The sequence below is a fragment of the Bacillus sp. DU-106 genome (assembly GCF_004799705.1).
Classification (GTDB): domain Bacteria; phylum Bacillota; class Bacilli; order Bacillales; family Bacillaceae_G; genus Bacillus_A; species Bacillus_A cereus.
The window spans coordinates 5,359,045-5,415,320 of sequence record NZ_CP026607.1; the positions used below are offsets into that span (position 1 = coordinate 5,359,045).

The following is a 56,276-nucleotide window of genomic DNA, read 5'->3' on the forward strand; positions in this document are numbered from 1 at the left end:
AATATGAAGCTGGAAACAATCCCTGATATTACAACACCGATTGTGACAGTAACTACGGTCTATCCTGGTGCTACACCAGAAGAAGTAGCTGATAAAGTTTCAAAGCCGATGGAAGAACAACTACAAAATTTAAGCGGTGTTAACGTTGTGAGTTCATCATCTTTTCAAAACGCATCTTCTATTCAAGTAGAATACGATTTTGATAAAAATATGGAAAAAGCAGAAACAGAAATTAAAGAAGCTCTCACAAATGTAAAACTCCCAGAAGGTGTTAAAGATCCTAAAGTTTCACGAGTAAACTTCAATGCCTTTCCAGTTATTTCGTTAAGCGTGGCAAGTAAGAATGAATCTTTAGCTACCTTAACTGAAAATGTAGAAAAAAATGTTGTACCAGGATTAAAAGGACTTGATGGTGTTGCATCTGTTCAAATTGCTGGCCAACAAGTAGATGAAGTACAGCTTGTCTTCAAGAAAGATAAAATGAAAGAACTAGGACTAAGTGAAGATACCGTAAAAAATGTGATTAAGGGATCGGATGTATCTTTACCACTTGGCTTATACACATTTAAAGACATGGAAAAATCAGTTGTTGTAGATGGCAATATTACAACGATTAAAGCGTTAAAAGAACTTAAAATCCCAGCTATACCTTCCTCACCTAACGGTCAAGGTAGTCAAAATGCTGGCGCTGGTGCACAAACGCCGCAAATGAATCCAGCTGCTATGAACGGGATTCCAACAGTTACATTAGACGAAATTGCTGACATTAAAGAAGTTGGGAAAGCAGAATCTATTTCTCGAACAAATGGAAAAGAAGCAATTGGAATTCAAATTGTGAAGGCCTCTGATGCAAATACAGTTGATGTTGTAAATGCAGTAAAAGATAAAGTAAAAGATCTTGAGAAAAAATATAAAGATTTAGAGATCATTTCAACATTCGACCAAGGTGCACCTATTGAAAAATCAGTTGAAACAATGCTGAGCAAAGCAATTTTCGGTGCTATCTTTGCGATTGTTATTATTATGCTGTTCCTACGAAATATTCGAACAACGTTAATTTCTGTCGTTTCAATACCACTTTCTTTATTAATTGCTGTTTTAGTCATAAAGCAAATGGATATTACGCTTAACATTATGACACTTGGAGCAATGACCGTTGCTATAGGCCGCGTTGTCGATGACTCAATTGTTGTTATTGAAAATATTTACCGACGTATGTCGTTATCAGAAGAGAAATTACGTGGAAAAGATTTAATTCGTGAAGCTACGAAAGAAATGTTTATCCCAATTATGTCTTCCACCATTGTAACAATTGCTGTATTTTTACCGCTTGGACTAGTAAAAGGTATGATTGGTGAAATGTTCTTACCATTCGCCTTAACTATCGTCTTCGCTTTATTAGCATCATTACTAGTAGCAGTTACAATCGTACCGATGCTAGCTCATTCCTTATTTAAGAAAGAGAGCATGAGGGAAAAAGAAGTACATCATGAAGAAAAACCAAGTAAATTAGCAAATGGGTATAAACGCATACTTGCATGGGCTTTAAATCACAAAATTATTACATCAAGTATCGCTGTCCTTCTATTAGTTGGTAGTCTTGCACTTGTACCAGTTATCGGTGTAAGTTTCTTACCTTCTGAAGAAGAAAAAATGATTATTGCAACATATAATCCTGAACCAGGTCAAACGTTAGAAGACGTTGAAAAAATTGCAACAAAAGCTGAGAAGCACTTCCAAGATAATAAAGACGTCAAAACAATTCAGTTCTCATTAGGTGGAGAGAATCCAATGAGTCCTGGTCAATCAAACCAAGCAATGTTCTTCGTGCAATATGATAACGACACGAAAAACTTTGAAAAAGAGAAAGAACAAGTCGTTAAAGATTTACAGAAGATGTCTGGCAAAGGCGAATGGAAAAACCAAGACTTCGGAGCAAGTGGCGGTAGTAACGAAATTAAACTATACGTTTATGGAGATAGCTCAGAAGACATTAAGCCTGTCGTAAAAGATATTCAAAATATCATGAAGAAAAATAAAGACTTAAAAGATATAGATTCTAGTATTGCAAAAACATATGCAGAGTACACTTTAGTCGCAGATCAAGAAAAGCTGAGTAAAATGGGCTTAACGGCTGCTCAAATTGGAATGGGACTTTCTAATCAACATGATCGCCCTGTTCTGACAACAATTAAAAAAGACGGTAAAGATATCAATGTATATGTAGAAGCTGAAAAACAAAATTATGAAACAATCGATGACTTAACAAATCGCAAAATTACAACACCACTTGGTAATGAAGTAGCTGTGAAAGATGTTATGAATGTAAAAGAAGGTGAAACATCGAATACAGTAACACACCGAGATGGACGTGTTTATGCAGAGGTTAGTGCCAAATTAACATCTGATGACGTTTCAAAAGCATCTGCTGCAGTACAAAAAGAAGTAGATAAAATGGATCTTCCTTCTGGTGTAGATGTTTCTATGGGCGGTGTTACTAAAGATATTCAAGAATCATTCAAGCAACTTGGCCTAGCGATGTTAGCTGCGATTGCCATTGTATACTTCGTTCTTGTCGTTACATTTGGTGGTGCCCTAGCACCATTCGCAATTTTATTCTCGCTACCATTTACAATTATTGGGGCTCTTGTTGCCTTATTAATCTCTGGTGAAACATTAAGTGTATCTGCAATGATTGGTGCGCTTATGTTAATCGGTATCGTTGTAACAAACGCAATCGTGCTTATCGACCGCGTTATTCATAAGGAAAATGAAGGACTATCAACACGTGAAGCTTTATTAGAAGCTGGTGCAACACGCCTTCGTCCAATTTTAATGACTGCAATTGCAACAATCGGTGCTCTTATCCCGCTTGCATTAGGATTTGAAGGTAGTGGCTTAATTTCTAAAGGACTTGGCGTAACGGTAATTGGTGGATTAACAAGTTCAACGTTATTAACACTTCTTATTGTTCCAATCGTTTATGAAGTATTAAGCAAATTTAAAAAGAAAAAAACAAAATAACAAAAAAATAACCTCGCTAACTGCGAGGTTATTTTTTATTTCCAAACAAGATTAGGAAATCGCCATAGCCTTCTTTCTCTAATTCCTCTTTTGGAATAAATCGAAGAGCTGCGGAATTAATACAGTAACGAAGGCCATTTGGTCCTGGACCATCTGGAAATACGTGCCCAAGATGTGAATCTCCTTCTTTACTTCTCACTTCTGTACGTGTCATATTATGACTCACATCCATCTTTTCTTTCACACTTGCTGACATCACTGGTTTTGTAAAACTAGGCCATCCACATCCACTATCAAATTTATCTAGAGAAGTAAACAACGGCTCACCTGAAACGATGTCTACATAAAGACCTTCCTCTTTATGGTTCCAATACTCATTTCGAAATGGTGGTTCTGTACCATTTTCCTGTGTTACATAATACTGCATCTCATTGAGCTTTTCTTTTAAATGAGCATTATCCTTTGGCCAATGTTGCTTAATAAAAGCATCTCGTCCTGAGCCTTTACGATATAACTCATAGCGGAATGTGTTTTTCTTATGGTATCCTTGGTGATATTCTTCAGCTGGATAAAATGTAGCTGCTGGTAGTATTTTTGTCGCAATTGGTTTTGAAAAGCGTCCACTCTGCTCAAGCTCTTCTTTTGAGGCCTCTGCTTTTTTATGTTGTTCTTCATTATGATAAAAAATCACCGTTTCATAAGACTGTCCGCGGTCGTGGAATTGTCCACCAATATCGGTCGGATCAATTTGTCTCCAATATATATTTAACAATTCCTCATACGGCATTTTATTTGCATCAAATGTAATTTGTACTGCCTCATAATGTCCCGTCGTTTCTGAACATACTTCTTTATACGTTGGATTCTCTTTATGACCACCTGTATAGCCAGAAACAACCTTTATAATCCCTTCCATCTCTTCAAATGGCGAAACCATACACCAGAAGCACCCTCCAGCAAATGTAGCCAATTCTATCTTTTCATTTACAGCCATTACTTCACCCCTATTCTATGTTCTGCTTACAGTATGGCATAAGAAACATCATATTATAAAAGAAAAAGCACCGAACATCGATGCTTTTTCTTTACTTCACTTTATTTTTTCCAACATCCTTCTCCATTTCATCACTTGTCACGTCTAAAACATCTAATAAGAAGATGAAGATTGGAATACCGATAATTAATCCCCATACACCTAAGAAGTGTTCTGAGAAGATTAATACCATAAATGTATAGAAAATCGGTAAATTTGTTTTTTGCGACATAAACTTCGGGTTTAATACGTAACTTTCAAGCGCATGAATCACTGTTACGATAACCAAAATATAAACAACGTACATGATACCGCCAATATTGTAAGCAATCATACAAAGTGGGAATAACGAAATGATAACCCCCGCTACTGGAATTAAGCCCAGCAAGAAAATCATTAACGCTAAACCTAATAATTGTGGGAATCCTAATATCCATAATGCGATAACTGAAAGAACACAGTTAACAACAGCAATTAAAAATTGCGCTTCGATTACCTTTCCAAATGAACGTGCAAATTTCTTTCCGAAGTACTCAATTTCAGTATAGAAAATTGCAAGCCTGCTTTCTTTAAACTTTGCAGTAAAACCGACAATACGAGATTTTTCTAATAAGAAAAACAAACTCAAAATTAAAGAAAGTAAAACTTGAAGGCCAAATTTACCAACATTCGTAATCGATTTATACAAAATGTCTACGCCTTGTCCTACATATTTAGAAAGCTCCATATGATTGACAGCATTAACTGCATACTTAATTAGTTCACTATCTGGTGGGTTTCTTAAAAATACATTGAATTGGTAAATCAGTTGTGAAATTTGTATCGTCAATACTGGTAAATATTTAAATAGCGTAATAGCAATTCCACCAATTAACATTACATATAGAAATGCTATAATAATTTTTCGATTAATAGGCATGAAATGATCTAATTTGCGTGAAATAAACTTTTGGAATCGATCCATTAAATACGTGAGAATAAACGTAATTAATATTAAATTCAACATACTTTGCAGCCCGTATAACACGAGAGCAAGTATTACTAATACGAGTAACCTCTGAAATCCTTTGCTTTGAAACAGGTTTTTTATTTGCATAATCGACGAATACTCTCTCCTGTCCTATAAACTAAAACGTTAATAAGTAGATTTCTCTCTCTTTTCTACTTTTAATTATTCATTCATATTAAGATTTTTATAAACTCATTATATGCCTACCTTACCAGGTATATAGTAGCCTACTTCTTATTTTACAATACAATGACCTAATTCAAAACGTATTCTACATAGTATTAATGAAGATTTAAGGAAACTTACATTTTTTAATAGGTCTTACCACTACTGTAACATAAAAAGCAAGCTATCAGTAGAAATCTGTTCTACAAATAGCTTGCTTTTCTTATTTTTTAAGTAAGTTTTACTATCCAATGAATGGCATGAACATTGGGATGACAACTACTGTTACAACCCCAACTACCGTTACAGCAATACTTGCCATCGCTGCCTCTACCTCACCCATTTCAATTCCTACTGCAACTCCTAATGCATGACCCGCTGTTCCAAGTGCTAAACCTTTTGCAATCGGATGTTTCACTCTAAATGTTTTTAAGAATAATGCTCCTAATGCGTATACGATAACTGCGTTGAAAATAACTGCAAACGATGTAATTGCTGGAATACCACCAATACTTTCTGAAATTGGTAACGCAATTGCTGTTGTTGCTGCTTGTGGTAGCATTGAATTCATTACTGCTGTATCTAAACCGATTGCTTTTGCAACAATGAACACGACAATTACTGAGCAAATAGATCCAACCACGATAGCTGATAAAATTTGCCACCAATATTTTTTCAACTTATCAACTTGTTTATATAGTGGGATAGCGAATGCAATTGTTGCTGGCTCTAAGAAGAAACTAATCATTTTTCCGCCAGTATTATATTCTTCAAAAGTAAAGTTACCTACCTTTAGAAATACAATCCCTAATACCATCGCTACGAATAATGGTGTAAATAGGAAGAACCCTTTTGAATGCTTGAATAATAATGTTCCGATTCCGTATGCGATTAATGAAACGACGATTCCGAAATATGGAGTCATTGTGCTTGCCATGTTCATTACCTCCCAACAATATATAAATACAATGGTTACGCAACCTTTCCGTGCTTGCGTCCTTTATTTACTACTTTCAATTCTTTTATATCTTCTGTTTCTTTTTCATCTTTTCCTAAAATAAATTGTGCAAATAATCCTGTTACAGCGAGTAAAATAACTGTCGCTACAACAATTACAGTTAAAATTTGTACAAAGTATTGCCCCATTACACCAAGAGAATTAATAACTGAAATACCTGATGGGACGAATAAGAATCCAATAATACCTGTTAAAGCTGTTCCGAGTGATTCAACTTGCTCCAATTTAATAACTTTTAAACATAATAGACTAAATAAAATAACTAACCCGATTACCGATGAAGGCATTGGAATTGGTAAATGTGTTGCAATAATATTAGAAATTAACATAATAGCTGAGAATATGAATGCTTGTGATAAGAAACTATATACTTTTTTCGTACTCATTTTGGCCACCTCTTTCGATTTGGTACCTTTATTGTATAGGAGATAACCGTCTAAGTAAGCGTTTACATAACGGAACGTCAAATATACAGAATCAGTTACAAATATAAAAGGATGAAATACAAAAGCTGCTTCTTAAATACGAAGCAGCTTCTTGAGTTCTTTTGCATATGTACGACTAACAGGTACTTTTGATCCTTCTTTCATAATTAAATTATAAGTAGAGTTAAACCATGGCTGAACTTCAGTAATATGATTAATATTTGCAATAAAGCTACGATGAACACGCATGAAACTTACTTGCGGCAACTTCTTTTCCAAAATCACAAGTGTATCGTGTGTTACATATGTTTCCCTCATTGTTTTTACTGTCACTTTTCCGTCCACAAGTCCTACATATACAATATCTTCAATATTAACAAGTACGATTGATTCTTCAATTGGTAATGCTAACTTATGCATCTCTACTGTTACATCTGTCCCCTTTATTTCGTGCTTCGTTTCTATTTGCGATTGTTTTTGTTTTTTATACTTCTTTAATGTCTGCACAATACGCTCTTCATCAAATGGTTTTAAAATGTAGTCTAACGCATCTACTTCAAATGCTTGCAGCGCATATTGATCATAGGCAGTAGCAAATACAATTGCAGGTGGATTTTTCATCTTCTTTAATATATTGGCGATTTCAAATCCGTTATCATCGGATAATTGAATATCTAAAAACACAATATCTGGTCTACTTTGCATTAGTTCTTCTAATGCGTCTTCCACACAATCAGCCTCACCAATTATCTCAACTTCTTTCGTTCTCTCTAATAAATACTTTAGTTCATCACGTGCTAACATTTCATCGTCAACTACTAATACTTTTAACAATCTGTTCTTCCTCCCCTACTTTTTTTGGAATAACAAAAGTAATCTCTGTCCCCTCATTTAATTCACTTTCGATATGAAGCATCGTTTCTTTTCCAAATAATCCAATAAGACGTTCATTAATATTATATAAAGCTGTTCCAGTCCCTTTCTTTGACGAAACTACCATCTTTCCTAATTGTTCTAAACGTTCTTCCTCAATTCCCTGTCCATTATCTTTTACTTCAAAATGAACCATACCCTCTTTTTCAAAAACATGCACTTCTACTTCACATACTGGTTGCTTCTTCGGAAAAGCGTGTCGCAATGCATTTTCAACCAATAGTTGAAGAACAAATGGTGGTACTAAAGTTGTCTTTAGCTCGTCCTCAATATACATCTTTACCTCATACTTATTTGGGAACCTTGCTTGTTCTAAGGATAGATATGCCTGTACATGGTTTAATTCTTGTTCTAGTGGAATCAATAACTGACGTGCCCCTTGCAAATTACATCGGAAATATACGCTAAGCTGTAATAATAACTTCCTTGCTTTTTCTACATCTGTTCGGCATAAAGCTGATACTGTATTAATCGCATTAAATAAAAAGTGCGGGTTAATTTGCGCTTGTAATGCTTTTATCTCCGCATCTTGAAGTAATTTACTTTGCAACTCAGCTTCTCCTAACTCTAACTGCGTGGAGAATATTTTTGCTAACCCTTCTGCTAATTCTTCTTCAACGCGACTTAACTGGTTAGGATTTTTAAAATACAGTTTTAATGTCCCTATCGTATTTCCATGCGAAGTTAGTGGAATAACAATCGCCGCTTGCAAAGGGCATCCTTCATGTTGACAATTAATGACCTCACGTGATTTTGCTTTCATTATTTGCCCTGTATGTAAAACTTCTTTCGACAAACCAGTTATTAAACTATGTGAAGGAATATGGTGATCTGATGCTAATCCAACATGAGCTAATATTTTCTCTGTATCTGTTAAGGATACCGCATCTGTTCCTGTAAAACGGTGAATAATTTGTGCCACATGCTTACATGATTCTTCTGTTAAGCCTTGGCGAAAATATGGTAACGTTTTATCTGCAATACGTAATACCTTATGAGTCTGAAGTGCCTTTGCGTTCTCTTCCTGACGCAAAATAGCTTGTATCATAGAAAGTAAAATAAAACTTCCAAAACTATTTACAAGGATCATTGGTATCGCAATTGTTTTCACAATGCTCATTCCATCCTCTACAATTAATAGGATCATAATCATTTCTAAAGAAACGATAAAAACACTTAAAATCGCTGAAAACTTAGGAGTAATTGTACGATTATACTTTTTGAAAATGTATCCAATATACCCCGTTATAACACCTGCTAAAATTGACGAGATTGCACAACTTAGAGCTGTCGTCCCTCCAAGCATATAACGGTGAATACCAGCAATTGATCCTACCCCAATTCCGACGATAGGACCACCAAGCAATCCACTAATTCCAACACCCATAATACGTGTATTCGCAATGGTACTCGATGATGAAACACCTTGTAACCAATTTTCATTCATAATCGTATTTCCTGCTATTTCAATCCCAGTGTAATTGCTTACAATTGTAAATACCGAAAAAATACAAATAAGCTTAAGCTTATCTACATAGCCATCCTGTTTATGAAGGAGGCGTCTGAAAGTTTTAATATGAGAGAGTAAAAATCCTAAAATAACTATAAGTCCGACTCGTTCAATCATCATGAGTACTAAATTTAGCATCTTTGATTCATTCCTTTTTATTTAGTTAGTTTTATTATGGGAAAATAATGAAGTCGGCGTCAAGAAGAACGAAATGTTTTTTGAAATATTTTACACATAATAACTTCCTCTTTATTTGACAATACATATAGAAGAATGCTAAAAATAAAGTAATATAATACAGTCCTTTAACCCAACCCCGTGAGGTTGAGAAGGAAGTCGGAATACAATATACGTATGTTCTTTTCTTGGGGATACGTATGCTTTTTTGGCCTTCTCATCATATCAGGTGAGAAGGCCTTTTGTTATTCTTCCATAGCGACTGTAGAAAATAAGGAGGAGTAATAATGAACGTCACTACTGATGTACAACAAACAACAGAGGAGACAAAAGCGAAAAGATATAAAACATTATTTGGTTCTGCGCTAGGATATGCAGCAGAAGGTTTAGATATGTTGCTATTATCGTTCGTACTTGTCTATATTTTAAAAGAGTTTCACTTAAGTCCTGTTGAAGGCGGAAACTTAACTTTAGCTACCACAATAGGAATGTTAATTGGTTCTTATTTATTTGGATTTATTGCTGATTTATTTGGCCGTATTCGTACAATGGCCTTCACAATCTTACTGTTTTCACTAGCAACCGCACTCATTTATTTCGCAACAGACTACTGGCAATTATTAATTCTGCGCTTTTTAGTTGGAATGGGAGTTGGTGGTGAATTCGGAATCGGAATGGCCATCGTAACAGAAACATGGTCTAAAGAAATGCGCGCTAAAGCGACATCTGTTGTTGCACTTGGATGGCAATTTGGTGTACTGATTGCTTCACTCCTTCCAGCATTTATTGTCCCACACTTTGGATGGAGAGCCGTTTTCTTATTTGGATTAATTCCAGCTTTACTAGCTGTCTATGTCCGTAAAAGTTTAAGTGAACCGAAAATATGGGAGCAAAAACAACGCTACAAAAAGGAGCTATTGCAAAAAGAAGCTGCAGGTAAATTAACAACTACTGAAGCAGAACAACTAAAACATATAAAAAAATTTCCACTTCGAAAGTTATTTGCCAATAAAAAAGTAACAATTACAACAATTGGTCTTATTATTATGTCGTTCATCCAAAACTTCGGATATTACGGAATCTTCACATGGATGCCCACTATTTTAGCAAATAAATATAACTATACATTAGCAAAAGCAAGTGGCTGGATGTTCATTTCTACCATCGGTATGCTAATTGGAATTGCAATCTTTGGTATTCTAGCTGATAAAATTGGTCGACGTAAAACTTTTGCAATCTATTATATTGGCGGTACAGTATACTGTCTCATTTACTTCTTCTTATTCACAGATTCAACATTATTATTATGGGGAAGTGCATTGCTTGGATTCTTTGCAAATGGAATGATGGGAGGATTTGGAGCAATTTTAGCTGAAAACTATCCTGCTGAAGCTCGCTCTACCGCCGAAAACTTTATTTTCGGTACAGGACGTGGACTAGCTGGATTTGGGCCTGTTATTATTGGCTTACTTGCTACAGGTGGCAACCTACTTGGAGCATTGTCCTTGATTTTTATCATCTACCCAATCGGGTTAATTACAATGCTACTATGTGTACCAGAAACAAAGGGAAAAGTATTAGATTAAACGTAAAAGAGGAAGCATCTCATTTAAGATGCTTCCTCTTTTACGTTTTTATTTATTTTGATTTACTAGCCTTCTGAAATAAGAATGCAGTTTTATCTTCTTCTTTTACAATACCTTGTTTTAATGCTAATTCTCCCGCAACTTTAGGCGCTAACCATAGCATTGGGAATAACAAAATTGATACCGGAACTGCCGTCACCACGATAAACGATTGTAGCGCATTAATACTTCCTTCACCCATATATAAAAGAATTGCTGCAACTGCGCCCATAATAAGCGACCAAAAAATTCGCAAACTAATTCTAGGATCTCCGTCTCCAGTCACTGCCATTGAAATGGAATACGCCATTGAATCTCCTGTTGTCACTACAAATAAAATTGTTAATAAAAGAAATGCTGGTCCAATAATATTAGAAAGTGGCAATTGCCCTGTAATTGCAATCATAGCTGCCGGCATACCAGATTCACTTAATGCGTCCGAGATAGACCCAGGATTCATCAACTCATAAAACACGCCTGATCCACCTAATATAGTAAACCAAAATGTTGTAATAATAGGTGCGATAATTCCAATTGCAACGATGATTTCTCGAATCGTTCTCCCTCTTGAAATTCGACTCACTAAAATTGCCATCATTGGTCCGTATCCAATAAACCATCCCCAGAAAAAGATTGTCCAAGATCCTAACCAACTTGTATCACCACGGTATGTGCTCATCGGTATAAACTCATTTACATAAAATCCAAACGAAGAAACAAACGAATCAATAATAAATCCACCTGGCCCAAATAGTAATATGAATGCCATTAACACAATTGCTAATCTAACATTTAAATTACTTATAATTTGAATCCCTTTATCAATACCTGTTACTGCCGATATGGTAGACACGGCCACCACACAAACAATAATTGCTAATTGAGTAGTAAACACATCAGAAACTCCAAATAATTCTTGTAATCCATAACTTGCTTGTAAACCTAAAAATCCAATTGGGCCAATTGTACCTGCAGCTACTGCAATAATTGCAGCTGCATCAATTATCGTTCCAAGCAGGCTCTTTCTTAATTTTTCCCCAAAAATAGGATATAAAAGTGTTCGAGGTTTTAGCGGCATATCTTTATGATAATGTCCATACATCATAACTACCGCACTAATTGTACCTAAAATCGTCCATGCTAAAAATCCCCAATGCATATAACTTTGTGCTAAAGCAGGCATGACTGCTTCTTTCGTTCCAGCAGATATACCATCATGTATTGGTGGCACCGTCATCAAATGATACATTGGCTCTGCTGCTGCCCAAAAAACGCCACCTCCAGCAAGTAATGTAGACATAATAATAGCAAGCCATTTTGCCGTACTAATCTCAGGTTTTTCTAATCCCCCAAGCTTAACTCTCCCATATTTGGAGAAAGCCATACACATCGCAACAATAAATGTACCTAATAATAAAACTTGCCAGAAGGCACCGAAATATTTAATTGAAAAAGCGAAACTTTTATTAATCGCACTCTCTACATAATACTTGTTCAAAAAAACTGCAATTACAAATAATAAAAGTGAACCACCACTAATAATAAATACAGGCCAATCAGTTTTTCGACTCTTCATCCTCATTTATACTTCCTCCTTCCTCAGCAATCTAAAAAAACAACTTTATTATGTTTTATTGTTTAAACCCAAAACATAATAATTATATATGCATAACATTTTATCGACTTCCCACATACTTATGTTGTCCCTAAAAATATGCCAAATCCCTTATTAAAAAGAAAAATTCTCTTCCTCTTACATAAAAAAGCAAAACAAAAGACCTTATATTTCTATAAGGTCTTCGAAACAGAAATTTGATTATAACATAAGGTACTCCTTGGTTCAAAAAGCCTCTTCCAAAAATAACCGAGAGTAAAGGCTTCCATTTGCTACATAACAATAATTAAAAAAAATATATTTTGCAGAAAAAAACTGCACTAAATATTATTTATGAAAGAAATTTGGCTTCAAAATTTCATTCGGATACGGTTTATGATAAATGTGAGTGGTAGCTGGAGATAATGGCGGAATAAGCCATACCCAATTACCTGTTACAACACGACCACAAGCAGCTTCTTGCTTCTCAAATTGCTGAAATTGTTGTGCAGCAGTATGGTGATCAACAATACTAACTCCTTGTTTTTTAAAGGAGTGTAGTACGGCAATATTCAACTCAATTAGCGCCTTATCTTTCCATAAGGTACCGTTTCTCGATGTATCTAAATCCATCATCTCCGCAACAGCCGGAAGTAAATTATAACGATCATGATCTGCTAAGTTGCGCGCCCCAATTTCTGTTCCCATATACCATCCATTGAACGGAGCGGCTGTATAAGAAATACCGCCAATTTCTAAACGCATATCTGAAATCATTGGAACACCATACCATTTCACTCCAAGTGATGAAATAGGGTATTCTGGGTGTTCAATTGGCACTTCTTTTACTTCTTCTCTCGGAATTTCTTTATATGTAGGTGCCTTCTCGTTTATAGAGAACACAAGTGGCAATACATCGAAATTCGTACCTTCTCCTTGCCAACCAAGCCCCTGACAAAAGTCCGTAAATGTAGCGGAATGAGAATCACCAATCACTCCCGTTTCTGTTTTATATCCTGCATATCGAATCAATTGGTGATTATAAATTCTTATATTATTTTCTTCACCTTGATATTGCTTAAAAATCGTAATGGTTGGTTTAACTTTCCCGTCGTTCGTTGCATATTTAATATGATGAATTAATGCATTATATACACCCTCTTCATCATTTACTTCGCGCGCATCTAATATGTGCATCTTACTCCAAAATAATCTTCCAATACATCTATTACTGTTACGCCATGCCATTCGTGAACCATGAACAAGTTCTTCAAATGTATGCTCATATGTCCCTGTCTTCTCTATCTCAATTTGAATTTCTTTTATACGTTCTTCTATCAATTGTTCTTTATGAAGCTCCTTATAACAAATCGTAATAAAATTACTTGCTTCTTCTATTAATTGTTTCGTTTTACTCATAAACAATCTCCTTCTATTTCAACAAAACCCTGCTACTTTACAGTATAAGCAAAAAGGATAGGAGTCACAAATGAAAGTGAGAGTGTTACTTTTATTGTAATATTTTTCAGAAAATTAATGGACTTACTATTGACTTATATGGAAAATGGGTGTATTTTTGACTCAGGTAAAGTATTTTTACCTAGACCAACTTTTTAAATAGAAAGGAGGTAATGTTATGTCTTCATTTCAATTGCCAAAGCTTTCATATGACTATGATGAACTAGAGCCACATATTGATAGCAATACACTTTCCATTCATCATGGAAAGCACCATGCGACATACGTAAATAATTTAAATGCTACTTTAGAAAATTATACTGAATTACATAATAAATCTTTAGAAGAATTGCTATGTAATTTAGATACTTTACCGAAGGAAATTGTTACAGCTGTACGAAATAACGGTGGCGGTCACTATTGTCATAGTCTTTTTTGGGAAGTGATGAGCCCACGAGGTGGCGGTGAGCCTAATGGAGACGTTGCAAAAGTAATTGATTATTATTTCAATACCTTTGACAACTTAAAAGATCAACTTTCCAAAGCAGCTATTAGTCGTTTTGGAAGTGGCTATGGATGGCTTGTTCTTGACGGTGAGGAACTCTCTGTTATGAGTACACCAAATCAAGATACGCCTTTGCAAGAAGGGAAAATCCCCTTACTCGTAATTGATGTATGGGAACATGCTTATTATTTAAAGTATCAAAATAGGCGCCCAGAGTTTGTTACCAACTGGTGGCATACAGTAAACTGGGACCAAGTAAACGAGAAGTATTTACAAGCAATTCAATCACAAAAACATTAGTCGTACGTATAAGGTAAATTTGGTAATGTAAAATCAGTATTGTCGAAATCCTCCAGAATCCCCCGGATTGCCACCGGGGGATTTATGATTACTTCATTGTATTTATATAATGTTTTAAAACATTTTTCATTTCTAGTTTCAGCTCTCGGAACAAAAATCCGAATTCACGAGCCTTTCCATTATGTAATGTACAGTTAGTTACCTCATTATAAGGAGCTATATTTTCCCCAGCTTTCTGAATGAGTGCTTTTATTCCTGTCTTCTCTTCTATGAAATGAATAATTTCTTCCGTAGAAACTACCCCGTTACTACAGGCGTTAATTGGCCCTTTCACATTTTCCATTCCGCACCAAGCTAGAAACTCTCCTGCCTCTTTTTCATGTATAAATGACAAAGTTCCATCTACATGATCCACAACGATAGGTTTTTGGTTCACAATACATTCAACGTAAAATTGTAACCTTTTCGTATAATCGTTTTCTCCAATAACAACTGGAAAACGAACTGCAACAACTGGGAATGTTGCTTGTTGAAATACAACGGCTTCAGCTAATCTCTTTCCTTCACCATAATTGAAGTCATTCCTATCTCCATACGCGATTGCATAATCGTACGGATTAAAGTCTTCTTCTGATAAGCTTAGGGCAGGTTCATAGACGGCCATTGAAGATGTCATAACATATTTCTTCGTTTTCCCTCGTAACACTTCACATATTATCTTCGCTGCATTCGAGCTATAGCATAAATTATCGTATACAATATCATAACTTTTTCCTTCTAGACGCTTTTCTAGTAGCTTTCCATCTTCTCTATCAATAATTATTCTTTTTACTGCGCTACCAAAAGAATCTTCAGTAACTCCCCTCGTCGCAATCGTTACATCGTGCTCCTCTTGCAAAAGTGCTTCTACTAAATGTTTACCAAAAAATCTTGTTCCCCCTAGCACCAATACTTTTTTCAACTTCATCATCCCCATTTTAGCAAATTGTAAAATACTACCTCTCTATTATAAGTGCCAACATATAAAAAGCATGGAATTCGTTTAACGATTCCATGCTTCTCTACAGAAAATATATTAACGTACTCGATATTTATAAATACAATAACAGAAGTACAAAATAGAAATTACTGATACATAAACCCATAGTTCATATACAAATCCCTCTCCCCACACTCCCATAAAATAAAAGAGTGAAGGTAAAGTCAATGTTACCCATGATTGTACGAAGGCAATCCTTCCAAGATATTGATTAATGTTCTTCTTTTGTGTATTTAATACAAAGAATAAATACCAAAGTAATGCCCACATAAACCACGTTAACGCATTAACAACATCATGGAATTGAACAAATGAAACAACCATATAGAATAAGGCTATAATTGCTACCCAAATACAAAACCATCCTAGACCACTACTATCCATTCCTTTTATAAAAGTAACACCTACATATAAATAAGTTAATCCAAATAAGAAAGTAGCCGCATATGAATACACTGTCCAATTGCTTTGGTCAGAAATCATGATCAAATAAAACGGAATAATAATTTGTAGTGCACCCACAAATAAATTAAAAACACCCGCACTTTTCATCTCTGCTTTCCCTAATATAACAAGACTATTTAAAAATAAAGCTGCCCCTGAAAGTAATAATCCTACATAACCCATATATATTCGTGTGAAAATTTTTACCTTTCACACTTTTAACCTCCCCACACTATAAAGTGATACTTATATTATTTTTCTTCCCATTTAAAACTACATACATAATTTTTCATTCAAATAAGTCAGACCTCCTACCTCAAAAAGGAGCGAACTTAAAACGCTTTCAATAATAAATAATCCTATTAAAACATGAACTAGGATTCCTTGATTATAAACGGACTCTAGCAATGATACAAGTGTTGGAATACTTTTCAATAATACGCTTTCAATTTCTATAAAAAATTAATAAAATAATACATTCCTCTATCTCATTCTACTACCTTCTAGCATAAGATATTGTAAAATCACATCATTTAAAACAGCGAACGCTCTTTTCTAGGTTCGCTAATAAAATTAATAAAAAATGACCTCTTGCTTTTATGCAAAGGTCATTTTTTTATATACATCATTAAACTTCTAAATAGCCATTTTTATTATTTGATTGCCATTTCCAAGAATCTGCACACATTTCTTCTAATCCACGTGTTGCCTCCCAGCCTAATTCACGCTTTGCTTTCGATGCATCAGCAAAACATACTGCTACATCACCTGGGCGACGCTCTGTAATTTTATAAGGAACTTTCTTGCCCGAAACTTTTTCAAACGCTTCAACCATCTCTAGTACACTATAGCCCATACCTGTGCCCAGGTTATAAGCATCTACTCCCGTTGTACTCAATACTTTCTCAAGCGCCTTTACATGACCATTTGCTAAGTCCACAACATGGATGTAATCACGGACTCCTGTTCCATCTTTCGTTGGATAGTCATTTCCGAATACGCTTAATTCTTTTAACTTACCTACCGCTACTTGCGTTACATATGGCATTAAGTTATTTGGGATTCCATTTGGATCTTCTCCGATACGCCCACTTTCGTGTGCACCAAATGGATTGAAATAGCGAAGTAATGCGATACTCCATTCTGCATCTGCAAATGCTACATCACGCATAATTTGCTCAATCATTAATTTCGTTTGACCATATGGATTTGTTGCACTTAATGGAAACTCCTCCGTAATCGGTGACGTTTCCGGGATACCATATACAGTTGCAGATGAACTAAAGATTATCTTCTTTACATTATGTTTCTGCATTACTTCACATAGCACTAACGTGCTTGTAATGTTGTTATGATAATATGTTAATGGAATCGCTACTGACTCCCCTACAGCTTTAAATCCTGCAAAGTGAATAACTGCTTCAATTGCATTTTCTTCAAAAATTGCGTCAAGCGCTTCGCGATTTAAAACATCTTCTTTATAAAACTTAAATTGTTTTCCTGTTATTTCTTTCACTCGATTTATAGATTCTACCGAGCTATTCGAAAGATTATCCACTACTATAACTTCGTAACCGCTATTTAGTAATTCTACACATGTATGACTACCAATATATCCTGCTCCACCTGTTACAAGTATTGCCATAATTATAGTCCTCCATATTTCATTCATTATAAACTTCTCAAAGTATATCACATATTTCTTATCCTATGTTTAACATGCGAACACAGAAACTTACATTTTATCCCATAATAAATTTATAACATATACGATTCTAATCAGGTAATAAAAAAACGCCACATAATTTTTATTATGTGGCGTTTTTTTATTAAATTACATAACAATATACACTTAGAAAATGCGCAAGACTACCTAATAATACAAAAACATGAAAAATTTCATGATGCCCCATATATTTAAACTCTAACCATTTTGGCTTTGTTCCATAAATAAATCCACCAATTGTATAAAAAATGCCCCCAAGTACTAAGAAAATAATGCCTCCTGTACTTAAATTCTCAGCTAACGGTGCAAAGAATAACACAATTAACCAACCCATCGTAATATAAATTGCTGTCGATAACCATCTTGGACAATTAAACCAAAACATTTTAAATACAATGCCACAAATCGCAGTTGCATAGACTAAACAAAATAATAGTAAACCACTTGCTGAATTTAATGTAATTAAGCAAAAGGGTGCATATGTACCTGCAATTAATATAAAAATCATAGAATGATCTAGCTTCCTAAAGAAGTAAATAACACGTTCATTGGCCACAACACTATGATACACAGCTGACGCCGTATAAAGGACCATCATTCCAATACCAAACAAAATAACAGCTGTAATTGCAGCAAATGATGGCATCTTGATAGAAACTTTCACAAGCATAGCTAATAAGGCAATAAATGATAATATTGCTCCACCTAAGTGAGTAAATGCATTAACCGGTTCCCTTACATAAGCATTCATAATAACACCCCTCATATAATTACATGTAGTTTTGATAACTACATGTAATTATATACACATTTCTTTTTAAGGTCAACATTTACAATTCATTTGTTTCGTAATACCATATTTAAAGATATATTAAACATTAAGTTCCACTAAGTTATAAAAGTGAGGGATTCTACGTGGAAAATATAAATGAATTACTTGAGACATTGCATTTAGAAAAAAACATTAAACTTGAGGATATTCCAAATGTTGACTTATATGTAGATCAAGTTGTTCAACTATTTGAGAATACTTATGCAGATACAACGAGAACTGATGATGAAAAAGTATTAACCAAAACCATGATTAATAATTACGCAAAAGGAAAACTATTCATCCCCATCAAAAATAAAAAGTATTCAAAAGAGCATATGATTTTAATTAGCCTAATTTATCAATTAAAGGGAGCTCTCTCCATTAACGACATAAAAAGTTCATTAGAAACTATAAATGACTCCTTATTAAATGATGATTCATTCGAATTAAATACGTTATACAAAAATTATCTTGCTCTTACTGAAAGCAATGTCGAAAGCTTTAAACAAGACGTAAATAACCGTGTTACAGAAGTAAATGAGATTTCTTCCTTAGAAGATACAAAGCTAGAAAAATTTCTACTACTAACATCCTTCGTGACTATGAGTAATATGTATAGACGTTTAGCGGAGCAACTAGTGGATGATTTAAAAGAATCATAAATAAAAAACTATCCACCTATTAAAGTGGATAGTTTTTTATTTACTTAATTGCTTCATGAACTTTTAGTTGTTTCCCTTTAATCGTTGTAGTCTTCATGACTTTCAAGACGAGTGGTCCTTTTCCATTTAATATTTCAACATAAGAAACATTATCTTGTATCGTTATAATACCTATATCTTCTGCTGTAACACCTTTAATTTTAGCAATTGTACCGACGAAATCTACCGCCCTAATTTTCTTTTTCTTCCCGCCATTAAAGTACAGCTTCATAATGCCTTTGTTGATGTCTGCATTTTTATCTTTCTTTATAATTGGTTTAGCATGTAGCTTTTCTTCAAATGCAGCTTTCTCTTTCATAACTTCTTCTTTTGAAGGTCCAATTGCCTTTGGAATTTCAAATCCAATATACTCCTCAATCTCTTCTAAAAATCTATTTTCATATGGTGTTATAAATGTAATAGCTTTTCCACTATTTCCAGCTCGTCCCGTTCTTCCAGTACGATGTACATAGCTTTCTTTTTCAAGTGGAATATCATAATTAATAACATGTGTAATATTATCAATATCAATTCCTCTCGCAGCTACATCTGTTGCTACTAAATAACGGAATTTTCCTTTTCTAAAATCATCCATGACTTCAAAACGATCTTCTTGTACCATACCACCATGTATTTTGTCACAGGGATAGTTAGCTCGTTTTAATTGTCTATATACATGATCTACATTTTCTTGTGTACGGCAGAAAATAATACAGCTATCAGGATTCTCAATCGTTGTTACATCTTTAAGTAGTGAAAGCTTCTCGTCTTCTATCACCTCAAAAAGAGTATGTTCAATTTTATCCGTCGTAATCCCAGCCGCTTTAATTTCAATATGAGTTGGTGAATTCATATATGTACGAGACAATTTCTCAACATCTTCTGGAAGTGTTGCTGAAAATAACATCGTCATTCTTTTTGTAGGTAATTCATCAATAATTGCCTCTACTTGATCGATAAAGCCCATATTTAGCATCTCATCTGCTTCATCAATAACTAAATACTTCAAACACTCTAAAGAAAGGGTACCCTTCTCAATATGATCCAACACACGACCAGGAGTCCCAACTACAATATGTGTCTTTTGCTTTAATTCTAATTTTTGACGTGCAAATGGAGATTTCCCATAAACTGCCGCAGCCTTAATCCTTTTGAATCGACCTATATTTGTAATATCTTCTTTTACCTGTACCGCAAGCTCTCTCGTTGGTGTTAAAACTAATGCTTGTGGTTTATTCTCTTCCCACTCCACCATTTCACAAAGTGGAATACCAAATGAAGCTGTTTTTCCACTTCCAGTCTGGGACTTCACAACAAGATCCTTCTTTTGTAATGCAACTGGAATAACCTCACCTTGTACTTCTGTTGGATGATCATACCCTAACCCAGTAAGTGCCCTTACAATTTCCTTACTTAATTTATAATCAGAAAAACTTTTTTTACTCATATATTAACCTCATTTTATTCTGTATTATTTTCTTTTTTATCTTTTGTATACGTTACTATCACCCTACTTATTATACTTGAAACCTCACATAAAAGGTGAATCATGCCAGATTCATCTTTTTATATAGAAATAAACCTTTTCATTTCATATATTGTTCAACTACTTGATAACATCTTTTGCTCGTATTGTTAGCATTAACCTTTTTATAGTATCCTACATCCAATCAAAAAAATAAAAAGAATACATACAACCTTGTATAATTATCTTAATTTTTCAACCCTTCCCATAAACGAACAATAAAAACAAAAAAATGTTTTAAATTCGTTTTTAACGTTTTTTTTCAGATGTAAAATCTACTTTTTTAAAAAATGTTAAGAAATCCTTTGACTTCTTAATAAAAATAATGTAAATTATCCTATGGACGAACATTTTTGATTAATAAAAATAAAATATTCGTATTTTAGGGGTGTAAATGATGGAAAACGTATTTGACTATGAAGATATTCAATTAATTCCTGCAAAATGTATTGTAAATAGCCGCTCTGAATGTGATACAACTGTCACTTTAGGAAAACATAAATTTAAATTACCTGTCGTGCCTGCAAATATGCAAACGATTATTGATGAAAGAATTGCAACTTATTTAGCTGAGAACAACTACTTTTATATCATGCATCGTTTCCAACCAGAGAAACGAATCTCATTCATTAGAGATATGCAATCACGTGGATTAATCGCTTCTATCAGCGTTGGTGTAAAAGAGGACGAATATGAATTCGTACAACAATTAGCTGCTGAGCAACTTACACCTGAATATATCACGATTGATATCGCACACGGTCATTCTAATGCTGTGATCAACATGATTCAACATATTAAAAAACATTTACCAGAGAGCTTCGTTATCGCTGGAAACGTTGGAACTCCAGAAGCGGTAAGAGAATTAGAAAATGCTGGTGCCGATGCAACAAAAGTTGGTATTGGACCTGGTAAAGTTTGTATTACTAAAATTAAAACAGGCTTCGGAACTGGTGGTTGGCAGCTAGCTGCACTTCGCTGGTGTGCAAAAGCTGCAAGTAAGCCAATTATCGCTGATGGTGGTATTCGTACACACGGCGACGTAGCTAAATCTATTCGCTTTGGGGCAACTATGGTCATGATCGGTTCTCTATTTGCTGGTCACGAAGAGTCTCCAGGGGAAACAATTGAAAGAGATGGAAAACTTTATAAAGAATACTTCGGTTCTGCTTCTGAATTCCAAAAGGGTGAGAAGAAAAACGTTGAAGGTAAGAAAATGTTCGTTGAGCATAAAGGTTCTTTAGAAGATACGTTAATCGAAATGGAACAAGATCTTCAATCTTCTATCTCTTACGCTGGCGGAACAAAATTAGACGCTATTCGTACTGTAGATTATGTTGTCGTGAAAAACTCGATTTTCAATGGTGACAAAGTATATTAATTCTTAAATTAACTCGAAGGACAAGCATTTTCATGCTTGTCCTTCTTTTTTGTATATGAAAATGTAAAATATTTTAATTTAACTGAATTTTCTAGTATTATGTGTTTAGATAGTCTTAATAAGGGGGAGATACGACTTGAAAAATGTAATAGAAAATCGCCTTAATCGCGCAGAGGTACCCGCTGAACTAACATGGGATTTATCCGATTTGTATAATTCTGATGCCGAATGGCATACTGCATTAAACGCATTGGAAAATGATATACAGAAACTTGATTCATTTAAAGGGCATTTACATACTAGCTCCCACACTTTATTAAATTGCCTACTTTTAGAAGAAGAGCTTTTAATGACGTTAACAAAACTGTACTCATATGCAAATTTAAAAGAAGCTACTGATCGTACAAATCCAAGTATTCAAGCGAACTCTTCCAAAATTTCTGCTTTATGGACGAAAGTACATACTGCACTATCCTTTATTCAAAATGAAATCCTCTCATTCGACGAAGGAACAATTGAAAGATGTTTAACTGAAGAAACAAAACTCGAACCTTTCCGTAAATCTTTACTAGAAATACTACAAAAAAGACAGCACACACTCTCTCCTGAAACAGAAGAAGCACTTGCTGCACTTGGCGAAGTTCATAGTTCTCCATACAAAATTTACGGCATGACTAAATTGGCCGATATGGATTTCACTTCTATACAAGACGAACAAGGAAACGAACTTCCTGTTTCATTCTCATTATTTGAAAGCAAATATGAATTTTCTCCAAGCACATATATACGTCGAAAAGCATATTCATCATTTGTTTCCACACTAAAACGATATAAAAATACAATTGCCACAACATATGCTACTGAAGTAAAAAAACAAGTAACACTTTCTCGTTTACGTAAATATGAATCCGTTACTCATATGCTATTAGAACCACAAAAGGTTCCACTTGAAATGTATAACAACCAACTTGATATTATTTATAAAGAACTAGCACCTCATATGCGCCGTTTTGCAGATTTAAAAAAGAGAGTATTAGGACTCGATCAAATGCTTTTCTGTGACTTACATGCACCTTTAGATCCCGAATTTAATCCGGCGATTACTTATGAAGAAGCAGGCACGCTCATTCAAGATTCTTTAAAAGTATTAGGCGATGAATATAGTTCCATAATCCAAAAAGGATTCAAAGAAAGATGGGTAGATCTTGCAGATAACGTAGGCAAATCAACAGGGGCATTTTGCTCAAGTCCATACGGCTCTCATCCCTATATTTTAATTACATGGCAAAATACGATGCGTGGATGCTTTACATTAGCACATGAATTTGGACATGCTGGTCATTTCTATTTAGCAAATAAAAACCAACGTATCATGAACATACGCCCATCTATGTACTTTGTTGAAGCACCATCAACCATGAATGAATTACTATTAGCTCAGCATTTACTAGCGACTACTGACGATAAGAGAATGCGCAGATGGGTCATTCTACAACTACTTGGCACATATTATCACAACTTTGTTACTCATTTACTTGAGGGTGAATATCAACGTAGAGTATATGCTCTAGCAGAAAAAGGACAGGCCCTTACAGCTACAACTTTAACTGAAATTAAAACAAATGTCCTTTCGACATTCTGGGGAGATTCTGTAGAAATCGATGAAGGTGCGGGCTTAACTTGGATGCGTCAGCCTCATTATTATATGGGTCTATATGCTTATACATATTCCGCAGGCCTCACTGCATCCACTGCAGTAGCTCAAATGATTAAAGAGGAAGGACAACCTGCTATTGATCGCTGGTTAGATGTGCTTCGTGCTGGTGGTACAATGAAACCACTTGAACTAATGAAACATGCCGGAGTAGATATGTCAAAAACAGATGCAATCCGTAAAGCTGTTTCTTACGTTGGTTCATTAATTGATGAATTAGAGCATTCTTATCAAGAATAAAAAAATAAGCCCTCGCTTTAATGAGGGCTTATTTCATATTTACTTCCCAAACCGTTTGCGATATCCACATTTCCTGCAAAGTTCTTCAACCGCAACTCTTTTCGAAAATCCATCGACAATGTTTGTTGCTCTTTCACCTTCAATAATGTTAGAAAATGAATCATTATTAATATTCCCAAGGTTAATAATCCCTTCACCATCTAAACAACAAGGAATAACTGTTCCATTCGCTAAAATACCCGCTTGATTACGAAGTCCATGACAGAATCCTTTCCCATCATCCTCTTCCTCATGTAATGCTGGCCACTGGAATTCATAGTCTTGATTAATAAAGACACGTTCTGCAATTTTTATACCTTTTCCTGGTGTAAGCTTCTCTTCAATTTGATAAGATAGATCAAATTCATTTTCAATTATAGATAATAACTCTCTATTTTTCTGGATTTCAGCATTTGTTTTATTATCCTGAGTTAAATTCCATAACCTTAACGATACAATTAAATCTGATTGACTTGTCGCTTCCCTAATGAAGGAAAGTATACTCCTTACATAGCCCTCTTTATCTTGCGAACCTGGATGTCCATCAAAACTATGCAGTGAAAAATTCATTTGTCTTAACGCAGGCTTATTTAACAGCCTATGTCTTCTCTTATTAATTAACGTTCCGTTCGTTGTAATATTAACTTTAAACCCTTTTTCATGACTTAAGTCTAATAGTTGATCTATTTTCGGATGGAGCAACGGCTCACCCTTCACGTGCAAATAAATGTAGTCTGTGTGAGGTTTAATTTGGTCTAATCTTTTAGCAAAATCCTCCACAGAAATGAATTGCTTCTGCCTTTCCGTCGGCGGACAAAAGCTACACGCAAGATTACATACACTCGTAATCTCCAAGTAAAACTTCTTAAACTTCTTCACCTTTAATTCCTCACTTCTCTAACTACTTATACTTTTTCCTCTTCATATTACAGCATATTTTTATGGAAATAGAAACATACTTATTTTAGGAAATCTACATACCATCTAATAATATTTAAAAGACCATCGGTAATTTTTGTCCAATGGTCTTTTTATCCTTTTATATACAAAGAATAAATTTATTTATGATACGGTTCATCGTAACTATTCTAAATAAGGTTATTTTTTATTATTTTCATAATTAAATTTAACAAAAAAGGTAGTGCCTTCCGATCCTGTTTGAATTTCTATTTTTGCATTATGGCGGGCAGCAATGGCATAACATACACCTAACCCCAATCCAGTTCCATTATCTTTGGTCGTGTAAAACGGCGTACCCAGTTTCTCTAATACTTCAGGCCTGATACCTTTTCCTTGATCCCGCACTGCAAGCACCACACAATTTTGACCTTCCTTGTAAGTGCTAATGGTTAGAACTTTCCCTGTATTCATCGCTTCTAAGCCATTACGATATAGATTCATTAATAATTGCCGTATCTCATTACGATTTAAAAGTAATTCTTTAATGTCATTTGTATCGACTTGAATATATTTATTTTGATTGTACGTATCAATCTTTATTAAAGGAATAATATCGCGGATAATTGAATTTAAATCTAACATCTGCAAATCCAATTTCCTTGTATTACCCATTGAGAGAAATTCAGTAATAATAGAATTGGCACGGTTAAGTTCTTCAATCATTAAATAAAAGTACTTATTATGTTTCTCATAGGTATTCTCTTCTTTTAATAACTGTAAAAATCCCAGTACTGTTGTCATTGGATTTCTAATTTCATGGCTGATACCTGCTGCCATTTGCCCTATTAAATCTATATTGGATAATCTTTTCAATTCCTGTTCATATTTCTTTTTTTCCGTTATGTTTTTAAAAATACAACAAATACCATCATCATATGGGTATGCAATAACTTCGTGCCAATATTCATCTGCAGTAGAAAGAAATTCCAAATGAACTGTAGTTCGCTCTGACATCGCACGATGAAATTCCTTATACATAACTGTGTCAATTTCACTCGGGAAAACATTCCATATATTCTTTCCTAATACATCTTTTGCTGTTTTTCTTTGCGGAAAATATTGGTGCTTATTTACGTACGTAAATTCCCATTTATTATTTAAAATAAAAAATCCATCCGTAATACATTCAATCACACTTGTAACTTTTTCATTAGCAGCAGCTAACTCTCTCGTTCGCTCTTCCACTATGCTCTCTAGTTGATCCATATACAACAAATTCGAAAACGTAGGGGCTGTGGCATCAACGATAGATTTTGCTAGTTGAAGTTGGGAATCATCATAATTGTGAGCTTTTCCTTCTTTGCCAACGACGATTACCCCTAATACTTCTCCCATCGAAACCAATGGAATCATCAATAGACCCTTACTATCTATATTTTTTGTTTGAATAACCTCTTGGATCTTGGCTTCATAGCTTTTCTCTGTCCAATCCGCTTCTGTCCAATGACAGTCCTTACTTAATTTCGTTGTTTTAATTGTTGTTTTGTCTAGCGGATCTAGAAGATGAGCAGTCATATTTTTACTCTCTAAAATCTGTTCTAGGTAAAAAAAGCATTTATCAAAACTCTCCTGTATCGAGGAACACATCGATAAATCACGTGTAACATTTAGTAACAGTTGTTTCTCAGCAATAAGGTTTTCCTTTTGTTTTAAATTATTTGCGTTTTGAATTGCAACCGCAGCCATATTTACATAAGCTTCAACACTTTGAATTTCTGAATCTGTTAAGTTCATCGGAATTCCATAATCAAATAAAAAAACCAGACCAAATAACTCTTGCCCAAATGAGATAGGCAGAGCTAATAAGGACTTAATTTTGAATGCATTAACCGGTCTCGGATCTGGTCGATGATCCTTTGAGGTATCAGGAATATAGATGGTTCTTTTCGTTTCAATAACTTCTTTTGCCAGTAAGTCTATTTCAGGATCAATTACTTGAGTATCGAGCGTTACACCATTTATAGTCTCTGGTTTTCCTGCAAACCCTCTAAATGTTCCATCTTCCTGGGGTAAATAAATTCCAACAGCGTCGCACCTAACAATCTCCTCTGATATCGCCATTGTCACACGCTGCAATACGTCACGTAGTTCTAATTTCGTATTTATTATTTTTGTTATATTCGCGAGCCTAGAATATCTCGTCTGATCACTTACCATTCACATAGCCTCCAGTTATAGGCATAATAAAATAAATATGATAATATCAGTGTTTTATATAGAATACATTACTTATGATACGGTTCCCCACGATTAATCCGAAACGCTCTATACACTTGCTCAAGCAACACTAATCGCATTAATTGGTGTGGTAATGTCATCTTTGAAAAAGAAAGTGATTCATTTGAACGCTTCATCACTTCTGAGCTTAGTCCAAGTGATCCACCAATTACAAATGCGACTTTACTCTTTCCGTATGTAGCAAGGCGATCTAGACTTATCGCGAATTCTTCTGATGACTTTTGCTTTCCTTCTATAGCTAATGCAATCACATGTGTGTCATCAGAAATTTTATCCAGTATACGTATACCTTCTTTTTCCTTTACAATTAACATTTCTGCTTCACTTAAATTTTCTGGCGCCTTTTCATCAGGCAATTCAATTACTTCTACTTTTGCGTATGCAGATAATCGTTTTAAGTATTCTGCTATACCTTGTTTCAAATATTTTTCTTTTAATTTCCCAATTGAAATAATCGAGATATTCACACGTATCCTCCACCTTACAAACATGTTATCCACAAAACTTATCCACATATCCACAAATACTACCCACATATTGTGTGAGAATCTGTGTTCGATACAACATATGTCGCCTCATTTTGACAAAATTCACATGTTTTTTTCTCTTTTTCCGAGTTATCCACATTGTTGATAACTGGCGCGACTTCACACTCATCCACAATAATATCTAACGCTAATTCAACATGCTCTAAACAACAAGGTAAATTCATTTTCTTCACCTCACTTTTCTACAATAGAAAACAGGAGGTAGGCCCTCCTGTTTTTAATACTTTTGAATGCCTAATTTCACTGTTGTTGTTACTCTTTTTGTGCCACGATAAAACGTAAGAGTCATTTTATCATTAATTTCCTTATCATATAAGGCCGTACGGAATCCAATAATATCGCGAATCGGTTTTCCATCTACCGCCACAATAACATCATGTTCTCTTAAACCAGCATCCGCACCTGGCGAAGGACTTTTCACATCCAAAATACAAACTCCCTCTGTTACAGTACCTGGTAAATGTAATGTTTTTGACCAATAATAGTTTGGAATTTCATTTAATGACCTAAGTTCAATCCCAACATATGGTCTTCTTACTTTTCCATACTTCTCAAGTTCATTCATAATCGGAACAGCTCTAGTCACCGGAATAGCAAGGCCGATTCCTTCTACTTCTTTTGCAGCAATTTTCATTGAATTAATACCAATTAATTGTCCTGCTGCATTTACAAGCGCACCGCCACTATTCCCCGGATTAATCGCTGCATCTGTTTGTAACACTTCTACTTGCCAATCATAATGTCCATCTTGATCTAAATCTACAGGGACAATACGTTCATTAGCTGAAATAATACCTTGTGTAACTGTTCCAGAAAATTGCAGTCCAAGCGGGTTTCCAATCGCAATAACTGGCTCTCCTCTGCGAACAGTATTAGAATCGCCAATTTCAATTATTTTTTTCACATGCTTTGCATCTATTTCTAATACAGCTAAGTCTGTGACTACATCGGTTCCTAATACTTTTCCAGGAACCTTCTTACCGTCACTTAGACTTACTTCAATACGATTCGCTCCAGCTACAACATGATTATTCGTTACAATATAAGCTTGACCATCTGTCTTTTTATAAATTACTCCTGATCCTGTACCGGCCTCTGAATCTGCCTCTGAAAAGTTATCTCGTTGAATGTTAATAACACCCACAACAGCTTCAGATGCACGATCAACAGCATCTACAAAGCTAATCTGTTTAATCCCTTGAGCTTCGGCCATATTACTTCCGCTTGCTTCAGCTTGCGGAAGCGTATCAGCAGAATTTGAAAATAAAGGCGCTCCAAACGCGAATAAAGAAGCTCCTACAATTGTTCCCGCTATACTAGAAAGAACTATACCTTTGTGCTTCTTTTTTCCTGCACGTTTCATACGATAATTTTCTTCATCAATAAAGGACATATTTGTTCACCTATCTTCCTGAAAACAACTATATTCACCTTTATTGTTTACTAAAATGAAGAATTATACGTATTGAATTTTTGTAGGCATTTTTGGATCTGTATCGTGAATTTCAAAGGATTCACCCACTCCAAATCCTTTTTCCTCTAGTACTTGTGATACTGACATACGCGCTAGTTCTTTCATGTTATTATCTAAGCTTAAATGGGCTAAATAAATATGCTTTGTCTCATCTGTAATTACATCTGCCATCGCTAATGCAGCATCCTCATTACAAACATGCCCAACGTCACTTAAAATACGTCGTTTAATGCTCCATGGATAACGTCCCATACGAAGCATTTCTACATCATGATTACTTTCAAATACGAAAGCATTAGCTCCCTTAATAACGCCTTTCATACGGTCACTTACGTATCCCGTATCTGTAATAAGCGCTAACTTCCTATTATTGTTATGGAAAGCATAAAACATCGGTTCTGCCGCATCATGAGAAACTCCAAATGACTCGACTTCAATATCACCAAAGGTTTTCACATCACCAACTGAGAAAATAAACTTTTGTTCAGTTGGGATATTTCCTATTAAATGTTCCATTGCATTCCATGTTTTCTCATTCGCATAAACAGGTAAATCATATTTACGTGCCAGTACACCTAAACCTTTAATATGATCACTATGCTCATGCGTTACAAGAATACCTGATACATCATTTATATTCAGTTCTGCTTGTTTAAATAAAGCCTCTGTTGCTTTACCACTTAAACCTGCGTCGACTAGTAATTTTTTTTCATCGGTTCCTACGTATAGCATATTTCCTGTACTTCCACTTGCAAGTACGCTAAAATGCAACCCCATTCTTTCTCACTCCAGTATGTTCATCAACCACTTGATTTTCCTTTTCTCCTAATTCCATAACTTGTCCTTCAATTGCATTCACAAAGAAGTCCTGCTTCTGCTCCGTTTTCAAATTCCACGTTGGAGCCAGTACTTGGTTATTAGAAGTAGATGCGGTAAGAGTGGCATAACCAATTTGCGCTTCTTTAACATGCGTATTTCCATGAATTTTATTTTTTAAATACAAATTTTCTAAAGCTGTTTGAGCCGTAATAATTTCTTGCTCTTTCGTTTTTTCACCTTCGCCCATTTCTTTTAAATCAGTTAGCATTGTCTGCGTATATGAAACAAGTTCATTTTTTTCATTTAATTCCACAACAATCATCGCCTGATTATTATAGAAAATAGGCTTATCTTTATATTTTTGGAAGAAATAAATTTTAGAGTCTTTCACCGCTCCAAATTCATACTTTTGTCCATCCAATACATAGTTCTTCAAAAATTCATTATACTTATCTTTTGATAATGATTTCGTATTTAAAAAAGGCTCTTTTAGCTTACTTTCTATCTTGTACATATTTTGTATATGCACCGTTTGATTTTTCAAAGACTGTATATCTTCTTCTTTAAAAGCTTTATTTTCTGCTCTAATAAATGACTCTTTTTTCGGTTCTTTAGGGATATTTCCCATCGTAATTTTGTTTGCTTTTAATTCTTGATCTATCTTTGTTTCTGCAATAAGCTCCAATTGATTACTATCTTGCTTTTGAATGAATTGGAAAATGAGAAAGAGGTCCAAAACAAAAAAGGTCACAATAAATATGGTTTTAATCCGATCCCAATCCATTTAGTCCTCCCTCACTCCACTCATAGATTTTCTGTTTACCTGTTTCATCTTCAACAAGCTTTACATACCAAATTGGTTGTAATCGAACTACTTGTCCATCTAGTGATAACTTGTATCCAATACCAATATCCTTAATTACTTGTTTCTTTATCTCTGGATTATTTTCTAGGGATGCTATTACAACATGCCCTGACGGAAGAGTAACCTTCTGTTCTATACCTTTAGTATTTAAAGACAGCAACGGTCTTTCATATTCCATTACTTCTTCTGATCCCCATATTTGTCTCAATTCAGCTAATCCATCTTCATTGAATACTGAATATCCATCTTCATTTAAACGAAATACTGTCTCTCCTTTATTCATATAGTCCAAACGATATGAATCCAAACTTCCACTGTGACCACTTACGAATTCAAAGCTTTTTTGTAAAAGCATTAAATTATCTATCGTTTTCTCAGTTAAGACAGAAGAGTTTTTATACTTTAGCATGTGACGATCGTTTTCAATTTCCATGGATCTAATACCATCTGTAAATGTTTCTTTCGACATCTCGGTAATCGGACTTAAATAACGAGGATCACTAAACAGAGCATTCTTAAACGTATCAACTGCTAAATTAGATGAAATATATGTTATATTGTTTAACTCTGTCGTTCCATCTGGTAAAAATAACTTTTTCATATCATTAAGTTGATAATCAAAATAAGGCTTTGCTGATACTATAAATTGATTTTGGGCATTTACAATATCTTTTAAATACACGCCACTTAATTTTGCCTCGTATATTTTAAAGTTATCACCATCAGAAACAAAGTTAATTTTAATTTCTTGATCCTTACTTCGAGAAGGATCGAGGAGAATACGATTAAAATGTTTAGGCTTATCTGTACTCTTCTCTTTCATGTTAAACATGGATTTTACTGCATCAAATGGGATATCGGTAGGGAAAACAAGTTCAACTTTCCCTTCACCATGCACATATGAAAGGAAATCACCCTTAGTGATTGATATCTCTTTAAAATCATGTAGTTCCCCTACTTCCAGAGGCTTATAGATTGATTCTATATCTGCCTCTCTTCTGCTCCCATAATGATTTTTATCTTTATGCACGATGATAGAAGTAGGACGGACAACATCGGAAATTTTAGTTTGGTTCATTCCTTCATTTCCCTGCACAAATTTCGCGTTTTGCATGGATGTAGAATCTGGCACATACGTCCATAGGTTAAAAGTAAGAAATAGGCTAATTACAACTAGGTTAATTAAAACTATTGTTTTAAAGTTTTCCATACTCATTCCCAATCGTCCTCTTCATCTGCTGCCATTGGTAACGTGAAATAAATAGTTGTCCCTTTTCCTTCTTCACTCTTCGCCCAAATAGAGCCACCATGTGCCTCAATCATTTCTTTTGCAATTGCTAATCCAAGCCCAGTACCACCCATTTGTCTTGAACGAGCTTTATCTACGCGATAAAAACGTTCAAAGATTTTATCAACGTTTTCTTTTGGAATACCCATTCCTTGGTCACTTACACTAATTTCTAATAAATCACCGCGATCACGTAAACGATATGTTACTGTTCCACCTTCTGGTGAATACTTTAATGCGTTAGAAATAATGTTATACAGCACTTGAGTAATTTTGTCAGTATCCATATCAATAAATCTAGATTTCTTAGAGAAAGATCGTTTGAAACTTACATTTTGCTCTTTAGACATTTCAAAGCGATCAATAATATTATTAAAGAAATCAGTAAAGTCGACCCATTCTTTCATTAAACGATGCTCTGTACTATCAAGTTTAGATAGCTGTAACAACGCATTTACAAGTCTAATCATTCTTTCTGTTTCTTCTTGTGTAACCGTTAAAAATTGTGGTGCAATATTTGGATCCTGCCATGCTCCATCTGTAAGTGCCTCTAAATAACTGCGCATCGTCGTTAATGGCGTCCTTAATTCATGAGAGACATTCGCCACAAACTCACGGCGTTCCCGTTCTATACGCTCCTGCTCTGTTACATCATATAGTACAGCAATTAAGCCGTTTGCCTTCCCTGTTTCTTTTTGAATAACAGAGAAACTAGCACGTAAAATATATGGTTCGTTTCTCGTACTAAAATCTAATAAAACAGAATCTGGCTCTTCATATAAATGATCGAGCGTAAATTCTTCCTGTATCCCTAATACCTCTAAAACAGATTGATCGAGCGCTGTTTCACGAGAAACATTTAACATCTTTTCCGCAGGATCATTTAGTAAAATAATATCCCCTTTTCGGTCAGTAGCAATTACTCCATCTGTCATATGTGATAAAACAGATGATAATTTACGCCTTTCACTTTCTGTAGAAGAACGAGCTTGTTGTAATTTTTTTGATAAATTATTGAAGGATAATGCCAGTTGTCCAATTTCATCATGGCTATGCACTTTTACTTTTCTCGAATAATTTCCTTTTGCCATTTCGATTGCTTGTCTCCGCATATCTGAAATTGGTCTTGTAATTGTTTGAGCCAATAAAATCCCAAGTACGGCCGTTACTAATAAAGCAATTACTGTTCCCGTAGCAAAAATTTGATTTATATCCTTCATTTGTTTATATACATCTTCCATAGATGCCACAATGTAAATAACACCAAGCGCATCCTTACCGTTATCATCTAGAATCGGAGTAAGCATAACTTGAACACGATGACCTGTACTACCATCCTTCTCAATTTTCACTTCCGGCTTTTTTTGTACTAACACTCGCTGAACAGCTATATCAGTTGATGTTCGATTCACCTTATTCTGCTTTGATTCATCTGAAATAGCCAGTAACTTTCTGTGCGAATCAAATACACTTACCTCTTGTATAACTTTCTTCTGATCAGAGGCAAATTTTCGAATTGAAGTTTTAATCGTTTCATCTGTTGACTCTGTTTCTGCTTTTGTATAACTTTTTTTAAACTCTTGCTTCAAATTATATGATAATAAGTTTGTTTGCTGCGTTAAAGAATCCCTAAAACCTTGTACTAAGCTCTTCTCTAATTCCCTTACGAAATATACTCCAATAACTTGCATCGCTATTAATATTAATAGCATATATATAAGCACAAATTTTAAATGAATAGATTGAAAAAAACCAACTTTCTTCATATACTATTCCTGCTCTGGGTCACGCAAGTAATACCCTACTCCACGTCTAGTTACAATTAAAGTAGGATGGCTTGGATTATCTTCAATTTTTTCACGCAAACGACGTACTGTAACGTCTACTGTGCGCACATCTCCAAAATAGTCATAACCCCAAACTGTTTGTAATAAATGTTCGCGTGTCATAACTTGTCCTAAATGTTTCGCTAAATAATGTAGCAACTCAAATTCACGATGTGTAAGCTCGATATTTTCCTCGCGCTTCGTTACACTATATGCATTTGGATTGATCACAATTGGTCCAATAACCATTTCTGTATTTTCTTCTTTTTCCGCAGCACCACCTTGTTGATGGCGGCGTAAATTCGCCTTCACACGAGCAAGTAATTCCCTCGTACTAAATGGCTTCGTTACATAATCATCTGCCCCAAGCTCGAGCCCTAATACTTTATCAATCTCAGAGTCCTTTGCTGTAAGCATAATAATCGGCATTTCTGAGCTTTTACGTATTTCACGGCAAACCTCTAAGCCATCTTTACCTGGTAGCATAATATCTAATAAAACCATATCTGGTTGCTCTTCATTAGCCTTTTCAATTGCTTCATCACCATCATGCGCCATTACTATTTCAAAACCTTCTTTTTCTAGGTTAAACTTCAAAATATCTGCAATCGGCTTTTCATCATCAACTACTAAAATTTTCTTTCCCATCATCGTCTATTTCCTCCTTATAAAAATATGGTCAATAATCCCTAAACATATTGATGTTTACATAGTATGTCCTATATGACCGCATCCTTTGTTTAAGTATTTTCTCCTCTATTCTCATAGACTCATGTATGATCCACTTTTACACGGCATCCTATACGATCTATAGAAAAACCTCTAGCTTCAACTGCTAGAGGCTCCTCGTTCTATTTTAAAATAACTACTCAGTTTTGTAAAATTACATAAATAAAAAGGATATTAAGTGGGCCCACTTAATATCCTGAGAGTGGCTCGGGACGGAATCGAACCGCCGACACGAGGATTTTCAGTCCTCTGCTCTACCGACTGAGCTACCGAGCCAAAACTATATATAAAACCACTAATGGTGGTATAAACAAAAGTGGCGGTCCCGACCGGGGTCGAACCGGCGATCTCCTGCGTGACAGGCAGGCATGTTAACCACTACACCACGGGACCAAAAATAAGCAAAAAAAAACATGACCCGTACGGGATTCGAACCCGTGTTACCGCCGTGAAAGGGCGGTGTCTTAACCACTTGACCAACGGGCCACGAAAAATAAAATGGTGAGCCATGAAGGACTCGAACCTTCGACCCTCTGATTAAAAGTCAGATGCTCTACCAACTGAGCTAATGGCTCATACTCACCAACGTCATATTTTCGTGACGACAAGATGTATCATAACATGTATTCTGTATTTATTGCAATACTTTTTTTGTTTTTTTATAAAAGAATAAGAAAAAAACTCATGCAGACATGAGTTTTTTTTCAAAAAATGTTAATTAAGCTTCGTATACGTTACGTACAATATTTGTTTGGTTACGATCTGGTCCAACTGAGAACATAGATATTTGAATTCCTGTTAACTCAGAAACACGTTCTACGTATTTTCGTGCATTTTCAGGAAGTTCATCTAATGATTTTACACCAGTAATATCTTCTTCCCAACCTGGAAGCTCTTCATATACAGGCTCACATTTCGCTAAAATGTTTAAGTTAGCTGGAACTTCATCAATAACTTCGCCATTGTATTTGTAAGCTACACAAATTTTAAGAGTTGGAATACCTGTTAAAACGTCGATAGAATTTAATGATAGATCCGTTAAACCACTAACACGACGTGCATGTCTTACAACAACGCTATCGAACCAACCTACGCGGCGTGGACGACCAGTTGTCGTTCCATACTCGCGACCAACTTCACGAATTTGATGACCAATTTCATCATGAAGCTCAGTAGGGAATGGACCATCACCAACGCGGCTTGTATATGCTTTACATACACCTACAACGCGAGTAACTTTCGCAGGACCAACTCCAGTTCCAACTGTTACACCACCAGCAATTGGGTTAGAAGATGTAACGAACGGGTACGTACCGTGGTCAATATCAAGCATAACACCTTGCGCACCTTCAAATAATACACGGTGATTATTATCTAATGCATCATTTAATACAACAGACGTATCACATACATATTGCGCGATTTGTTGCCCGTACTCGAAGTACTCTTCGAAAATTTCTTCTACAGTGAAACCTTCTGTATCGTACATTTTTTCAAATAAACGATTTTTTTCTACTAAATTACGCTCAAGCTTCTCTTTAAATGCTTCACGGTCTAAAAGATCAGCCATACGAATACCAATACGAGCAGCTTTATCCATATATGCAGGACCGATACCTTTTTTCGTTGTACCGATTTTGTTATCACCTTTACTTGCTTCTTCTAACTCATCTTGTTTTAAGTGGTAAGGTAAAATAACATGTGCACGGTTACTTACACGTAAATTATCAGTACTTACACCACGATCGTGTAAGTATTTTAACTCTTCAAGTAATGCTTTTGGATCTACTACTAATCCGTTTCCGATTACACAAATTTTCTCTTTATAGAAAATACCAGATGGAATTAAGTGTAATTTATATTTAACTCCGCCGAAAACAATTGTATGTCCCGCGTTATTTCCACCTTGATATCTTGCAACTACTTCCGCATGCTCAGAAAGAAAATCAGTGATTTTACCTTTTCCTTCGTCGCCCCATTGTGTTCCTACAACTACTACTGAAGACATTATTAAAGCACCTCCGCAATTTTCAAACGATCTATTCAAACAATATAATTGTACCAAAACCGAAAGAGAAGTCAACCGAAAAGCGAACATTTTTTCACAAAAAAACATTTTCGTTCGTAAGAATTATATATTTAACTTATGAAAGCCTTATCTTTCTTAAAAAAAAAAAGAAACACATCTTATTATAAGAAATGTGTTTCTTTTTTATACTGCCTTTATGCCGGTGGAGCATGTCCATCCTCAAAACGACGTTCTAAGTTAACGAACTTATTGAACTCTTTGACGAATGCAAGTTCCACTGAACCTACTGGACCGTTACGTTGTTTTGCAATAATAATTTCAATTGTATTTTTGTTTTCCGTTTCTCGATCATAGTAGTCTTCACGATATAGGAAAGCTACAATATCAGCATCCTGCTCAATACTTCCAGATTCACGAATATCAGACATCATCGGGCGTTTATCTTGACGAGATTCTACACCACGAGATAACTGTGATAAAGCAATAACAGGCACTTGCAATTCACGCGCAATCCCTTTTAAGGTACGAGAAATCTCAGATACTTCCTGCTGACGGTTTTCTCCTGATTTCCCACTTCCTTGAATAAGCTGCAAATAGTCAATCAAAATCATACCAAGACCTTGTTCTTGCTTTAATCTACGGCATTTTGCTCGAATCTCATTTACTTTAATACCTGGCGTATCATCAATATATATACCAGCATTTGAGAGACTCCCCATTGCCATTGTTAATTTTGCCCAATCATCGGAAGTTAATGAACCAGTACGAAGTCTTTGTGCATCAATATTCCCTTCTGCACAAAGCATACGCATAACAAGCTGATCAGCACCCATCTCCAAACTAAAAATCGCTACATTTTCATCCGTTTTCGTCGCTACGTTTTGTGCAATATTTAATGAAAATGCCGTTTTCCCTACTGATGGACGTGCTGCCACGATAATTAAATCATTTCGTTGAAAACCTGCTGTCATCTTATCTAATTCAGTAAACCCAGTTGGTATCCCAGTAACTTCACCCTTTTGATTATGCAAAAGTTCAATTTTGTCATAAGCATCTACAAGAACATCTTTAATGTTTTGGAATGCTTTTGCATTCGTTTGATGGGATACTTCTAATATTTTTTTCTCAGCCTCGTTTAAAAGACCATCCACATCATCTTCTCTCTCGTATCCATCCGATACAATATGAGTCGCCGTGCGAATTAAACGACGTAAAAGCGCCTTTTCAGCGATGATGCGTGCGTAATATTCTACGTTAGCTGCAGTTGGCACAACTTCTGCTAACTCTGCTAAGTAAGAAACCCCACCAACCTCTTCTAGTAATCCTTGATCAGCCATTGCTGATGTCATCATTACTAAGTCGATCGGCTCTCCCTTATCAGATAGCCCAAGCATGACTTCAAAAATCTTTTGATGTTTCGTTCGATAGAACGAATCAGGTACCAATAACTCTGATGCTGAAGTTAACGCATCTTGATCAATCAATATGGCCCCTAAAACCGCCTGCTCAGCCTCTATATTATGCGGAGGGGTACGATCAGCAAGTACATCACTCATACGCAATCCTCCTTGCTTAATTTATTTTTATTGTTCACTAACATGAACTTTTACTGTTGCTGTTACTTGTGGATGCAATTTCACAGTAACGTTTGTATAACCTAACGCGCGGATTGCATCGTCCATTTCAAATTTACGTTTATCAAGTTTAATCTTGTGTGATTTTTGCATTGCATCTACGATTTGTTTGCTTGTGATAGAACCAAATAAACGGCCACCTTCTCCAGATTTCGCCTTTAATTCTACAGTTAATTTCTCTAAAGTCTCTTTTAACTCTTTTGCATTTTCAAGCTCTGCTGCTGCATCTTTTTCTTCTTTACGCTTTTGAGCTTCTAAAGTTTTCATACTGCTATTTGTTGCTTCAGCAGCTAATCCTTGTTTTAGTAAGAAGTTGTTTGCATAGCCATCTGGTACGTTTTTTACTTCTCCTTTTTTACCTTTACCTTTTACGTCTTTTAGAAAAATTACTTTCATGATTGTGTGCCTCCCTGTAAATAGTCATCAATAACAAATCGAAGCTTCTCCTCAGCTTCATCTACTGTAACATTTTTCATCTGTGTGGCTGCATTCGTCAAATGCCCGCCACCGCCTAAGTTTTCCATAATTAGCTGCACATTCACTTCACCTAAAGACCTGCTGCTAATTCCAATGAGATTCTCGCCACGTTTCGCAACAACAAATGATGCAATAATCCCTGTCATCGTTAATAACGTGTCTGCCGATTGCGCAATAAGCACTTGATCGTAGTAATCATCACTATCAACTTTAGCAATCGCAATTCCATTTTTATAAATGTACGCATTTTTTATAGCTTTTGCAACCCGTAAATACTGATCCATATCTTCCTTTAAAAGTTCTTGTACAAGTACAGTATCTGCACCATGTGAGCGTAAATAAGAAGCAGCATCAAATGTACGAGCCCCTGTCCGGAATGTGAAACTTTTCGTGTCGACAATAATACCCGCTAACAATGCCGTCGCTTCTAACATTGTCATCTTTAAATTTTTAGGTTGATACTCAAGTAATTCTGTAACCAATTCTGCCGTTGAAGAAGCATATGGTTCCATATAAACTAGCAATGGGTCTTCAATAAAATCTTCTCCACGGCGATGATGATCAATAACTACTACATTTTCAATTTTATGTAACAGTTTTTGCTCCATCACCATAGAAGGTTTATGCGTATCGACAACAACAAGTAACGACTCATCATTTGCAAATTCCATCGCTTGCTCTGGAGTAATAAAATGAGACCATAACTCCTCATTTTGTTTCACTTTGTCCATCAAACGCTTAATTCCTTTATCGGAATCATTTTCATCTAACACAATATATCCTTTACGCTCATTTAATTGAGCCACTTTTAAAATACCAATCGCAGCACCAATTGCGTCCATATCGGGAGCCCTATGCCCCATAATAATGACATTACTACTTTCTAATACTAAATCCTTTAACGCATGCGAAATGACCCTGGCGCGTACACGGGTACGTTTTTCAACCGGATTTGTCTTACCTCCATAGAACTTAACTTTACCTGTCGCTTGTTTAATAGCTACTTGGTCTCCCCCACGCCCAAGCGCAAGATCTAAACCAGATTGAGCCATTGCTCCAAGCTCTGATAAAGGTAAATCACCTGATCCGACACCCACACTTAATGTAAGTGGTATATTCCTTTTAGATGTTTCTTCACGCACCTGATCTAAAATGCTAAATTTCCCTTTCTCCATCTGCGTCAAAATACTTTCATTTAGCACAACGAAGAATCTTTCTGAAGATGCACGTTTTAAATAAGCACCATACTTAAGTGCCCATTCATTTAGTCGCGATGTCACAAGACTTGTTATATTCGTACGTAATTGATCATCTAATCCTTGTGTAACTTCATCATAATTATCCAAATAGATGACAGCTAAAACAGTCCTTTGATCCTCGTACATCTTTTCGATTTCTGTTTGTTCCGTTACATCAAAGAAATAAATTAACTTTTCTTCTTTCCTTACAAAAACGCGAAACTTTCGATTATTTAAAGAGACTATATCATCAGAAGTTTCTCCTTTAATGAAAAGAAGTAATGTTTCTGATACATCGTAAAGGTGCCATCCAGCTAATGCGTGCTGTCCCAGACATGAAGATAAATAAGGATTTGCCCAATCAATCCCATAATCCTTATTGTATAACAAAATACCAATCGGCATTTGGTTAAATGCTTCATTACTTACTTTCTTTACTCTTGTAATCATATCTGTCGTATGCTTTTCGAAATTCCTTTGAAAATTAAGTTCAAATCGTATAACGATAAAGAATACGATACAAAAAATGACAAAAGCAGCTATACCCATAATTAAATGAAAATAACAGAGAATTGAAATGAGCACAAACACAAAAAATGCCAATACATAAACAGGATATAAAAACCACTGTTTCTTATCAAATTCAGGCATGTATACAACTCCTATAAAGTAAAACTAACTTACCTTCCAGTTAGTTAAACAGATTAAAATAGTATAAGGAATATTATTTTATCCCCCTATTTTAGAACGCAATGAAATCCCTAAGTCAATTATACCTAAGATTGTCACAAGAGGAAACAGCATCGGAATAAACATGCATGCAATAAAACTAATAATAGGAACCCCTTTAGTAAAACCTTTTCTATACGCTAAAAAGGCGATAAATGTCAGACCTTGCAGTACAAGCAATAGTGCAAATATGACATTTAGGTTAGAAAATACCATATGTAAATATGATGTTGGTTCTACTTTTATAAAAGTTGCTAACAAAATAAATATAACGTAATACCAAATAATACTCTTTGGTAATTGTATATCTTTAAATTTAGGCCAAGATATAACTTCATGTTTTAACTTTTTCAAAACACTACCTGATATTATCACTGTAATCCAAGAAAAACATACTGAAACTAGCACAAGTATACTTGGAAGTAACGATTGTAATATATCATTCATTTGTGCAAGTAGCTCTTTTTGTTCCTTACTAATCGGCATACCTGTAGCACTTACTATCTTTTCGCTTTTCGCCATACTTTCACTAAACATACTTTGCATTTGCTTCATTATATCTATGTTGAAAAACTTTATACTCGCAACATAAATAAGTACAAAACCAATTAAGTATGCAAGCGTCCCCGCTATTAAGATTTCAACTGGCTTTTTTCTTGTTTTATACATATATCCTAAAACAATCCCTATCAATCCAAACATAATTGTCTTCACTAAATTCAGCGGTTGACTCACAATAATAGTAACAAAAAGTGCTGCTACAAAAACCACGAGCACATTAGATAGTTTATGTCTTATCATTAATAGTATAAATGGTAACGGCAACGCAAAAGTTACAACTGTACCCAAAATCGGAACATACATAGATATAAGCAATAAAATTGCATATATAGCTAATAATGCTGCACCTTCTGTAATAAACTTTGTTTGTTTCACATTTTAACCTCTCTTTCAAAAAGAAAAGCATAGCAAAATGCACAGTAGAGTCCGACTCTACTGTGCATTTCATACGCTATTATTCACCAACATATGGTAAAAGTGCCATTTGACGAGCACGTTTAATTGCAACTGTAAGTTTGCGTTGGTATTTTGCGCTTGTTCCTGTTACACGACGAGGTAAAATTTTACCACGCTCAGAAACGAAACGTTTTAATAAATCAACATCTTTATAGTCAATGCGAGTGATGCCGTTAGCTGTGAAGAAACACACCTTACGACGTTTCGCACGTCCACCTTTGCGTCCTGCCATGTCTATTTCCCTCCATTCTTTGTTAAAACTAACAAATTTACTGTATTAGAACGGTAAATCGTCGTCGGAAATGTCGATCGGTTGACCTACATTTGAAAATGGATCGTCATTCTTCGTAAATCCAGAGTTACCTTGGTTACCTGAATTACTAGATTGACCAAATGGGTTAGAGCCTTGGTTACCGAAACCAGCTCCTGATGGTTGCTGATTAAATGAACCACGTTGCTCCCCACCGCCATTACGCGGCTCTAAAAATTGCACGCTTTCCGCAAGAACTTCTGTTACGTATACACGTTTACCATCTTGTCCCTCGTAATTACGAGTTTGAAGACGCCCATCTACGCCTGCTAAGCTACCTTTTTTCAAATAATTTGCTACGTTTTCTGCTTGTTTACGCCATATTACACAATTAATAAAGTCAGCTTCACGCTCACCTTGCTGATTGGCAAATGCGCGATTCACAGCTAACGTAAAAGTAGCTACTGCGACACCATTGGGCGTGTAACGTAAGTCAGGGTCCTTAGTTAAACGACCAACGAGGATAACACGATTCATCAATCGAACCACTCTCCCTTATATATCAATTATTTTTCTTCTTCTTTAACAACGATATGACGAAGGATGTCTTCGTTGATCTTAGCTAAACGGTCGAATTCGTTAATCGCTTCTGCGTTAGATTTCACGTTTAAGATCATGTAGAAACCTTCACGTAAGTCGTTGATTTCGTAAGCTAAACGACGCTTACCCCACTCTTTCGTGTTAATGATTTCTGCACCATTGTTTGTTAAAACACCTGCAAAACGTTCAACTAAAGCTTTTTGAGCTTCTTCTTCAACGCCAGGACGAATGATGTACATAATTTCGTACTTTCTCATTACACTTTCACCTCCTTTTGGTCTAAACGGCCCGTAATGGGCAAGGAGCAATTAATTTATAGTAATTACTCACGAGTTTAGATTATATCATAGTAAGTTATATGAATCAACTCACCAATACATAAAAAACTTGGCAAACATATAATATATTTGCCAAGTTCATATCTTTATTTTTCCTAGGAAATATTAAATTAAACGTTAAAACGGAAGTGCATAACATCTCCGTCTTTTACGATATATTCTTTTCCTTCTAAACGTACTTTTCCAGCTTCTTTTGCAGCTGTCATAGAACCGTTTGTCATTAAATCATCGTAAGAAACTGTTTCTGCACGAATAAATCCACGCTCAAAGTCTGTATGAATAACACCAGCACATTGTGGTGCCTTCATTCCTTGTTTAAATGTCCAAGCACGTACTTCTTGAACGCCAGCTGTAAAGTACGTAGCAAGTCCTAATAGGTCATATGCTGCACGAATTAATTGATCTAAACCAGACTCTTCAATTCCTAATTCTTCAAGGAATACTTTTTTCTCTTCTTCGTCTAATTCAGCGATTTCTGATTCAATTTTTGCACATACAACGATTACTTGAGAATTTTCATTTGCTGCAAATTCTTTTACCATTTGTACGTATTTATTTTCCGAAGGATCGATAATATCGTCTTCACTTACATTCGCTACGTATAACATTTCTTTTGTTGTAAGTAAATGAAGGCCTTTAACAATCTTCATCTGCTCTTCTGTAAATTCAACAGTACGAGCTGGTTTTCCCTCTTCAAAAGCTTCTTTTAAACGAACTAAAATTTCATGCTCATATACCGCTTCTTTATCTTTTTGTCTTGCTAATTTCGCAACACGCTCGATACGCTTATCAACAGACTCTAAATCCGCTAAAATTAGCTCTAAATTGATTGTTTCAATATCATCAATTGGATCTACTTTCCCTGAAACGTGCGTAATATTTTCGTCTTCAAAACAACGAACAACTTGGCAAATTGCATCTACTTGACGAATGTGAGATAAGAATTTATTTCCTAAACCTTCACCTTTACTAGCACCTTTTACGATACCTGCAATATCAGTAAACTCGAATACAGTCGGAACAGTCTTTTTCGGTTCTACTAATTCCGTTAATTTATTTAAACGCTCATCTGGTACTTCTACAATCCCTACGTTTGGATCAATTGTACAGAATGGATAGTTCGCAGATTCTGCTCCTGCTTGTGTAATTGCATTAAATAAAGTGGACTTCCCTACGTTAGGTAATCCAACAATCCCAGCCGTTAATCCCATATTTTTCACTCCTATGTCTCAATCTTTCATCATTATAGATAGTAACGAAAAAAATGACAAGTTTCCGCCAAACGAAAAAAAGTAACAGTTACCTACTGTAACTGTTACTCTCCCTCTATTCTTCGTGCTTCACAAGTATTTTTTTCACCTTACGATCAAACTCTCTTCGAGGAATCATTACTGAATGGTCACACCCCTCGCACTTAATGCGGATATCCATTCCCATACGAATAATTTTCCAACGATTCTCGCCACATGGATGGGCTTTCTTCATTTCCACAACATCATACAAGTTATATTCCTTTTGCTCCATTCTCCAAACTCCTCTCCATACTAAATTGCTTTTCCACTAACTAATTCTTCACGATTATATAAAACCATACGTGGATATGGAATTTCAATTCCATGTAAATCAAGACGATTTTTAATCTCTTTACGAAGTGCCCTTGCAATAACTGCATGTTGCATCGGTTCTACCTCAGCAATAACACGTAATATAACTTCTGATGCAGCTAATGTTTGCACACCTAATAATTGAGGCGTTGTTACCATTTTTTCGTACTTTGAAGGTAATTCTACTAATAAATCTTCAATAACTTGCTCTGCTTTCGCAATATCAGCCTCATATGAAATAGATACATCAACAAACGCTACACTATTACTAACTGAGTAGTTAGTAACTTGAATAATACTTCCATTTGGTAAAGTATGAATTTCACCTGTCCAACTCTTTACTTTCGTTGTACGAAGTCCAATTTCTAAAACGACTCCTTCAAATTGACCGATTTTAACATAATCGCCAACTGAAAACTGATCTTCTAACAAAATAAATAAACCTGTAATAACGTCTTTCACTAAACTTTGAGCACCAAATCCGACTGCTAAACCAATTACCCCAGCACCCGCTAATAAACCTGATGCATTAATATCAAATACACCTAAAATCGCAATTAGCATAATGAACATAACAACGTACGCTACAATATTTTCAAGTAATTTCGCTACTGTAACTGTACGACGTTCTGAAATTTGAATTGGAGAACGACTCCCCATACGAAACGCATTTCGTACAACCGCCCTTGCAATTCGCACAACAACTGCACCAATTGTTAAAATAATACATATTTTTAATGTCGCAACTCCAATATGAGCCCAACGATCAGCATCTAATAAATACTGTTTCATAGAATTAAACCACTTCGCTAATAAATCCATGTACCTCTACCTCTCTAGCTAAAATTTCTTTTTAGTTACCCTTATTATTGTATCAGAAGTCCCCTAATTGCTGAAAAAATTTTATGATTTTAATCCTATTTTATCCCCGACATCCAGGTATAAAATGGAACGAATATATATATACTAGTACTATTATTTCCGTTTTCATTCACATTTTGCAAAAATTACGCACTTATAACTTTCCATTTTCCTCACCATATAACATATATTGAAAATTTATTAAAAGGATGGGTGCTTCATGAATATTGGAAGTTTTCGCTTACCATTTTTTGAGAAAGAAACTCAAAACGTTATGCACCAAGATCTAGAAGCCTCTGAAATAATCAGTAATTTCTTACTTACCCATATTCCTATTAAAACTAATATACCACTCATTCTCGTTTGTATCGGCACAGATCGCTCTACAGGTGACGCACTCGGCCCATTAGTTGGTACAAAACTTGAACAAATAGACATCCAAAACCTCCAAGTATTCGGTACACTAGATGAGCCAGTACATGCGCTAAATTTAGAAGAGAAAATTCAGAATATACAGAAAGAATATCCTACTGCATTTATAATTGCTGTTGATGCATGTTTAGGAAAGTCCCAAAATATCGGATCAATCACTACTGGAAAGGGACCTAGTAAACCTGGGGCTGCTATGAATAAGAAATTACCTGCAGTTGGTGATTTGCACATACACGGTATCGTCAATCTAAATGGGTTTATGGAGTTTTTCGTTCTTCAAAATACAAGATTAAGTTTAGTCATGAAAATGGCTGATGTAATCGCAAAAAGTATAAAAGAGACGGATCAAAAATTATCCGCATTAAAAAAAGCAAACCATCTATAAATAATAAGATGGTTTGCTTTTTAATTTTTCTGTGCTAATAGTTCTAAAATACGATTTAAATCTTCTTTATTAAAAAATTCAATTTCGATTTTACCTTTTTCTTTTTTCGTCTCTTTAATTTTCACATCTGTGCCAAACTTTTCTCTTAAGAACGTTTCACGTTCTACGAAAAATATATTTCGCTCTTTTTTCACTTTTTTTGTTTCACGTGAAACGTGTTGATTAATCTCTTGGACGATTTTCTCTAATTGACGAACATTTAATCCTTCTTTTTCAATGCGTTTCAATAAGGACTTCAATTGTTCTTCATCTTTTATCGTAAGTAAAGTTCTCCCATGAGCCATTGAAAGTTGACCATTTGCAATCATATCTTGTACGAAAGAAGGTAAGCTTAATAACCGAGTATAATTTGCAATGTAAGGTCTGCTTTTACCAAGACGTTTCGCTAATTGTTCTTGCGTTACATTTAGCTCATTCATTAACATCTGGTATGCCATTGCCTCTTCCATAGGATTTAAATCTTCTCGTTGTAAGTTTTCTAACAAAGCAAATTCCATCATTTGCTGTTCAGTTAATTGTCTTACAACCGCAGGTACTTTTTCTAAACCAGCCTCTTTTGCAGCACGAAATCGTCTTTCACCTGCAACAATTTCATATCCTTTAATACTCTTCCTAGCAATTAATGGTTGTAGAATACCGTGTTCCTTAATCGAAATTGCTAATTCCTGAATCGCCTCTTTATTAAAGTGTTTACGCGGTTGATATGGATTCGGCCTTAATTCAGTTACAAGAATCTCCTGAATTGTTTCCTCTTCTTTCACATCTAAATCAGGAAAAAACACATTAATTCCTCTTCCTAATCCTTTAGCCACCTGCAATCACTTCCTCTGCTAAATCTATATACACTTCTGCTCCTCTTGATTTAGCGTCATACTGCATAATAGGTTTCCCATGACTTGGAGCCTCGCTCAAGCGTACATTACGCGGAATAATCGAGCGATATACTTTATCCCTAAAATACTTTTTCACTTCATCTATAACTTGAATCCCTAAATTTGTACGGGCATCCAACATTGTTAACAATACACCTTGAATTGCTAAATTTTTATTTAAATGTTTTTGTACAAGTCGAACTGTATTTAATAGCTGACTTAACCCTTCTAGTGCGTAATATTCACACTGTACAGGAATAATAACAGAATCTGCTGCTGTTAATGCATTAATCGTTAATAACCCTAAAGATGGGGGACAGTCGATAATAATATAGTCATATTCATCACGAACTGGCTGTAATGCTCTTTGCAAACGTACTTCCCGGGAAATAGTCGGTACCAATTCAATTTCAGCACCAGCCAATTGAATTGTAGCGGGTAGAACATCTAAGTTTTCAGTTGCGGTTTTCTGTATAACCCCTTGAACATCTGCATCTTCCACAAGAACGTTGTAAATACATTGATCTAATTCAGATTTTTCAATTCCCACACCAGTCGTTGCATTTCCTTGAGCATCAATATCTACAAGAAGGACTTTTTTACCTACTTGCGCCAATCCAGCCCCTAAATTAACAGATGTTGTTGTTTTTCCAACACCGCCTTTTTGATTAGCAATAGCAATGATTTTTCCCATGATGTCACCTACTTTCAACCTTTCTATCTTATTCTAGTAACAATTACGTTTATTGTAACATGAAATAAAACTTTTTCTTTTACGTCCTTTATTAAACTTCAAAATTTATTTCTAAACTCCTTCTTCATTTAACAAGAAAATATAGTAAAAGAGACCTCTCCAATAGGATAAGGTCTCTAGCACGTCATTATTATTTTTTCTTTGGAATTTTAATTGTAATTTGATAGTACTCATCAAATTCTTCTTCCTCAGAATTAACATTCAAACCACTTTCAGTAACCATTTGTAAAGATTGTCTAATTGTATTCATAGCAATCCTCGTATCTCGACTTACTGCTTTTTGCTTTGCCTTACGCTTCGGTTTCGCTTCCTCTAGTAACTTCGCAATTCGTTCTTCTGTTTGCTTTACATTTAGTTGTTTCTCAACAATTTCCTGTAAAACCTTCAGTTGTAATTCCTCATTTTTTAAAGGAATGAGAGCGCGGGCATGACGTTCTGTAATGCTTTTTTCTAATAATGCACTTTTTATTTCTTCAGGCAACTTTAACAAGCGCAACTTATTTGCGATTGTAGATTGTCCTTTTCCAAGTCGTTGTGCCAATGCTTCTTGTGTTAAATTATGTAACTCAATCAGCTTTTGATATGCCACAGCTTCCTCGATTGCCGTTAGTTCCTCACGTTGCAAGTTTTCAATTAAAGCTACAGAAGCTGTCTCTGTATCATTTAAATTCTTTATAATTGCAGGAACCTTTTCCCAACCTAACTTTGTTGCCGCGCGAAAACGTCTTTCTCCAGCAATAATCTCGTACTTATCATCCTCATATTGCCTTACAACAATCGGTTGAATAAGTCCATGTGTACGAATTGTTAATGCTAGCTCATCAATACGCGCATCATCAAAAACTGTTCTTGGTTGATAACGGTTAGGGGTAATATTTACTATCGGAATTTCTTGTATTTCTTCATATACCTTTTTATCTATCTCTTCATGGCTTTCGTCTTGTAATTCGAATTCGCTCTCTTTATCTCCAAAGCCAAATAAACGAGAAAACGTATTTTTCATACATATTCCACCACCTTTTAGGCCTATTGACTATTCTCCATAAAATGTTTCCTATGAAACATTTACGTTTTCATTTATATAATTTAATCTTACGTCTAATAAGATTTATTTTTCAATAGGTAATTTATTGGGTGTTCCCGGTTTGCGTGGATATTTCTTTGGTGTCTTGCGCTTTTTCTCGATTAATAAAATATTACGTTCACTCTCTTCAAATGGCAATTGGAACGTAGACATCTCTTTTAACTCTCCGCCTAGCACCTCTAAAGCATACTTGCCATTTTCAATTTCTTCGTTTGCTGCTGCACCTTTCATTGCAATGAATGTTCCTCCAACTTTTACAAGCGGTAAACATAGCTCACTTAATACAGAAAGACGCGCAACTGCACGTGCCATTACAATATTGTATGATTCACGTACACCTTCTTTTTTCCCAAATGTTTCAGCACGATCGTGACAAAATGCAACATCACTTAATTCTAACTTTTGGGCTAAGTGATTTAAGAAATTAATACGTTTTTGCAACGAATCTACAATTGTTACTTTTAAATGCGGGAAACAAATTTTTAAAGGAATACTTGGGAATCCAGCCCCTGCACCAACATCGCAAATTGAGAATGGTTTTGAAAAATCATAATAAAAAGCAGCTGTAATGGAATCAAAAAAGTGTTTTAAATATACTTCTTCTTTTTCTGTAATAGCCGTTAAGTTCATTTTTTCATTCCACTCTACTAATGTTTCAAAGTAGATTTTGAACTGCTCTAACTGTCTAGAAGAGAGGGTGATTCCCTTCTCTTCTAGCATAGATTGAAATTGTTCTATGTTCATCTAGCAATATCTCCTTACTATTTATTGGTTCGATACGCGTGCAATTTTTCCTTGTTCTATATACACAAGTAAAATGGAAATATCCGCTGGATTTACGCCAGAAATACGTGAAGCCTGCCCCATTGAAAGTGGACGAACATCTTTCAATTTCTGTCTAGCTTCTGAAGCAAGGCTAGAAATCGCATCATAATCAATATCTACAGGGATTTTTTTACTCTCCATTTTCTTCATACGCTCTACTTGCTGTAAAGATTTTTCAATATACCCTTCATACTTAATCTGAATTTCAACTTGTTCTTTAACTTCATCACTTAATTCTACTTCACTTGGTACTAAAAGATGAATATGCTCATATGTCATCTCTGGACGACGTAATAAGTCACTTGCACGTATTCCATCTTTCAATTCACTTCCGCCAATATTGCGAATTAATTCTTGAACTTCAGGACGTGGTTTAATAATAATGCTGCTTAAACGTTCCTTTTCCTGTTCAATTTGTAATTTTTTATTTGTAAATCGCTCATAGCGCTCTTCTTTAATTAATCCAATTTCACGACCAACTTCAGTTAAACGAAGATCAGCATTATCGTGGCGTAATAATAGACGGTATTCTGCACGAGACGTTAATAAACGATATGGTTCATTTGTACCTTTCGTTACAAGATCATCAATTAAGACGCCAATATAAGCATCCTCGCGACCTAAAACAACTTCTTTTTTACCTAAAGAACGGCATGCTGCATTAATTCCAGCCATAAGCCCTTGTCCTGCCGCCTCTTCGTAACCAGAAGTTCCATTAATTTGTCCTGCTGTATATAAATTTTTAATCTTTTTCGTTTCAAGTGTTGGCCATAGTTGTGTTGGCACAATTGCATCATATTCAATTGCATAACCTGTACGCATCATTTCAACATTTTCTAGGCCTGGAATTGTTCTAAGCATGTCACGTTGTACATCTTCTGGTAAGCTTGTGGATAAACCTTGTACATATACTTCTTGTGTATTACGCCCTTCTGGCTCTAAGAAAATTTGATGGCGTGGTTTATCATTAAATCTTACTACTTTGTCTTCAATAGAAGGACAGTATCTAGGGCCTGTTCCTTTAATCATACCAGAATACATAGCTGAACGATGTAAATTTTCATCTATTAAATGGTGTGTTTCTGTACTTGTATATGTCAACCAACATGGAATTTGATCCATAATAAATTTCGTTGTTTCAAAAGAGAACGCACGTGGCTTATCATCACCTGGTTGAATTTCTGTTTTACTGTAGTCAATTGTATTACTGTTTACACGCGGAGGTGTCCCTGTTTTAAATCTAACAAGATCAAATCCAAGTTCCTCTAAATGCTCAGATAATGTAATAGACGGTTGCTGATTATTTGGACCGCTTGAATATTTTAAGTCACCCATGATAATCTCGCCGCGTAAAAATGTTCCAGTTGTAATTACAACGGTTTTTGCTGTATATTCTGCACCAGCTTGTGTAACTACCCCTTTACATACACCTTCTTCAACGATTAAACGCTCTACCATTCCTTGGAACAACGTTAAGTTTGGTGTTTCTTCAATTGTTTTCTTTAATTCATGTTGGTAAGCGAATTTATCAGCTTGCGCTCGAAGTGCACGTACGGCTGGTCCCTTACCTGTATTTAGCATACGCATTTGAATATGAGTTTTATCAATATTACGTCCCATTTCTCCGCCTAATGCATCAATTTCACGAACAACAATCCCTTTTGCTGGTCCACCAACAGAAGGGTTACATGGCATGAATGCTACCATATCCAAGTTAATTGTTAACATTAATGTTTTTGAGCCCATTCGTGCTGCCGCAAGACCAGCTTCACATCCTGCATGACCTGCACCGATTACTATGACATCGTATGAACCGGCATTGTATCCCATTGTTTATTCCTCCTAATAATCTCTATCTTTCTACAACTTCACTATATTATTTTCCTAAACAAAATTGAGAGAACAACTGGTCAATTAAGCTTTCATGCACTGTGTCCCCAGTAATTTCACCAAGTATTTCCCACGTTCTTGTTAAATCAATTTGTACCATATCAATTGGTACACCATTTTCAATCGCCTCAACTGCATCACCGATTGTTTTTCCTGCTTGTGTTAATAATCCAATATGTCTCGCATTAGAAACATATGTCATATCTGCAGAATCGATTGTTCCTTCAAAGAATAAATCAGCTATTGCCTTTTCGAGTTCATCTATTCCTTGTTCCTCAATTAAGGATGTTGTAATAACACGATTTCCCGCGGCTAACTCTGTAACACGTTCCATATCAATCGCTTGCGGTAAATCAGTCTTATTCACAATAACAATAAAGTCTTTTCCTTGTACCGCACGGAATAGATCTTCATCCTCATTTGTTAAAGCCTCGCTATAGTTGACAACAACTAATACTAAATCCGCTTGGCTCATCATTTCTTTTGAACGTTCCACACCAATTCGTTCAACAACATCTTCTGTCTCCCGAATACCGGCTGTATCTATAAGTTTAAGAGGTACACCACGCACGTTAACGTACTCTTCAATAACATCACGAGTTGTTCCTGCAATATCAGTTACAATTGCCTTTTTCTCCTGAACAAGACTATTTAATAACGATGATTTCCCAACGTTAGGTCTACCGATAATTGCTGTAGCAATACCTTCACGTAAAATTTTCCCCTGTTTTGATGTTTCTAATATTTTTTCGATTTCCGAACGAACATGCGTCGCTTTCTCAATTAAAATATTATGTGTCATCTCTTCTACATCATCGTATTCTGGATAATCTATATTTACCTCAACATGAGCTAATGTTTCTAATATTTCTTGACGCAAAAGACCAATTAATTTAGATAATCGCCCTTCCATTTGATTAATTGCTACATTCATCGCACGATCTGTTTTTGCTCGAATCAAATCCATAACAGCTTCTGCTTGTGATAAGTCGATACGTCCATTTAAAAAAGCACGTTTTGTAAATTCGCCCGGTTCTGCCAATCGTACTCCTTGTGCTAGAATAAGTTGCAATACTTTATTTACTGAAACAAGTCCACCGTGACAGTTAATTTCCACTATATTTTCACGTGTAAAAGTCCTTGGTGCGCGCATAATAGACACCATAACTTCTTCAATAACTTGATTTGTATCTAAATCAACAATATGACCATAATGAATAGTGTGAGAAGGAACCTCTGTTAAATCCTTCCCCTTAAAAATACGATCAACTTTCTCAACCGCATCATCCCCACTTACTCGAACAATGGCAATTGCACCCTCTCCAAGCGCTGTGGAAATCGCAGCAATTGTATCAAATTCCATGTCCTTTCACCTCACTTGCTTATTTATCTCTATTTCAACATGATTATTTCTTTCACTAAATTATTAGGATACCATAACGAACCTATCTACAAAAGAAGAATAACTCATTTTATTATATCCCCATGTAAAAAACACTAAACTTATTCACAGTGGATAAGTTTAGTGTTTTTTAGTTATCCACATCTATTTTCCGCTCAAAAAAACCGGCACTCATTTGAGCAACCGGTCATTTAGGAGATATTACAACATGCCGATGTGGTTCATTTCCTTCAGAAGTTGTATTGATACCTTGATGATTTGATAATGCCTGATGAATAATTTTTCGTTCAAAAGATGGCATCGGTTCTAAAATAACTCTTTTTTTCGTATTAAATACTTGTTTCGCTAATCGATAAGAAAGTGATTCTAACGTACTTTTTCTTTTACTACGATAATTTTCAGCATCTAGTGTAATACCGATATACTGCTTCGTGTTACGATTCGCGACAAGTTTTGTTAAATACTGTAAAGAGTTCAATGTATTACCTCTTTTTCCAATTAAAACACCTACATTATCACCAGAAATTGTGAATTCGATTTCGCGTCCTTTTACAATTTTACTAATCTCGACTTCCACACCCATATCGTGAATAACATTTCTTAAATATTCTTCACATTCTTGAATTGGATCTTTCTTCAATACAACTTCTACTACTGCAGGGCGATTCCCAAATAAACCTAAGAATCCCCTTTTACCCTCATCGACAATATTTATATCTACTCGATCTTTTGATGTATTTAATTGCCTTAAAGCATCCTCTACTGCCAGCTCGACTGTTTGTCCTTTAGCAGTAATTACACTCACTTGCTTGAGCCTCCAGCTTTATCAGCCTTACTAGCCTTAATCTCTGGCCCTTTAATAAAGTACATTTGAGCAATACCAAAGATATTACCAACAACCCAGTAAAGTGATAATGCAGCTGGGAAGTTAATTGCAAAGATTAAAATCATAATCGGCATAAGCCAAAGCATCATTGCCATTTGTGGATTTTGACCAGCTGTTCCTGCCATTGCAAGCTTTTGCTGAATAAATGTCGTAATTGCTGCAACGACTGGTAAGATATAGAACGGGTCTGCATGTCCTAAATCGAACCATAAGAAACTATGTTGTTTAATTTCAGCTGTTCTCATAATTGCATGATAAAAAGCGAACAGAATTGGCATTTGAATAAAGATTGGTAAACAACCAGCTAATGGATTTACACCATTTTTTTGGTATAACTGCATCATTTCTTGCTGCAGTTTTTGCTGTGTCGCTTGATCTTTAGAGCTATATTTCTCTTTTAACTTCACCATTTCCGGTTGTAACGCTTGCATCGCTTTCGTACTCTTCGTTTGTTTAATCATTAATGGTAATAACGCAAAACGAATGATAAGAGTCGTAACAACAATTGCTAAACCATAATTACTGTTAAATAAGTTTGCAAAATACGTGATTAACTGAGAAAGCGGGTATACGAAGTATTCATTCCAAATTCCAGTGCTTTTTGGTGTAATTGGCTGATTTACTTCACTACAGCCAGCAGTAATCGCCATTAATGCAATAAGCATGGCTAGTAAACCTAATTTCTTTTTCAAAGCCTACTCCTCCTTGTATCGGTATGTATATAGTGTAATTCATTTCCTTACGCTACTTTTTTATTCTTTTCATACCAGAGCGTTTAAAGACATGAATTAAGCTTTTCTTTACTTCTTCATATGTCATCTCTGCACAAGGCTTCCTTGCTATTATAACAAAATCTTTTCCAGAAGCTATCTCATCTTTTAACTCTGTAATAGCCTGACGGACCATGCGCTTAATTCGATTACGAACTACTGCATTTCCTATTTTCTTGCTAACAGAAAGGCCGATGCGAAAGTTTGGCTGTTCTTCTTTATCTAATTGGTATACAACAAACTGACGATTTGCATTTGATTTTCCTTTTTGAAAAACCGCCTGGAATTCATCATTCTTCTTTATACGATGTTTTTTCTTCATATCAATTGACACTCCTGTATTTCATCAGCGGAAATTCACTATTATTAGAAAAAAAGACCACTGAACGATCAGTGGTCTACGCAGATAATACTTTTCTTCCTTTACGACGACGAGCTGCTAGCACTTTACGTCCGTTCGCTGTGCTCATACGGCTGCGGAAACCATGTACTTTGCTGCGCTTACGTTTATTTGGTTGGTAAGTTCTTTTCATTATATGACACCTCCCTGAGGAATATCTGTTAAAGACAGTCCTATAAATTATAGTTAATTAACTAGGAAAATGTCAATGGTTCTAGAAATTTTCATTAAATATTCATTTTGAACCTATTCACATACTTTTTCACAGCACCTATATTTCCTTGTGGATAAATATTTTTTCGCGCTTTTTATATCCACAAACTTTTTTCGCACTTTTACACAGTATATCGTGTTGTGGACAAGTTTATTCCACAAGGTATTGATTTTGTGGATAACTTTCTTAAATTCATTGCTATAGCCACTTTTTTTTGATATTATAGTTGTGTTTTCACTTTGAATAAGTTTTCCACATCTTTATCTTATCCACAATTTGTGTATAACATGTGGACAGTTTTAATCACATGTGGGTAAATAGTTGTCCACATTTGCTTTTTTTGTCGAAAACCCTATCTCATATACAAACGACGTTTTTA

General features: G+C 35.2%; 51 protein-coding genes, 4 tRNA genes and 1 pseudogene (1 of these 56 running past the window's edge). 7 read left to right on the forward strand and 49 right to left on the reverse strand.

Features of this window, described 5'->3' with window-relative positions; genetic code table 11:
- On the forward strand, window positions 1-3,024 hold the 3' portion of the coding sequence (locus C3Y97_RS27390) for an efflux RND transporter permease subunit (protein ID WP_136363724.1). It extends 93 nt beyond the left edge of the window; 3,024 of the gene's 3,117 nt are visible here — the last part of the coding sequence; its start codon lies off the left edge, out of view; the stop codon is at window positions 3,022-3,024.
- Window positions 3,025-3,052: 28 nt separating this feature from the next.
- On the opposite strand, the gene msrB is transcribed toward C3Y97_RS27390, so the two are convergent.
- The 7 genes and pseudogenes from msrB to lytS all read right to left on the reverse strand — a co-directional run bounded on the left by msrB (window position 3,053) and on the right by lytS (window position 9,255).
- Window positions 3,053-3,505: a peptide-methionine (R)-S-oxide reductase MsrB gene (gene msrB / locus C3Y97_RS28230; protein WP_224201069.1), complete on the reverse strand. Its 453-nt coding sequence runs from the start codon at window positions 3,503-3,505 to the stop codon at window positions 3,053-3,055.
- 45 nt (window positions 3,506-3,550) lie between these two features.
- Window positions 3,551-4,018 (reverse strand): annotated as a pseudogene (gene msrA / locus C3Y97_RS28235) (peptide-methionine (S)-S-oxide reductase MsrA); the annotation flags it as partial.
- Window positions 4,019-4,109: 91 nt separating this feature from the next.
- Window positions 4,110-5,153, reverse strand: coding sequence for an AI-2E family transporter (locus C3Y97_RS27400; protein WP_001166010.1), 1,044 nt, complete (start codon window positions 5,151-5,153; stop codon window positions 4,110-4,112).
- A 322-nt stretch (window positions 5,154-5,475) separates the two neighbouring features.
- Window positions 5,476-6,168 carry an antiholin-like protein LrgB gene (gene lrgB / locus C3Y97_RS27405; protein ID WP_000168869.1) on the reverse strand — a complete coding sequence of 231 codons (693 nt, stop codon included), beginning with the start codon at window positions 6,166-6,168 and terminating at the stop codon, window positions 5,476-5,478.
- Between the two features lie 35 nt (window positions 6,169-6,203).
- Window positions 6,204-6,635, reverse strand: coding sequence for an antiholin-like murein hydrolase modulator LrgA (gene lrgA, locus C3Y97_RS27410; RefSeq protein ID WP_000104900.1), 432 nt, complete (start codon window positions 6,633-6,635; stop codon window positions 6,204-6,206).
- Between the two features lie 132 nt (window positions 6,636-6,767).
- Window positions 6,768-7,508 carry a LytR/AlgR family response regulator transcription factor gene (locus C3Y97_RS27415; RefSeq protein ID WP_017657608.1) on the reverse strand — a complete coding sequence of 247 codons (741 nt, stop codon included), beginning with the start codon at window positions 7,506-7,508 and terminating at the stop codon, window positions 6,768-6,770.
- Window positions 7,486-9,255 carry a two-component system sensor histidine kinase LytS gene (gene lytS / locus C3Y97_RS27420; RefSeq protein WP_000933565.1) on the reverse strand — a complete coding sequence of 590 codons (1,770 nt, stop codon included), beginning with the start codon at window positions 9,253-9,255 and terminating at the stop codon, window positions 7,486-7,488. Before lytS ends, C3Y97_RS27415 begins: the two co-directional genes overlap by 23 nt.
- 326 nt (window positions 9,256-9,581) lie before the next feature.
- On the opposite strand from lytS, the gene C3Y97_RS27425 reads away from it, so the two are divergent.
- A complete protein-coding gene (locus C3Y97_RS27425; RefSeq protein WP_001103412.1) occupies window positions 9,582-10,880 on the forward strand; it encodes an MFS transporter in 1,299 nt (432 codons plus the stop codon).
- 52 nt (window positions 10,881-10,932) lie between these two features.
- Here the strand turns inward: C3Y97_RS27425 and C3Y97_RS27430 are convergent, their stop codons facing one another.
- Together C3Y97_RS27430 and C3Y97_RS27435 are read right to left on the reverse strand one after the other, a co-directional pair.
- Window positions 10,933-12,501, reverse strand: coding sequence for a BCCT family transporter (locus tag C3Y97_RS27430; protein ID WP_001242454.1), 1,569 nt, complete (start codon window positions 12,499-12,501; stop codon window positions 10,933-10,935).
- Window positions 12,502-12,861: 360 nt separating this feature from the next.
- Entirely contained in the window at window positions 12,862-13,932 is a 1,071-nt protein-coding gene (locus C3Y97_RS27435) for a nitric oxide synthase oxygenase (RefSeq protein WP_136363725.1), read from the reverse strand.
- A 217-nt stretch (window positions 13,933-14,149) separates the two neighbouring features.
- On the opposite strand from C3Y97_RS27435, the gene sodA reads away from it, so the two are divergent.
- Entirely contained in the window at window positions 14,150-14,776 is a 627-nt protein-coding gene (sodA, locus tag C3Y97_RS27445) for a superoxide dismutase [Mn] (RefSeq protein WP_000094042.1), read from the forward strand.
- Between the two features lie 88 nt (window positions 14,777-14,864).
- Here sodA and C3Y97_RS27450 read toward each other — a convergent pair whose 3' ends face one another.
- From C3Y97_RS27450 to trhA, 4 genes are all read right to left on the reverse strand, one after another.
- Window positions 14,865-15,752, reverse strand: a complete 888-nt coding sequence (locus C3Y97_RS27450; RefSeq protein ID WP_033689455.1) for an NAD-dependent epimerase/dehydratase family protein — start codon at window positions 15,750-15,752, stop codon at window positions 14,865-14,867.
- 99 nt (window positions 15,753-15,851) lie between these two features.
- Window positions 15,852-16,442 carry an AmiS/UreI family transporter gene (locus tag C3Y97_RS27455; protein ID WP_000542569.1) on the reverse strand — a complete coding sequence of 197 codons (591 nt, stop codon included), beginning with the start codon at window positions 16,440-16,442 and terminating at the stop codon, window positions 15,852-15,854.
- Window positions 16,443-16,887: 445 nt separating this feature from the next.
- Complete coding sequence (gene galE / locus C3Y97_RS27465; protein WP_000996540.1) at window positions 16,888-17,904, reverse strand: UDP-glucose 4-epimerase GalE; 1,017 nt, start codon at window positions 17,902-17,904, stop codon at window positions 16,888-16,890.
- Between the two features lie 184 nt (window positions 17,905-18,088).
- Window positions 18,089-18,736, reverse strand: coding sequence for a PAQR family membrane homeostasis protein TrhA (gene trhA / locus C3Y97_RS27470; protein ID WP_000995363.1), 648 nt, complete (start codon window positions 18,734-18,736; stop codon window positions 18,089-18,091).
- A 164-nt stretch (window positions 18,737-18,900) separates the two neighbouring features.
- Here trhA and C3Y97_RS27475 point away from each other — a divergent pair, with 164 nt between their 5' ends.
- Window positions 18,901-19,461, forward strand: coding sequence for a DUF1836 domain-containing protein (locus tag C3Y97_RS27475; protein ID WP_000427879.1), 561 nt, complete (start codon window positions 18,901-18,903; stop codon window positions 19,459-19,461).
- Between the two features lie 40 nt (window positions 19,462-19,501).
- On the opposite strand, the gene C3Y97_RS27480 is transcribed toward C3Y97_RS27475, so the two are convergent.
- Window positions 19,502-20,947, reverse strand: coding sequence for a DEAD/DEAH box helicase (locus tag C3Y97_RS27480; RefSeq protein ID WP_000039351.1), 1,446 nt, complete (start codon window positions 20,945-20,947; stop codon window positions 19,502-19,504).
- 475 nt (window positions 20,948-21,422) lie between these two features.
- On the opposite strand from C3Y97_RS27480, the gene guaC reads away from it, so the two are divergent.
- Window positions 21,423-22,406 (forward strand): GMP reductase, encoded by a 984-nt coding sequence (gene guaC, locus C3Y97_RS27485; protein WP_000432447.1) that lies wholly within the window; start codon window positions 21,423-21,425, stop codon window positions 22,404-22,406.
- Window positions 22,407-22,542: 136 nt separating this feature from the next.
- The gene (gene pepF / locus C3Y97_RS27490; RefSeq protein ID WP_098213675.1) at window positions 22,543-24,360 is read left to right on the forward strand and encodes an oligoendopeptidase F; all 1,818 of its coding nucleotides are present in this window, start codon (window positions 22,543-22,545) and stop codon (window positions 24,358-24,360) included.
- Window positions 24,361-24,399: 39 nt separating this feature from the next.
- Here the strand turns inward: pepF and C3Y97_RS27495 are convergent, their stop codons facing one another.
- The 25 genes from C3Y97_RS27495 to C3Y97_RS27615 all read right to left on the reverse strand — a co-directional run bounded on the left by C3Y97_RS27495 (window position 24,400) and on the right by C3Y97_RS27615 (window position 45,884).
- Window positions 24,400-25,278 carry a radical SAM/SPASM domain-containing protein gene (locus C3Y97_RS27495; RefSeq protein ID WP_000713633.1) on the reverse strand — a complete coding sequence of 293 codons (879 nt, stop codon included), beginning with the start codon at window positions 25,276-25,278 and terminating at the stop codon, window positions 24,400-24,402.
- 219 nt (window positions 25,279-25,497) lie between these two features.
- The gene (locus tag C3Y97_RS27500) at window positions 25,498-27,516 is read right to left on the reverse strand and encodes a GAF domain-containing sensor histidine kinase (RefSeq protein WP_136363726.1); all 2,019 of its coding nucleotides are present in this window, start codon (window positions 27,514-27,516) and stop codon (window positions 25,498-25,500) included.
- Between the two features lie 68 nt (window positions 27,517-27,584).
- A complete protein-coding gene (gene rlmH / locus C3Y97_RS27505; RefSeq protein ID WP_001027000.1) occupies window positions 27,585-28,064 on the reverse strand; it encodes a 23S rRNA (pseudouridine(1915)-N(3))-methyltransferase RlmH in 480 nt (159 codons plus the stop codon).
- 59 nt (window positions 28,065-28,123) lie between these two features.
- The gene (locus tag C3Y97_RS27510; RefSeq protein WP_001052827.1) at window positions 28,124-28,309 is read right to left on the reverse strand and encodes a CxxH/CxxC protein; all 186 of its coding nucleotides are present in this window, start codon (window positions 28,307-28,309) and stop codon (window positions 28,124-28,126) included.
- Window positions 28,310-28,362: 53 nt separating this feature from the next.
- On the reverse strand, window positions 28,363-29,538 hold the full coding sequence (locus tag C3Y97_RS27515) for a S1C family serine protease (RefSeq protein ID WP_000008031.1): 1,176 nt from the start codon (window positions 29,536-29,538) through the stop codon (window positions 28,363-28,365).
- A 63-nt stretch (window positions 29,539-29,601) separates the two neighbouring features.
- Window positions 29,602-30,396 (reverse strand): MBL fold metallo-hydrolase, encoded by a 795-nt coding sequence (locus tag C3Y97_RS27520; RefSeq protein ID WP_000522837.1) that lies wholly within the window; start codon window positions 30,394-30,396, stop codon window positions 29,602-29,604.
- On the reverse strand, window positions 30,380-31,222 hold the full coding sequence (locus C3Y97_RS27525) for a two-component system regulatory protein YycI (RefSeq protein WP_000383740.1): 843 nt from the start codon (window positions 31,220-31,222) through the stop codon (window positions 30,380-30,382). The genes C3Y97_RS27520 and C3Y97_RS27525 overlap by 17 nt, the downstream gene beginning before the upstream one ends.
- Complete coding sequence (locus tag C3Y97_RS27530; protein WP_000061560.1) at window positions 31,203-32,519, reverse strand: YycH family regulatory protein; 1,317 nt, start codon at window positions 32,517-32,519, stop codon at window positions 31,203-31,205. Before C3Y97_RS27530 ends, C3Y97_RS27525 begins: the two co-directional genes overlap by 20 nt.
- Entirely contained in the window at window positions 32,516-34,357 is a 1,842-nt protein-coding gene (gene walK / locus C3Y97_RS27535) for a cell wall metabolism sensor histidine kinase WalK (RefSeq protein ID WP_000755367.1), read from the reverse strand. Before walK ends, C3Y97_RS27530 begins: the two co-directional genes overlap by 4 nt.
- A gap of 3 nt (window positions 34,358-34,360) precedes the next feature.
- Window positions 34,361-35,068 (reverse strand): cell wall metabolism DNA-binding response regulator WalR, encoded by a 708-nt coding sequence (gene walR / locus C3Y97_RS27540; protein WP_000971865.1) that lies wholly within the window; start codon window positions 35,066-35,068, stop codon window positions 34,361-34,363.
- Window positions 35,069-35,349: 281 nt separating this feature from the next.
- Window positions 35,350-35,422: transfer RNA gene (locus C3Y97_RS27545), tRNA-Phe, on the reverse strand.
- A gap of 41 nt (window positions 35,423-35,463) precedes the next feature.
- Window positions 35,464-35,539, reverse strand: a tRNA-Asp gene (locus C3Y97_RS27550).
- 21 nt (window positions 35,540-35,560) lie between these two features.
- Window positions 35,561-35,632: transfer RNA gene (locus C3Y97_RS27555), tRNA-Glu, on the reverse strand.
- A 13-nt stretch (window positions 35,633-35,645) separates the two neighbouring features.
- Window positions 35,646-35,721 (reverse strand) — tRNA-Lys (locus C3Y97_RS27560).
- A gap of 143 nt (window positions 35,722-35,864) precedes the next feature.
- Window positions 35,865-37,154: an adenylosuccinate synthase gene (locus C3Y97_RS27565; RefSeq protein ID WP_000100238.1), complete on the reverse strand. Its 1,290-nt coding sequence runs from the start codon at window positions 37,152-37,154 to the stop codon at window positions 35,865-35,867.
- Between the two features lie 215 nt (window positions 37,155-37,369).
- On the reverse strand, window positions 37,370-38,731 hold the full coding sequence (gene dnaB, locus C3Y97_RS27570) for a replicative DNA helicase (RefSeq protein ID WP_001286148.1): 1,362 nt from the start codon (window positions 38,729-38,731) through the stop codon (window positions 37,370-37,372).
- Between the two features lie 27 nt (window positions 38,732-38,758).
- Complete coding sequence (rplI, locus tag C3Y97_RS27575; protein ID WP_000864228.1) at window positions 38,759-39,205, reverse strand: 50S ribosomal protein L9; 447 nt, start codon at window positions 39,203-39,205, stop codon at window positions 38,759-38,761.
- Window positions 39,202-41,175, reverse strand: a complete 1,974-nt coding sequence (locus C3Y97_RS27580; RefSeq protein ID WP_001113785.1) for a DHH family phosphoesterase — start codon at window positions 41,173-41,175, stop codon at window positions 39,202-39,204. Before C3Y97_RS27580 ends, rplI begins: the two co-directional genes overlap by 4 nt.
- A gap of 78 nt (window positions 41,176-41,253) precedes the next feature.
- Window positions 41,254-42,189 (reverse strand): YybS family protein, encoded by a 936-nt coding sequence (locus tag C3Y97_RS27585; protein WP_000814840.1) that lies wholly within the window; start codon window positions 42,187-42,189, stop codon window positions 41,254-41,256.
- A 79-nt stretch (window positions 42,190-42,268) separates the two neighbouring features.
- Window positions 42,269-42,502 (reverse strand): 30S ribosomal protein S18, encoded by a 234-nt coding sequence (gene rpsR, locus C3Y97_RS27590; RefSeq protein WP_000918873.1) that lies wholly within the window; start codon window positions 42,500-42,502, stop codon window positions 42,269-42,271.
- 45 nt (window positions 42,503-42,547) lie between these two features.
- On the reverse strand, window positions 42,548-43,060 hold the full coding sequence (ssb, locus tag C3Y97_RS27595; protein WP_000981966.1) for a single-stranded DNA-binding protein: 513 nt from the start codon (window positions 43,058-43,060) through the stop codon (window positions 42,548-42,550).
- 26 nt (window positions 43,061-43,086) lie between these two features.
- The gene (gene rpsF / locus C3Y97_RS27600) at window positions 43,087-43,377 is read right to left on the reverse strand and encodes a 30S ribosomal protein S6 (RefSeq protein ID WP_001233778.1); all 291 of its coding nucleotides are present in this window, start codon (window positions 43,375-43,377) and stop codon (window positions 43,087-43,089) included.
- A 191-nt stretch (window positions 43,378-43,568) separates the two neighbouring features.
- Window positions 43,569-44,669 carry a redox-regulated ATPase YchF gene (ychF, locus tag C3Y97_RS27605; RefSeq protein ID WP_000524657.1) on the reverse strand — a complete coding sequence of 367 codons (1,101 nt, stop codon included), beginning with the start codon at window positions 44,667-44,669 and terminating at the stop codon, window positions 43,569-43,571.
- Window positions 44,670-44,784: 115 nt separating this feature from the next.
- Window positions 44,785-44,982: a DUF951 domain-containing protein gene (locus C3Y97_RS27610; RefSeq protein ID WP_000435485.1), complete on the reverse strand. Its 198-nt coding sequence runs from the start codon at window positions 44,980-44,982 to the stop codon at window positions 44,785-44,787.
- A gap of 20 nt (window positions 44,983-45,002) precedes the next feature.
- The gene (locus tag C3Y97_RS27615; protein WP_000364814.1) at window positions 45,003-45,884 is read right to left on the reverse strand and encodes a mechanosensitive ion channel family protein; all 882 of its coding nucleotides are present in this window, start codon (window positions 45,882-45,884) and stop codon (window positions 45,003-45,005) included.
- A 259-nt stretch (window positions 45,885-46,143) separates the two neighbouring features.
- Here C3Y97_RS27615 and yyaC point away from each other — a divergent pair, with 259 nt between their 5' ends.
- Window positions 46,144-46,740, forward strand: a complete 597-nt coding sequence (gene yyaC / locus C3Y97_RS27620; protein WP_001020714.1) for a spore protease YyaC — start codon at window positions 46,144-46,146, stop codon at window positions 46,738-46,740.
- Between the two features lie 20 nt (window positions 46,741-46,760).
- On the opposite strand, the gene spo0J is transcribed toward yyaC, so the two are convergent.
- The 10 genes from spo0J to rpmH form a co-directional block, all read right to left on the reverse strand.
- Window positions 46,761-47,612: a stage 0 sporulation protein Spo0J gene (gene spo0J, locus C3Y97_RS27625; RefSeq protein WP_001051832.1), complete on the reverse strand. Its 852-nt coding sequence runs from the start codon at window positions 47,610-47,612 to the stop codon at window positions 46,761-46,763.
- On the reverse strand, window positions 47,605-48,366 hold the full coding sequence (soj, locus tag C3Y97_RS27630) for a sporulation initiation inhibitor protein Soj (RefSeq protein WP_000516114.1): 762 nt from the start codon (window positions 48,364-48,366) through the stop codon (window positions 47,605-47,607). The genes spo0J and soj overlap by 8 nt, the downstream gene beginning before the upstream one ends.
- Before the next feature lie 190 nt (window positions 48,367-48,556).
- Window positions 48,557-49,429: a nucleoid occlusion protein gene (gene noc / locus C3Y97_RS27635; RefSeq protein WP_000799016.1), complete on the reverse strand. Its 873-nt coding sequence runs from the start codon at window positions 49,427-49,429 to the stop codon at window positions 48,557-48,559.
- 105 nt (window positions 49,430-49,534) lie between these two features.
- Complete coding sequence (gene rsmG / locus C3Y97_RS27640; RefSeq protein WP_001019632.1) at window positions 49,535-50,254, reverse strand: 16S rRNA (guanine(527)-N(7))-methyltransferase RsmG; 720 nt, start codon at window positions 50,252-50,254, stop codon at window positions 49,535-49,537.
- Window positions 50,255-50,275: 21 nt separating this feature from the next.
- Window positions 50,276-52,165: a tRNA uridine-5-carboxymethylaminomethyl(34) synthesis enzyme MnmG gene (mnmG, locus tag C3Y97_RS27645; protein WP_136363727.1), complete on the reverse strand. Its 1,890-nt coding sequence runs from the start codon at window positions 52,163-52,165 to the stop codon at window positions 50,276-50,278.
- 46 nt (window positions 52,166-52,211) lie between these two features.
- The gene (gene mnmE, locus C3Y97_RS27650) at window positions 52,212-53,588 is read right to left on the reverse strand and encodes a tRNA uridine-5-carboxymethylaminomethyl(34) synthesis GTPase MnmE (protein ID WP_000393757.1); all 1,377 of its coding nucleotides are present in this window, start codon (window positions 53,586-53,588) and stop codon (window positions 52,212-52,214) included.
- A 226-nt stretch (window positions 53,589-53,814) separates the two neighbouring features.
- Window positions 53,815-54,432 (reverse strand): RNA-binding cell elongation regulator Jag/EloR, encoded by a 618-nt coding sequence (gene jag / locus C3Y97_RS27655; RefSeq protein WP_000111516.1) that lies wholly within the window; start codon window positions 54,430-54,432, stop codon window positions 53,815-53,817.
- Window positions 54,429-55,205: a YidC family membrane integrase SpoIIIJ gene (gene spoIIIJ / locus C3Y97_RS27660; RefSeq protein WP_017673752.1), complete on the reverse strand. Its 777-nt coding sequence runs from the start codon at window positions 55,203-55,205 to the stop codon at window positions 54,429-54,431. The genes jag and spoIIIJ overlap by 4 nt, the downstream gene beginning before the upstream one ends.
- Before the next feature lie 52 nt (window positions 55,206-55,257).
- Window positions 55,258-55,605 carry a ribonuclease P protein component gene (rnpA, locus tag C3Y97_RS27665; protein WP_000726619.1) on the reverse strand — a complete coding sequence of 116 codons (348 nt, stop codon included), beginning with the start codon at window positions 55,603-55,605 and terminating at the stop codon, window positions 55,258-55,260.
- Between the two features lie 76 nt (window positions 55,606-55,681).
- Window positions 55,682-55,816 carry a 50S ribosomal protein L34 gene (rpmH, locus tag C3Y97_RS27670; protein WP_000831901.1) on the reverse strand — a complete coding sequence of 45 codons (135 nt, stop codon included), beginning with the start codon at window positions 55,814-55,816 and terminating at the stop codon, window positions 55,682-55,684.
- Between the last annotated feature and the right edge of the window lie 460 nt (window positions 55,817-56,276).

Bases quoted from the DNA above. Each gene is read 5' to 3' on its own strand.
- sodA (WP_000094042.1), top strand. From the start codon at position 14,150: ATGTCTTCATTTCAATTGCCAAAGCTTTCATATGACTATGATGAACTA.
- rpsF (WP_001233778.1), bottom strand. From the start codon at position 43,377: ATGAGAAAGTACGAAATTATGTACATCATTCGTCCTGGCGTTGAAGAA.
- rpmH (WP_000831901.1), bottom strand. From the start codon at position 55,816: ATGAAAAGAACTTACCAACCAAATAAACGTAAGCGCAGCAAAGTACAT.
- C3Y97_RS27400 (WP_001166010.1), bottom strand. From the start codon at position 5,153: ATGCAAATAAAAAACCTGTTTCAAAGCAAAGGATTTCAGAGGTTACTC.
- soj (WP_000516114.1), bottom strand. From the start codon at position 48,366: ATGGGAAAAATCATTGCTATTGCTAATCAAAAAGGCGGTGTTGGAAAA.
- rsmG (WP_001019632.1), bottom strand. From the start codon at position 50,254: ATGAACATAGAACAATTTCAATCTATGCTAGAAGAGAAGGGAATCACC.
- C3Y97_RS27450 (WP_033689455.1), bottom strand. From the start codon at position 15,752: ATGGGGATGATGAAGTTGAAAAAAGTATTGGTGCTAGGGGGAACAAGA.
- C3Y97_RS27430 (WP_001242454.1), bottom strand. From the start codon at position 12,501: ATGAGGATGAAGAGTCGAAAAACTGATTGGCCTGTATTTATTATTAGT.
- C3Y97_RS27480 (WP_000039351.1), bottom strand. From the start codon at position 20,947: ATGAGTAAAAAAAGTTTTTCTGATTATAAATTAAGTAAGGAAATTGTA.
- trhA (WP_000995363.1), bottom strand. From the start codon at position 18,736: ATGAATGCTTATGTAAGGGAACCGGTTAATGCATTTACTCACTTAGGT.
- C3Y97_RS27510 (WP_001052827.1), bottom strand. From the start codon at position 28,309: ATGAATTTACCTTGTTGTTTAGAGCATGTTGAATTAGCGTTAGATATT.
- lrgB (WP_000168869.1), bottom strand. From the start codon at position 6,168: ATGGCAAGCACAATGACTCCATATTTCGGAATCGTCGTTTCATTAATC.
- C3Y97_RS27515 (WP_000008031.1), bottom strand. From the start codon at position 29,538: ATGTCCTTTATTGATGAAGAAAATTATCGTATGAAACGTGCAGGAAAA.
- yyaC (WP_001020714.1), top strand. From the start codon at position 46,144: ATGAATATTGGAAGTTTTCGCTTACCATTTTTTGAGAAAGAAACTCAA.
- galE (WP_000996540.1), bottom strand. From the start codon at position 17,904: ATGGCAATACTTGTAACAGGTGGAGCAGGATATATTGGTAGTCATACA.
- rpsR (WP_000918873.1), bottom strand. From the start codon at position 42,502: ATGGCAGGACGCAAAGGTGGACGTGCGAAACGTCGTAAGGTGTGTTTC.
- C3Y97_RS27520 (WP_000522837.1), bottom strand. From the start codon at position 30,396: ATGGGGTTGCATTTTAGCGTACTTGCAAGTGGAAGTACAGGAAATATG.
- C3Y97_RS27425 (WP_001103412.1), top strand. From the start codon at position 9,582: ATGAACGTCACTACTGATGTACAACAAACAACAGAGGAGACAAAAGCG.
- rnpA (WP_000726619.1), bottom strand. From the start codon at position 55,605: ATGAAGAAAAAACATCGTATAAAGAAGAATGATGAATTCCAGGCGGTT.
- walR (WP_000971865.1), bottom strand. From the start codon at position 35,068: ATGATGGGAAAGAAAATTTTAGTAGTTGATGATGAAAAGCCGATTGCA.
- rplI (WP_000864228.1), bottom strand. From the start codon at position 39,205: ATGAAAGTAATTTTTCTAAAAGACGTAAAAGGTAAAGGTAAAAAAGGA.
- C3Y97_RS27500 (WP_136363726.1), bottom strand. From the start codon at position 27,516: ATGGTAAGTGATCAGACGAGATATTCTAGGCTCGCGAATATAACAAAA.
- C3Y97_RS27610 (WP_000435485.1), bottom strand. From the start codon at position 44,982: ATGGAGCAAAAGGAATATAACTTGTATGATGTTGTGGAAATGAAGAAA.
- C3Y97_RS27615 (WP_000364814.1), bottom strand. From the start codon at position 45,884: ATGGATTTATTAGCGAAGTGGTTTAATTCTATGAAACAGTATTTATTA.
- lrgA (WP_000104900.1), bottom strand. From the start codon at position 6,635: ATGAGTACGAAAAAAGTATATAGTTTCTTATCACAAGCATTCATATTC.
- C3Y97_RS27435 (WP_136363725.1), bottom strand. From the start codon at position 13,932: ATGAGTAAAACGAAACAATTAATAGAAGAAGCAAGTAATTTTATTACG.
- noc (WP_000799016.1), bottom strand. From the start codon at position 49,429: ATGAAAAATACGTTTTCTCGTTTATTTGGCTTTGGAGATAAAGAGAGC.
- C3Y97_RS27525 (WP_000383740.1), bottom strand. From the start codon at position 31,222: ATGGATTGGGATCGGATTAAAACCATATTTATTGTGACCTTTTTTGTT.
- C3Y97_RS27580 (WP_001113785.1), bottom strand. From the start codon at position 41,175: ATGCCTGAATTTGATAAGAAACAGTGGTTTTTATATCCTGTTTATGTA.
- mnmG (WP_136363727.1), bottom strand. From the start codon at position 52,165: ATGGGATACAATGCCGGTTCATACGATGTCATAGTAATCGGTGCAGGT.
- C3Y97_RS27455 (WP_000542569.1), bottom strand. From the start codon at position 16,442: ATGGGTTATGTAGGATTATTACTTTCAGGGGCAGCTTTATTTTTAAAT.
- guaC (WP_000432447.1), top strand. From the start codon at position 21,423: ATGGAAAACGTATTTGACTATGAAGATATTCAATTAATTCCTGCAAAA.
- mnmE (WP_000393757.1), bottom strand. From the start codon at position 53,588: ATGGAATTTGATACAATTGCTGCGATTTCCACAGCGCTTGGAGAGGGT.
- walK (WP_000755367.1), bottom strand. From the start codon at position 34,357: ATGAAGAAAGTTGGTTTTTTTCAATCTATTCATTTAAAATTTGTGCTT.
- lytS (WP_000933565.1), bottom strand. From the start codon at position 9,255: ATGCTAAATTTAGTACTCATGATGATTGAACGAGTCGGACTTATAGTT.
- C3Y97_RS27530 (WP_000061560.1), bottom strand. From the start codon at position 32,519: ATGAGTATGGAAAACTTTAAAACAATAGTTTTAATTAACCTAGTTGTA.
- C3Y97_RS27565 (WP_000100238.1), bottom strand. From the start codon at position 37,154: ATGTCTTCAGTAGTAGTTGTAGGAACACAATGGGGCGACGAAGGAAAA.
- dnaB (WP_001286148.1), bottom strand. From the start codon at position 38,731: ATGAGTGATGTACTTGCTGATCGTACCCCTCCGCATAATATAGAGGCT.
- ychF (WP_000524657.1), bottom strand. From the start codon at position 44,669: ATGGGATTAACGGCTGGGATTGTTGGATTACCTAACGTAGGGAAGTCC.